The organism is Paracoccus zeaxanthinifaciens ATCC 21588 (assembly GCF_000420145.1).
Lineage (GTDB): Bacteria > Pseudomonadota > Alphaproteobacteria > Rhodobacterales > Rhodobacteraceae > Paracoccus > Paracoccus zeaxanthinifaciens.
Window position 1 is genome coordinate 55161 of the sequence record NZ_ATUJ01000010.1, and the last position, 47724, is coordinate 102884.

At 67.9% G+C, this 47724-nt stretch carries 39 protein-coding genes; 10 read left to right on the forward strand and 29 right to left on the reverse strand.

The window, feature by feature from the left end:
- Positions 1–104: 104 nt before the first annotated feature.
- The 14 genes from ftsH to dnaE form a co-directional block, all read right to left on the reverse strand.
- On the reverse strand, positions 105–1997 hold the full coding sequence (gene ftsH, locus F804_RS0110635) for an ATP-dependent zinc metalloprotease FtsH (RefSeq protein WP_022707731.1): 1893 nt from the start codon (positions 1995–1997) through the stop codon (positions 105–107).
- Positions 1998–2056: 59 nt separating this feature from the next.
- Entirely contained in the window at positions 2057–3283 is a 1227-nt protein-coding gene (gene tilS / locus F804_RS0110640) for a tRNA lysidine(34) synthetase TilS (RefSeq protein WP_022707732.1), read from the reverse strand.
- Positions 3276–4184, reverse strand: coding sequence for a tetratricopeptide repeat protein (locus F804_RS0110645; RefSeq protein WP_022707733.1), 909 nt, complete (start codon positions 4182–4184; stop codon positions 3276–3278). The genes tilS and F804_RS0110645 overlap by 8 nt, the downstream gene beginning before the upstream one ends.
- Positions 4181–4720 (reverse strand): peptidoglycan-associated lipoprotein Pal, encoded by a 540-nt coding sequence (gene pal, locus F804_RS0110650; RefSeq protein WP_022707734.1) that lies wholly within the window; start codon positions 4718–4720, stop codon positions 4181–4183. Before pal ends, F804_RS0110645 begins: the two co-directional genes overlap by 4 nt.
- Positions 4721–4727: 7 nt before the next feature.
- Positions 4728–6056, reverse strand: a complete 1329-nt coding sequence (gene tolB, locus F804_RS0110655; protein WP_022707735.1) for a Tol-Pal system beta propeller repeat protein TolB — start codon at positions 6054–6056, stop codon at positions 4728–4730.
- 81 nt (positions 6057–6137) lie between these two features.
- Complete coding sequence (locus F804_RS16255) at positions 6138–8066, reverse strand: hypothetical protein (RefSeq protein ID WP_022707736.1); 1929 nt, start codon at positions 8064–8066, stop codon at positions 6138–6140.
- Positions 8067–8068: 2 nt separating this feature from the next.
- On the reverse strand, positions 8069–8518 hold the full coding sequence (locus F804_RS0110665) for an ExbD/TolR family protein (RefSeq protein ID WP_022707737.1): 450 nt from the start codon (positions 8516–8518) through the stop codon (positions 8069–8071).
- A gap of 3 nt (positions 8519–8521) precedes the next feature.
- The gene (gene tolQ, locus F804_RS0110670) at positions 8522–9214 is read right to left on the reverse strand and encodes a protein TolQ (RefSeq protein ID WP_022707738.1); all 693 of its coding nucleotides are present in this window, start codon (positions 9212–9214) and stop codon (positions 8522–8524) included.
- Positions 9215–9364: 150 nt separating this feature from the next.
- Complete coding sequence (gene ybgC / locus F804_RS0110675) at positions 9365–9754, reverse strand: tol-pal system-associated acyl-CoA thioesterase (RefSeq protein ID WP_022707739.1); 390 nt, start codon at positions 9752–9754, stop codon at positions 9365–9367.
- Positions 9755–9757: 3 nt separating this feature from the next.
- A complete protein-coding gene (gene ruvB, locus F804_RS0110680) occupies positions 9758–10789 on the reverse strand; it encodes a Holliday junction branch migration DNA helicase RuvB (protein ID WP_028725880.1) in 1032 nt (343 codons plus the stop codon).
- A complete protein-coding gene (gene htpX, locus F804_RS0110685; RefSeq protein WP_028725881.1) occupies positions 10786–11700 on the reverse strand; it encodes a zinc metalloprotease HtpX in 915 nt (304 codons plus the stop codon). The genes ruvB and htpX overlap by 4 nt, the downstream gene beginning before the upstream one ends.
- A gap of 15 nt (positions 11701–11715) precedes the next feature.
- Positions 11716–12438: a Holliday junction branch migration protein RuvA gene (gene ruvA / locus F804_RS0110690; protein WP_022707742.1), complete on the reverse strand. Its 723-nt coding sequence runs from the start codon at positions 12436–12438 to the stop codon at positions 11716–11718.
- Positions 12435–12944, reverse strand: coding sequence for a crossover junction endodeoxyribonuclease RuvC (gene ruvC / locus F804_RS0110695; protein WP_022707743.1), 510 nt, complete (start codon positions 12942–12944; stop codon positions 12435–12437). Before ruvC ends, ruvA begins: the two co-directional genes overlap by 4 nt.
- Before the next feature lie 66 nt (positions 12945–13010).
- Positions 13011–16481 (reverse strand): DNA polymerase III subunit alpha, encoded by a 3471-nt coding sequence (dnaE, locus tag F804_RS0110700; protein ID WP_022707744.1) that lies wholly within the window; start codon positions 16479–16481, stop codon positions 13011–13013.
- Between the two features lie 106 nt (positions 16482–16587).
- On the opposite strand from dnaE, the gene F804_RS0110705 reads away from it, so the two are divergent.
- The 5 genes from F804_RS0110705 (at position 16588) to F804_RS0110725 (ending at position 22391) form a co-directional block, all read left to right on the forward strand.
- A complete protein-coding gene (locus tag F804_RS0110705) occupies positions 16588–18108 on the forward strand; it encodes an ABC transporter ATP-binding protein (protein ID WP_022707745.1) in 1521 nt (506 codons plus the stop codon).
- Positions 18105–19181, forward strand: a complete 1077-nt coding sequence (locus tag F804_RS0110710) for an ABC transporter permease (protein WP_022707746.1) — start codon at positions 18105–18107, stop codon at positions 19179–19181. The genes F804_RS0110705 and F804_RS0110710 overlap by 4 nt, the downstream gene beginning before the upstream one ends.
- The gene (locus F804_RS0110715; RefSeq protein WP_022707747.1) at positions 19178–20065 is read left to right on the forward strand and encodes an ABC transporter permease; all 888 of its coding nucleotides are present in this window, start codon (positions 19178–19180) and stop codon (positions 20063–20065) included. The genes F804_RS0110710 and F804_RS0110715 overlap by 4 nt, the downstream gene beginning before the upstream one ends.
- A 28-nt stretch (positions 20066–20093) precedes the next feature.
- The gene (locus F804_RS0110720; protein ID WP_022707748.1) at positions 20094–21170 is read left to right on the forward strand and encodes a BMP family ABC transporter substrate-binding protein; all 1077 of its coding nucleotides are present in this window, start codon (positions 20094–20096) and stop codon (positions 21168–21170) included.
- Between the two features lie 117 nt (positions 21171–21287).
- Positions 21288–22391, forward strand: a complete 1104-nt coding sequence (locus F804_RS0110725) for a glycosyltransferase family 8 protein (RefSeq protein ID WP_022707749.1) — start codon at positions 21288–21290, stop codon at positions 22389–22391.
- Here the strand turns inward: F804_RS0110725 and purU are convergent.
- From purU to F804_RS0110740, 3 genes are all read right to left on the reverse strand, one after another.
- On the reverse strand, positions 22367–23251 hold the full coding sequence (gene purU / locus F804_RS0110730) for a formyltetrahydrofolate deformylase (RefSeq protein WP_022707750.1): 885 nt from the start codon (positions 23249–23251) through the stop codon (positions 22367–22369). The genes F804_RS0110725 and purU overlap by 25 nt on opposite strands.
- Positions 23252–23372: 121 nt before the next feature.
- Entirely contained in the window at positions 23373–24539 is a 1167-nt protein-coding gene (locus F804_RS0110735; protein ID WP_022707751.1) for a M20 aminoacylase family protein, read from the reverse strand.
- Between the two features lie 120 nt (positions 24540–24659).
- Positions 24660–26492, reverse strand: coding sequence for an ABC transporter ATP-binding protein (locus F804_RS0110740; protein ID WP_022707752.1), 1833 nt, complete (start codon positions 26490–26492; stop codon positions 24660–24662).
- A 258-nt stretch (positions 26493–26750) separates the two neighbouring features.
- Here F804_RS0110740 and F804_RS0110745 point away from each other — a divergent pair, with 258 nt between their 5' ends.
- The 3 genes from F804_RS0110745 (at position 26751) to F804_RS0110755 (ending at position 30613) form a co-directional block, all read left to right on the forward strand.
- Entirely contained in the window at positions 26751–28454 is a 1704-nt protein-coding gene (locus F804_RS0110745; RefSeq protein ID WP_022707753.1) for a peptide ABC transporter substrate-binding protein, read from the forward strand.
- Positions 28455–28596: 142 nt separating this feature from the next.
- Positions 28597–29604: an ABC transporter permease gene (locus F804_RS0110750; protein ID WP_022707754.1), complete on the forward strand. Its 1008-nt coding sequence runs from the start codon at positions 28597–28599 to the stop codon at positions 29602–29604.
- Positions 29597–30613 (forward strand): ABC transporter permease, encoded by a 1017-nt coding sequence (locus F804_RS0110755; RefSeq protein ID WP_022707755.1) that lies wholly within the window; start codon positions 29597–29599, stop codon positions 30611–30613. The genes F804_RS0110750 and F804_RS0110755 overlap by 8 nt, the downstream gene beginning before the upstream one ends.
- Before the next feature lie 36 nt (positions 30614–30649).
- Here the strand turns inward: F804_RS0110755 and F804_RS0110760 are convergent, their stop codons facing one another.
- Genes F804_RS0110760 through F804_RS0110775 form a run of 4 tightly spaced genes read right to left on the reverse strand, consistent with a single transcriptional unit; the run spans position 30650 to position 34784 of the window.
- The gene (locus tag F804_RS0110760; RefSeq protein ID WP_022707756.1) at positions 30650–32986 is read right to left on the reverse strand and encodes an aldehyde dehydrogenase family protein; all 2337 of its coding nucleotides are present in this window, start codon (positions 32984–32986) and stop codon (positions 30650–30652) included.
- Between the two features lie 7 nt (positions 32987–32993).
- The gene (gene deoC, locus F804_RS0110765; protein ID WP_022707757.1) at positions 32994–33935 is read right to left on the reverse strand and encodes a deoxyribose-phosphate aldolase; all 942 of its coding nucleotides are present in this window, start codon (positions 33933–33935) and stop codon (positions 32994–32996) included.
- Positions 33932–34501, reverse strand: coding sequence for a DUF1523 family protein (locus F804_RS16260; RefSeq protein ID WP_022707758.1), 570 nt, complete (start codon positions 34499–34501; stop codon positions 33932–33934). The genes deoC and F804_RS16260 overlap by 4 nt, the downstream gene beginning before the upstream one ends.
- Positions 34502–34514: 13 nt before the next feature.
- Positions 34515–34784, reverse strand: coding sequence for a hypothetical protein (locus tag F804_RS0110775; RefSeq protein ID WP_022707759.1), 270 nt, complete (start codon positions 34782–34784; stop codon positions 34515–34517).
- A gap of 144 nt (positions 34785–34928) precedes the next feature.
- Between F804_RS0110775 and F804_RS16975 the strand changes: the two genes are divergently transcribed.
- Positions 34929–35723 carry an EcsC family protein gene (locus F804_RS16975; RefSeq protein WP_022707760.1) on the forward strand — a complete coding sequence of 265 codons (795 nt, stop codon included), beginning with the start codon at positions 34929–34931 and terminating at the stop codon, positions 35721–35723.
- Here the strand turns inward: F804_RS16975 and F804_RS0110785 are convergent.
- From F804_RS0110785 to F804_RS0110815, 7 genes are all read right to left on the reverse strand, one after another.
- Positions 35720–38086: a UvrD-helicase domain-containing protein gene (locus F804_RS0110785; protein WP_022707761.1), complete on the reverse strand. Its 2367-nt coding sequence runs from the start codon at positions 38084–38086 to the stop codon at positions 35720–35722. The genes F804_RS16975 and F804_RS0110785 overlap by 4 nt on opposite strands.
- A 55-nt stretch (positions 38087–38141) precedes the next feature.
- Complete coding sequence (gene folE2, locus F804_RS0110790) at positions 38142–39104, reverse strand: GTP cyclohydrolase FolE2 (RefSeq protein ID WP_022707762.1); 963 nt, start codon at positions 39102–39104, stop codon at positions 38142–38144.
- 76 nt (positions 39105–39180) lie between these two features.
- Positions 39181–40365, reverse strand: coding sequence for an O-succinylhomoserine sulfhydrylase (gene metZ, locus F804_RS0110795; protein ID WP_022707763.1), 1185 nt, complete (start codon positions 40363–40365; stop codon positions 39181–39183).
- Positions 40366–40820: 455 nt separating this feature from the next.
- A complete protein-coding gene (locus tag F804_RS0110800; protein WP_022707764.1) occupies positions 40821–42146 on the reverse strand; it encodes a sigma-54-dependent transcriptional regulator in 1326 nt (441 codons plus the stop codon).
- Between the two features lie 21 nt (positions 42147–42167).
- A complete protein-coding gene (locus tag F804_RS0110805) occupies positions 42168–43883 on the reverse strand; it encodes a sensor histidine kinase (protein WP_040595983.1) in 1716 nt (571 codons plus the stop codon).
- Between the two features lie 141 nt (positions 43884–44024).
- The gene (gene purQ, locus F804_RS0110810; RefSeq protein ID WP_022707766.1) at positions 44025–44693 is read right to left on the reverse strand and encodes a phosphoribosylformylglycinamidine synthase subunit PurQ; all 669 of its coding nucleotides are present in this window, start codon (positions 44691–44693) and stop codon (positions 44025–44027) included.
- A 132-nt stretch (positions 44694–44825) separates the two neighbouring features.
- Positions 44826–46037, reverse strand: a complete 1212-nt coding sequence (locus F804_RS0110815; RefSeq protein ID WP_022707767.1) for an NADP-dependent isocitrate dehydrogenase — start codon at positions 46035–46037, stop codon at positions 44826–44828.
- 243 nt (positions 46038–46280) lie between these two features.
- Here F804_RS0110815 and F804_RS16270 point away from each other — a divergent pair, with 243 nt between their 5' ends.
- Positions 46281–47402 (forward strand): Hint domain-containing protein, encoded by a 1122-nt coding sequence (locus F804_RS16270; RefSeq protein WP_022707768.1) that lies wholly within the window; start codon positions 46281–46283, stop codon positions 47400–47402.
- Positions 47403–47449: 47 nt separating this feature from the next.
- On the opposite strand, the gene F804_RS0110825 is transcribed toward F804_RS16270, so the two are convergent.
- Positions 47450–47724, reverse strand: a 275-nt coding sequence (locus F804_RS0110825) for an IS5/IS1182 family transposase (protein WP_022707769.1), incomplete at its 5' end; no start/stop codon positions are given.

The window sequence follows — 47724 nt, forward strand, 5'->3', positions numbered from 1 at the left end:
TTCGCGACCCGGTCGAGTGACGCTGCAGCATGCCACACCGACCATTCTTCGCGATACGCATAAAAAAACCCCGGTCTGCGCCGGGGTTTCTGGTTCTTCGGAAATCACGCCGGGGCAGGATCCCCGCCGGGTGAGGGCTTCCCTGCCTTCGGGATCGACGTGACCGAGGGGATCACGCTGGACGACGAATCATCGTCGTCACCGTCCAGAGAGTCGCCGCGGATGATCTTGCCGATCTCTTCGCCCGTCAGGGTCTCGTATTCCAGCAGCCCCTTCGCCAGGCGCTCGAACTCTTCGGACTTGTCGATCAGGATCTGGCGCGCCTCCTGGTAACCGGTCTCGATCAGGTCGCGGACCTCCTGCTCGATCAGTTCCTTGGTCGAGGCCGAGACCGAGAAGCCGCCGGTATTGCCGGAATAGCCCTCATGCGCCTCGGCATAGTCCACGGCGCCGACCCTGTCGGACATGCCCCATCGCATGACCATCGCGCGGGCAAGCTGGCTGGCCTGCTGGATATCGCCCGCAGGACCGTTCGACACGCCTTCCTCGCCATACTTGATGATCTCGGCGGCCTTGCCGGCCATGGTCATCGTGATCTTCTGCTTGGCCTCGTCCTTGTGGAAGTTCAGACGGTCCATCTCCGGCAGGCTGACGACCATGCCCAGGGCGCCGCCGCGCGGGATGATCGTCGCCTTGTAGACCGGATCACATTTCGGCAGCGACAGCCCGACGATGGCGTGACCGGCCTCGTGATAGGCGGTCTTTTCCTTCTGCTCGGGGGTCAGGACCAGGCTGCGGCGTTCGACGCCCAGCATGACCTTGTCCTTCGCATTCTCGAAATCGGCCATGCTGACGAAGCGGCGCCCGATCCGCGCGGCGGTCAGCGCGGCCTCGTTGACCAGGTTCATCAGGTCGGCCCCCGAGAAGCCGGGCGTGCCGCGCGCGATCAGGCGCAGGTCGACATCGGGGCCGACCGGAACCTTGCGGGCATGGACCGACAGGATCTTCTCGCGGCCCTTGATATCGGGATTTGGCACGTGGATCTGGCGATCGAAGCGGCCCGGGCGCAGCAGCGCGGGGTCCAGCACGTCCTTGCGGTTGGTGGCCGCAACGATGATGATGCCCTCGTTCGCCTCGAAGCCGTCCATCTCGACCAGAAGCTGGTTCAGCGTCTGTTCGCGTTCGTCATTGCCGCCGCCGATGCCGACGCCACGCGCACGGCCCACGGCGTCGATCTCGTCGATGAAGACGATGCAGGGGGCGGATTTCTTGGCCTGCTCGAACATGTCGCGCACGCGGCTTGCGCCGACGCCCACGAACATCTCGACGAAGTCCGAACCCGAGATGGTGAAGAACGGAACCCCGGCCTCGCCCGCGATGGCGCGTGCCAGCAGCGTCTTGCCGGTGCCCGGAGGGCCGACCAGCAGTGCGCCCTTCGGGATCTTGCCGCCCAGGCGGCTGAACTTCTGCGGGTTGCGCAGGAATTCGACGATCTCTTCCAGCTCTTCCTTGGCCTCGTCGATGCCCGCGACATCGTCGAAGGTGACGCGGCCATGCTTCTCGGTCAGCAGCTTGGCGCGCGACTTGCCGAAGCCCATCGCGCCGCCCTTGCCGCCGCCCTGCATGCGATTCATGAAGAAGATCCACACGCCGATCAGCAGGATGAAGGGCAGCCACACGCCCAGCAGCGACATGAAGCCCGAGCTTTGCTGCTTGACCACCCGCACGTCGATGTCGCGCGCGATCAGCCGGTCCGAGATTTCTTCGCCCATCGGGCGGACGGTCGCGTATTGCTGACCGTCGGCTCCGGCGAAGGTCAGATCCTCGCCGTCGATGGTCACGGTGCTGACCTGATCGTTCTCGACCCTCTGGATGAAGTCGGAATAGCTGATCTGGCGGCTGTTCATGTTGCCCGGTCCGTCGCTGAACAGGTTGAACAGCGCCAGGATCATCAGGAACAGGACCACCCAGAAGGCGAGGTTGCGAGCGTTGCCCAAATCGGGTTCCTCCGGCGGAAAAGCGGTTTGCCCTGAAAATAGGGATTATCGGCGAAGGTTCAATGCGCCTTCACAAGACTGCGGAAATCTGCCGCGCCCCGAAGCGGGCGCAGGGTCAGGCCGGGATGCGGGCGCAGCAGCGGCGCGGCGACCAGCCGCCCGCCCTGCCACAGCGCCGGAGAGGCTGCCGCCTCGTCCCGCAACAGCCCGCTGCCGCGCCAGTCGCGCCCCTCGAGGCCCGCGGGCCCAAGTGCCGCGACGTGATGCCCCTCGGGCAGGCCCTCGATCCGCCAGCGACGGTCCCAGACCGCCCCGGTCGAGGGCATGGCACGCAGCGCGGCCGCCGCCTCTCGGGTGATGCGGATGCGGTCCCCATGCGTCGGGCTGATCAGGCATCCGTCCAGCGTCACGCGCGATTGCGACCTCAGCGCCTCGAGCGCGTGCAGCAGCGTGGCGCGGCGCGGCGGGTAATCGGCGCCCGTCACCCAACGGCAGGCCGCGATGACCAGCCTGCGCCGGATATCGGCGGCACTGTCGCGCAGGACGTGGCGCGGCAGGGTCACGCTGCCCCGGTCGAACTCCGCGCCCTCGGCCAGCAGCGAGGCGTAATCCGACAAGGCCGAGCGTGCCTCGGCGATGTGGCGGGCCGAGCGGGCCAGCCCCGCGACATCCAGCCCCAGTGTCGCGATCGCGCGGCGGGTGCGGACGCGTTCGTAATCGGTGTTCTCGTTCGTCGGATCGTCGATCCAGTCGGCCCCCTGCAGGCGCAGCCAGTCGCGGGTCTCGGCCCTGCCGACGCCCAGCATGGGCCGCAGCCAGCGCATCCCGAAGGCGTCGCGCCATTCGGCCATCGCGGCCAGCCCGTCGATGCCGGACCCGCGTGCCAGCCGCATCAGCAGCGTCTCGGCCAGATCGTCGGCGGTATGCCCCAGTGCCACGACCGGCAGCCCGTTGCGGCGCGCCCAGGCCGACAGCAGCCGCAACCGCGCATCGCGGGCCTGCGCCATGAGGTTGCCCAGCTCGGTCTCTCGTTGCCATTGAAGGATCGCGTGGGGCAGGCCCAGGGCGCGGGCCATGCGGGCGGTCCGCTCGGCTTCGGCGGCGCTGTCGGGGCGCAGGCCGTGATCGACCGTCGCCACCATCAGCTTGCGGCCCCCCGCCCATTCGGCGGCGACCCGCATCAGCGTCACGCTGTCGCCCCCGCCCGAGACGGCCAGCCCCAGGGCGGGGCGATCCCCAGCCAGCCGGTCCAGCGCCGCACGGATGCGGGCGGCGACGTCACTCATGCACGGCCAGGTCCGCTGCGGCCTCGGGGTCCAGCGAGGGATCGAGAAGCGGGTCCAGCGCGCCCAGATCGGCGGTGCCGCAGCCCAGCCGTTCCGCGCTGGCGACCGCGGTGGCGCTTTCGGGCGATCCGGGGAAACGGGCCGGGATCTCGGCCAGGTACAGGCAGGACGCGGTGCGGTCGCCCTCGGCCTCGATCATGCGGGCGATGCCCAGCAGACTGGCGCCCGCACGCGATCCGTCGGGATCGGCGGCAAACCCCTCGAGCCACGCGGCAGCCGCATCGCGGGGCTGGCCCGCCAGCTCCAGCGCCTGCCCGCGACGGAACAGTGCCTCGGCGGTCAGGGGGCCGCCCGCGTGGTTTTCGGCGACCGCGCCGAACATCTCGGCGGCGCGCAGGTGATCGCCTTCGGTCAGCGCGGCCTCGGCGGCGTCGAAATCGCTGCGCTCGGCCTCGGTCGAGGCGGGTGCCTGCGAGGGACGCTCGGCCGGGTCGGCGGGCAGCAGTTCGGGCGCAAGACCGCCCGCGCCCCCCTGCATGGTCAGCCTGGACAGATCGCAGCCCTGCTCCATCTCGCACAGGCGGAATTCCATGTCGGACAGGCGGCGTTCATTGTCCGCCGCGATGCGTCCGACGCGGTTCTGCAACTGCTCGGCCTGGTTCGTCAGGCGGCGCAGCTGCGCCTCCATCGCGTTCATCCGGTCGATGGCCGAGGCCCCGCCCGCGGCGCGGATGCCCGCAGCGCCCGACGCGACCAGTTCCGCCCGAAGCGAGGTCAGGTTGCCCTGCAATTGCGTCAGTTCGGCCCGCAGATCGGCCAGCGTGGCAGGGTCCGGCGCGGTCTGCGCCAGCGCGGGTGCGCCAAGCGCAAGGAACAGGGTCAGCGCGGCCTTGCGGATCATGCGCCGGGGCCTGCTTCGCTGACCACGGTGACGGCGCGACGGTTGCGCGACCAGCAGCTTTCGTCCGAGCAGGTCTCGGCGGGGCGTTCCTTGCCGAAGGACAGCGTGCGGATGCGACCGGGCGACACGCCCTCGGCCACCAGGTATTCCTGCACCGCGCTGGCACGCCGCGCCCCAAGCGCAAGGTTGTATTCGCGCGTGCCGGTTTCCTCGGCATGGCCCTGGATCACCGCCTGGAAGGACCCGTGGCTGTTCAGCCACTGCGCCTGACGCGCCAAGATCGCGCGGGCATCGGCGTCCAGCGTCGTCTGATCGGCCGCGAACAGCACCGTGTCGCCCACCTGCGACCTGAAATGCTCGGGCGTGGCCTCGCTTCCCAGGTTGCCGCCGGCGACATTGCCCTGGAAGACCGCCCCTCCGCCGGTATTGGCATAGGGGTCCACCACCGGCGCCGCGGGCGGCGGTGCGGGCTGGGCGCAGGCGGCAAGACCCAGAAGGGCCATCAGCAGGGCGGGCTTCGTCGCGGCGTTGATCATCTGGTCCTCATTGCATCAGGGGACCCCAGGACGGGTCCGAGGCGGCGAAATCGAGGTTCATGGGACGCATGTTGCGCCCCGTGATGTCCACGGAATGCAGGCGCGGCTGGCCATTCCCGCCGGGCGTCACCCGCGTGAACATGACGACGCGCCCATTGGGGGCCCAGGTCGGACCCTCGTCAAGGAAGGATTCGGTCAGCATCTTCTCGCCCGACCCATCGGTGCGCATGACGCCGATATGGAAGCGGTCGCCGACCTGCTTGGTGAAGGCGATCATGTCGCCCTTGGGCGACCAGGCGGGGCTGCCATAGCGCCCGTCGCCGAAGCTGATGCGCACAGGCTCTCCGCCATCGACGCCCATGATGTACAGCTGCGGGCTGCCGGAACGGTCGCTCTCGAAGACGATGCGCTGGCCGTCGGGGCTGAAGCTGGGCGAGGTCTCGATCGAGGGGGCGTTCGTCAGCGGACGGCCCGCGCCCGTATTGGGCTCCATCAGCCAGATGTCGGTATTGCCGCCCTGTTCGCGGCTGTAGACGATCGACTGCCCCTTGGGCCCGAAGCTGGGCGAGAAGGACATCGCCTGCCCATCCTGCGTCAGCGCGCGCGAGGTCACCGTCGCCACGTCCAGCAGGCGGATCTGCGGGAAGCCGCTGTCATAGCTGGTATAGAGGATCTTCGTCCCGTCGGGCGAGAAACGCGGCGCCAGCACCAGCGAGGCACCGTTCGTCATCCACAGCGTGTTCTTGCCGTCGTAATCCATCACGCCGATCCGCTTGATGCGGGCGTTCTTGGGGCCGGTTTCCTGCACGAAGGCGACGCGGCTGTCGAAATAGGGCCGCTCGCCGGTCAGGCGGGCATAGACCTGGTCCGCGATCTTGTGGGCGGCGCGGCGCCAGTCGCCGGCGCGGGCGTCGAACTGCATCCCGTCGCCCTGCGGCTGGCCCGACACGACGTTGAACAGCCGGAACCGGACCGAGATGTTCTCGCCCATCTGGCGGACCTCGGCGGTCACCAGCGCCTCGGCATCGACCGCGCGCCAGTCCTCGTAGCTGACCGGCTCGGCAAAGCTTCCGGGCCGTGCGACCTGGGCCTCGGCCGGGATCTCCGAGAACAGGCCCGTTCCGGTCAGGTCCTCGGCCACGACCTGGCGGACCTTGGCGGCGATCTCCTCGTCGCCGTGGAAGGCGGGGATCGCGATGCTCATGGGTTCGATCACGCCATCGGTGATCTCGATGCGCAGGGGTTCGTCCTGCGCATGGGCGGGTGCCACGGGGGCCATCACCGCGGCCGAGGCTGCGGTCAGGAAGGTCGAGGCAAGGATCAGACGGCGGAACATGGAATCCTCATTACCTTGGGACGGCGAAAAGCAAAAGATCTCGGTGCATTGTCGGAGGGGGCATTGTCGGAAGGGGCATCGTCAGAACTCGACCCCGCCGGGGCGGAAATCCACCACCACATCGCGCCAGCGCCCGTATTTCGACATGGGCAGGTCATAGCCCGCGCGCCCGCAGTCGATGATCGCGTTGGCCGCGACCTCGAATGCCTGCTGCGCGGCACCCTCGGACCCGCCGCGATAGCCCGCAAGCCGCAGGCTGCCGGGTTCCGGTATGCCCTCGGGCGACAGGCGCACCCCGACCGAGACGGTCATCCGCGATGCCTCGACCGACAGCCGCCCCTCGTTCCAGCAGCGGTTGATCGCCATGCGAAGGCCGTCGCGTTCGGACAGGGACAGCGGATCGCCAAGCGGCAGCGAACCCTGCTGCGACGGGTCGGGCAGCGTCGAGGGACGGATGTCGCCGGGGATCAGCTGGTTCGGCGCGGGATCCAGCGGGGCCGGATCCTCGGTCCCCGAGCCTGCGGACATGGCACCGGCCAGCGCCGCGGCCAGCGGGTCCATCTCGGCCGAGGCACCGCTGCCGCCCTCGATGCTCTGGCTGTCGCCGAAGCTGTCCGCGCCCGAGGCGGTGTCGGTGCCATCGGCGCCCCCGCCCGCGCCCTGCGCCTCGCGCAGCGCATCCTCGAGCGCCTGCCGGTCGGCCTCGGCAGCCTCCGCAGCACGGCGTTCCTCTTCGGCACGACGCTCGGCCTCGGCGGCCTCCGCGGCACGGCGTTCCTCTTCGGCGCGGCGCTCGGCCTCGGCAGCCTCCGCAGCACGGCGTTCCTCTTCGGCGCGGCGCTCGGCCTCGGCAGCCTCCGCGGCGCGGCGTTCCTCTTCGGCGCGACGCTCGGCCTCGGCAGCTTCCGCAGCGCGGCGTTCCTCTTCGGCGCGGCGCTCGGCCTCGGCAGCCTCCGCAGCGCGGCGTTCCTCTTCGGCACGGCGCTCGGCCTCGGCAGCCTCCGCAGCGCGGCGTTCCTCTTCGGCGCGACGCTCGGCCTCGGCAGCTTCCGCAGCGCGACGTTCCTCTTCGACGCGACGCTCGGCCTCGGCAGCCTCCGCAGCGCGGCGTTCTTCTTCGGCGCGGCGCTCGGCCTCGGCAGCCTCCGCAGCGCGGCGTTCTTCTTCGGCGCGGCGCTCGGCCTCGGCAGCTTCGGCTGCACGGCGTTCCTCTTCGGCCTGCTGGCGCGCCTCGGCGGCGGCGGCGGCTTCGGCACGCTCTGCGGCCTCGGCCTCTCGGGCCGCTGCGGCCTCTGCCTCGGCTTCGGCAATGGCTTGCGCCTCGGCGCGGGCTTGTTCCTCGGCCTCGGCTGCCCGTGCCGCCTGCTGGCGCACGGCTTCCTGACGCGCGGCCTCGGCCGCTTCCGCCTGGCGCCGGCGATAGGCTTCGACCAGGCCGTCAGGGCGCGACTGCGGGTTGCGCGAACGCTCCAGCGCCAACGCGGATCGCGGCGCGACGGGTTCGGCGGCCTGGTCCGGCACGGGGGCGGCGGGCGGCGCGGCGGTGCCCGCAGCCTGCGGGGCATCGGGCGCGGCAGGCAGATCCGGCAGCGCCTCGGGGGCGGCAGGGGTCGCGGTCGCGGGCAGATCGGTCGCCACCTCGACCTGATCGCGCGCGGCGAAATCGCTCAGGTCGGGCGCGGGCTCGGATGCATCGGGCGCCGAGAGTTCAGCCGCATCGGCGGGCGCGGGCGGCGCCGCGGGGGCCGGTCGCTCGGCCTCGGCCTCGGCATCCGAGGGGGCGGTCATCTGGTCGATATCGGTCGCATTGGCGCCCACGGGGCCCGATCCGCGCGCGGCGGCGGCCAGGGCCTCGAACTCGGCCCCGCTGATCGTCGAGACCTGCGTGCTGCGCGTCCCCGGCCCCGGCTGGGGGCGGAACAGCGCACCGCCAAGGATCAGCGCCACCAGCAGCGCGCCATGCACCCCGCCCGAGACCCACCAGCCGATCCTCTCGTCGCGATCCGCCATCGTCAGCCGTCCATCCGGGGGCCGCCGGTCTCGGTGACCAGGACGATGTCGGTGATGCCGGCGGCGTTCAGCGCGCCCATGATCTGCACCACGCGGGAATAGGGAATGCCGCCATCGGCCCGCAGGTAGACGCGTGCCGATTCGCGTGTCTCCAGCACCTCGCGCAGGGCGGGAACCAGGCCATCATCGCCGACGGCGCGGTCCATCACGCTCATCTGCCCCTCGGCGGGGATCGAGATGACCAGAGGTTCCTCCTGCTCGGTCGGGACGGCGTTCGCGGCGGTCTCGGGCAGGTCCAGCGGCACGCCCGCCGTCATCAGCGGCGCGGCGACCATGAAGATCACCAGAAGCACCAGCATGACGTCCACGAAGGGCGTCACGTTGATCTCGGACATGGGCAGGTTGCGCCTGCGTCCCTTGCTGCGAACCCGCTTGACCATCTGACCGGCCATGGATCACACCTCGTCCATCTGGCGCGACAGAAGGGTCGAGAACTCGTCCGAGAACTGTTCCCAGTTGCCGGTGATGCGTTCCGCGTCGCCCGACAGCTTGTTGTAGAAGACGACGGCGGGAATGGCCGCTACAAGACCCAGGGCGGTCGCCAGAAGCGCCTCGGCGATGCCGGGGGCCACGACGGCAAGGCTGGTGTCCTGCGACAGGGCGATCCCCTCGAACGCGGTCTTGATGCCCCAGACCGTCCCGAACAGGCCGATGAACGGCGCGGTGGAACCGACGGTCGCAAGGAAGGACAGCCCGCGGAACAGGCGGTTCTCCTCGCGGTGGATGGCGACGTTCATGGCGCGGTCGATCCGGGCGATGCCGCCGGGGATCAGGCGTCCGTCGTCGCGGTGGCTGCGGCGCCATTCGGTCATGCCGGCGGCGAATATCCGTTCCGAGGCGCCGCGCGGGCGGTCGCCCAGCTGGTCGTACAGGTCGTCCAACGGCTCGCCCGACCAGAACGAGCGGTCGAATTTCGACGCCTCGCGGCGGGCGCGGGCGAAGGCCAGGAACTTCTGGATGATGATGGCCCATGCCCAGACGGATGCGACGATCAGCACGATCATCACCACCTGCACGGTCAGGGATGCGCGCATGAACAGCGCCACGACCGAAAAATCGATGGCCTCGGCGGCCTGAATGGGTTCCATAGTCACTGCCTCATCGTCAGGGACCGGGCGGCGCGGATGCGGCCCGGTGTCGCGCGGTTTCTAGCGCGTTCCTAGGGCAGGTTTCATCCCCCGCCGCAACACAATGGCGTCACCCGCCGCGCGATCCGCCCGCGATGTGCCGCTTTTGCCTCAGCCCCCCAGCCGCGCGAGCAGCGTCGCGGGCAGCCGGGCCGGACGGCCGTCGGCGTTCAGGCAGGCGATGACGACGCGGGCGCGGAACAGGACCTGCCCGTCGCGGATCACCTGCTGATCGACGGCGATGCGCGCAGGCGAATGTTCCGCCAGTTCGGTGCGCACCGTCAACAGGTCGTCGAAGATCGCGGGGCGCAGGTAATCGGCCTCGACCCGGCGCACGGCGAAGACGAGGCCGTCCCGCTTCAGCGCCAGCTGGTCGATGCCAAGGTCGCGCAGCCATTCGCTGCGCCCCCTTTCGATGAATTTCAGATAGTTGGCATAGTAGACGATACCGGCAAGGTCGGTATCCTCGTAATAGACGCGGATGCTCAGGTCATGTGCCATGGGTCAGCCGTCGAACAGCGTTTGCTGCCCCTGCGGCTGCGGCGCATCGAGGCCCAGGTGCCGCCATGCGCGCGGTGCCAGCTGCCGTCCGCGCGGGGTGCGCGCGATCAGCCCCTGCTGCAGCAGGTAGGGCTCGATCACCTCCTCGATCGCGTCGCGGCTTTCGGACAGGGCCGCGGACAGGGTTTCCACCCCGACCGGCCCGCCGCCGTAATGCTCGGCCATCAACGAGATGTATCGCCGGTCAGCCCCGTCCAGGCCCAGATCGTCCACCCCCAGCCGCGTCAGCGCCATGTCCGCAATCTCGCGCGTGAGGCGGCCATCGCCCTCGACCAGCGCGAAATCGACCACGCGGCGCAGCAGGCGACCCGCGATACGCGGGGTCCCGCGAGAGCGGCGGGCGATCTCCCAGGTGCCCTCCGGCTCGGCAGGCACGCCCAGCATGCGCGCGCCGCGCTGGACGATCTGGTCCAGCTCGGGGATCTCGTAGAATTGCAGGCGGGTCGGGATGCCGAAACGGTCGCGCAGGGGCGTCGTCAGCAGGCCCAGGCGCGTCGTCGCGCCGACCAGGGTGAAGGGCTGCAACTCGATGCGGACCGTGCGGGCGGCAGGCCCCTCGCCGATGACCAGGTCCAGCTCGAAATCCTCCATCGCGGGATAGAGGACTTCCTCGACCGCGGGGTTCATGCGGTGGATCTCGTCGATGAACAGGACGTCGCGGGCTTCGAGATTGGTCAGGATCGCGGCCAGGTCGCCCGCCCGCGCGATCACCGGCCCCGAGGTCATGCGGAAGTTCACGCCCAGCTCGCGCGCCATGATCTGCGCCAGCGTGGTCTTGCCCAAGCCGGGCGGACCGAAGAACAGCGTGTGGTCCATCGCCTTGCCGCGCATCTTCGCGCTTTCGATGAAGACCTTGAGGTTGGCGCGCGCCTCGGCCTGCCCCACGAATTCGGACAGGTTCTGCGGGCGAAGGGCGCGATCCTCGGCGTCGCTCTCCATCTTGTCGGCGCGGAGGACGGGGTCAGGTTGGCTCATGCATGCCCCCAGGGGCCGTCGTTGCGGTCATCGCCACCGCTGCGCGGGATGCGGCTGGCGGTCTGCGGTTCGGGACGCGCCGGCTGCATCGCCATCAGGCGGGCGATGCGTTCCTCGGTCGGGGGATGAGTGGCGAACAGCTTGTCGGCGCGCAGCGCGTGCAGGGGGTTGATGATGAACATCGAGGCCGCGGCCGGGTTGCGCTCGGCCGGGACGTTGACGCTGCGCCCCGCCGCCCGCGCGATCGAGGCCAGCGCCGTGGCCAGCGCGCGCGGGTTGCCGCAGATCTGCGCGCCCATCGCGTCGGCCTCGTATTCCCGGGCACGAGAGATCGCCATCTGCACCAGCATCGCGGCCATGGGGGCCACGATCATGGCGACGATCGCGCCAAGCGTGCCGCCGCGTCCCTCGCGGTTTCCGGTGAACAGCATCATGTTGCCCATCATCGCGATGGCACCCGCCATGGTCGCGGTGACGGTCATGGTCAGCGTGTCGCGATGCTTGATATGGGCCAGCTCATGCGCGATCACGCCGGCGATCTCGTCCCGGTCCAGCGCGTTCAGCAGGCCTTGGGTGACGGCGACGGCGGCGTTCTGCGGATTGCGTCCGGTCGCGAAGGCGTTCGGCTGCTCGGTCGGCAGAAGGTACAGCTTGGGCATGGGCAGATCGGCGCGGCGGGCCAGGTCGGCGGTCATCCGGTACAGGTCCGCGCCCTGCTGGGGCGACAGCTCGACCGCGCCCTGCTGGCGCAGGACCATCTTGTCGCTGTTCCAGAAGGCGAAGAAGTTCATGCCCCCCGCGATCAGCAGGGCAAGTATCGCGCCGCCCTGCCCGCCCATCATCCAGCCAAGCCCCATGACCAGCGCCGTCAGCGCGGCCATCAGCATGAAGACCTTCATATTCCCAGCCATCGCCAGCCCCCCTGATCAGTCCTTGGGCGCCAGAAGCCGCAGCGCCGCGCGGATCAACGCGGGCGTCGCAGCCGCGGGTTCCGCAGCCTGCGCCTCGGCCACGGCGCTGGCCGCCTCGGAGGGACCATAGCCCAGGTTCGACAGCGCCGACAGCGCATCGGCCATGGCCTGCCCGCTGTCCTGCGCAGGTTTGCGCGGGGGGCGCGCCTCGGTGCCGGGCATCGAGCCCGGCGCCGAGGCGGCGGTCGCGACGGGCTCGATGCCCGTCTCGACCGCATCCGCCCCGCCAAGCACATCGCCCGCATCGACCGTCAACGATCCCCCAAGCGCCATGACCGAGGGCGCCTTGTCCTTCAGCTCCAGCACGATCCGCTGCGCGAGCTTCGGCCCCACGCCGTTCGCCTTGCGCACCGACGCCCAGTCCCCAAGCGCAATCGCCCGCGACAGCCCCTCGGCCCCGAGCGTCCCCAGGATCGCCAGCGACACCTTCGCGCCCACCCCCTGGACCGAGGTCAGCAGCCGGTGCCATTCCTTTTCCAGCATGGTCGGGAAACCGAACAGCTGCAGCAGGTCCTCGCGCACCATCAGTTCGGTATAGAGGGCGGCCGCCTGGCCCACGGGCGGCAGCCCCGCCGCCGTCCTCTCGCTGACATGGACGATATAGCCCACGCCGCGCACGTCGATCAGCACGTGATCGTTCGCGCGGTGCAGGATCACGCCCGCGATGCGCCCGATCATGCCGCACCCCGCTTGGCCGTCACCGCGCGCAGGTTCCGCCCCTGCAGATGCCGCGCGTGGCAGATCGCGATCGCCAGCGCGTCGGCCGCATCGGGGTTGTCGAAGACCACGCCCGGCAATTGCACGCGGATCATGTGCTGCACCTGTTCCTTGCCAGCATGACCCACGCCGACGACGGTCTTCTTGACCGCGTTCGGGGCGTATTCGCCGATCTCCAGCCCGGCCTCGGCGGGGGCCAGAAGCGCCACGCCGCGTGCCTGGCCCAGCTTCAGCGTGCCGGTCGCGTCCTTGTTCACGAATGTCTGCTCGACCGCGGCGGCGTCGGGTGCGTGGATGCGGATCACCTCGCACAGGCCACGGAACAGCGTGGACAGGCGCGGGCCCAGGTCCAGCGCCCCGTCCGAATGCACGCATCCGTTCGCGACATGGCGGATGCGCGGGCCGTCCACCTCGATCACGCCCCAGCCCATGTTCCGCAAACCGGGATCGATGCCCAAGACCTTCATGCTGCCCCCTTTTTTCCGATGGCTAGCACGAAGCGGGAACATCTGACCAGAAGAAACGGCCGCGCACTATTCCTCGATCACGTCCAGCACGCCCGGAACCGCACGCAGCGCCTGGCGGGCGGGCGTGGTCAGGGGCGCGTCGTTCGCGACCTCGATCTCGATCAGCTCGTCGCCCTCGCGGATGCGCAGGCGCACCGGACCGCGTGCGCGCGACGGGGCGACCAGCTCGGCCTGGATGCGGCCAAGGGTCTCGGCCAGGCGACCGACCGTGTCGACGCCCTGGATCTCGACCGCCAAGGACCCTGCCCCCGCATCCGCGACGAAATCCTCGAGGCTGGCGACGCTGTTGGCCAGCATCTTCACCTGTTCCCCCGAGGGCTCGACCTTGACCTGCAGGACCACGTTCATCCCCGATTCCAACCGCTCTCGCGATGCGTTCAGCAGGTCCGAGAACAGCGTGACCTCATATAGCCCGGTCGGATCGGACAGGCTGACGAAGGCGTATTGCGTGCCCTTGGCCGATTTGCGCTCCATCCGGGCGGCAACGGTGCCCGCGATGAAGGCGACCATGGGGCCGCCCGCGGCCTCTGCGGAAATCTCGGCCAGGGTCTGGACCTTCTTGCGACGCAGCGCGGTCTGGTAATCGTCCAGTGGGTGGCCCGACAGGTAGAAGCCGACGGCCTTGTGTTCCTCGCCCAGCTTCTCGGTCGGCAGCCAGACCTGCGCGATGGCCGGGCGCGGCGGCGGCAGATCCTCGCCCCCACCGAACAGCGAGGACTGGTTCGAGGCCGCCTGTTCCTGCACGGCGGCCGACCACGCGACCAGCCCGTCAAGCGATTTCAGCACCCGTGCGCGGTTGTCGTCCAGCAGGTCGAACGCGCCTGCGCGCGCCAGCATCTCCAACGGGCGCTTGCCCACGCGCTTCATGTCCACGCGACGGGCGAAATCGTTGATGTCGCTGAAGGGCCGGTCGCCGCGCGCCTCGTGAATCAGGCGCATCGCCTCGATCCCCACGCCCTTCAGCGCGCCAAGGGCATAGAAGATGCGCCCCTTGCCCGTGGTGAAGGTCGGGGCCGAGCGGTTGACGCAGGGCGGCACGATCTCGATCCCCATGCGGTCGCATTCGCGCTTGTAGATCGCCAGCTTGTCGGTCAGGTGGATGTCGCAGTTCATCACCGCGGCCATGAATTCGACCGGATGGTTCGCCTTCAGCCATGCCGTCTGATAGCTGACGACCGCATAGGCCGCCGCGTGCGACTTGTTGAAGCCGTAATTCGCGAACTTCTCCAGCAGGTCGAAGACCTCGCCCGCCTTCTTTTCCGACACGCCGTTCTCGACGCTGCCCTTGATGAATTTCGGACGCTCCTTGGCCATCTCGGCGGCGATCTTCTTGCCCATCGCGCGGCGCAGCAGGTCGGCGCCGCCAAGCGAATATCCCGCCATGACCTGGGCGATCTGCATCACCTGTTCCTGGTAGACGATGATGCCCTGCGTTTCCGCCAGGATGTGGTCGATGCTGGGATGGATGGATTCCAGTTCCCGCGCGCCGTTCTTCACGTCGCAATAGACGGGGATGTTCTCCATCGGGCCGGGGCGGTACAGCGCGACCAGCGCCACGATATCCTCGATGCAGGTCGGGCGCATGCGGCGCAGCGCGTCCATCATGCCGCTGGATTCCACCTGGAACACCGCGACGGTGCGGGCGCTGGCGAACAGGTCATAGCTGGCCTTGTCGTCCAGCGGGATGGTGTTGATCTGGTTCTCGGTCCCGGCGGGGGGCTGGTACAGCTCTCGGCCCTCGGCATCGACATGCAGGGGGCGGCCCGCACCGTTGATCAGATCGACCGCGTTCTGGATGACCGTCAGCGTCTTGAGGCCGAGGAAGTCGAACTTCACCAGGCCGGCCTGCTCGACCCACTTCATGTTGAACTGCGTCGCGGGCATGTCGGATGCCGGATCGCGATACAGCGGGACCAGCTGGTCCAGCGGCCTGTCCCCGATCACCACCCCCGCCGCGTGGGTCGAGGCGTTGCGGTACAGCCCCTCCAGCTGCTCGGCGTAATCCAAGAGACGGCCCACGACCTCCTCACGCGCGGCCTCGCGCAGGCGCGGTTCCTCGGCGCGGGCCTTGGTGATGCTGACGGGCTTCACGCCCTCGACCGGGATCATCTTGGACAGGCGGTCCACCTGGCCGAAGGGCAGCTGCAGCACGCGGCCCACATCGCGCACTGCGGCCTTGGACAGCAGCGCGCCGAAGGTGATGATCTGGCCGACCTTCTCCTTGCCGTATTTCTCCTGCACGTAGCGGATCACCTCTTCGCGGCGGTCCATGCAGAAGTCGATGTCGAAGTCGGGCATCGACACGCGTTCGGGGTTCAGGAAGCGTTCGAACAGCAGCGAATATCGCAGCGGATCGAGGTCCGTGATCGTCAGCGCATAGGCCACGAGGCTGCCCGCCCCCGAACCGCGCCCCGGCCCGACGGGGATGTCGTGATCCTTGGCCCAGCCGATGAAATCCGCGACGATCAGGAAATAGCCGGGAAAGCCCATCTGCTCGATGATGTTCAGCTCGAAATCCAGGCGCTGCTGGTATTCCTCGGGGGTGACGGCATGGGGGATGACCTTCAGGCGGGCCTGAAGCCCCTCGTTCGCCTGGCGGCGCAGTTCGGCCACCTCGTCATCGGCGAATTTCGGCAGGATGGGGGCGTGCTTGCTGACCGCGAAGGCGCAGCGGCGGGCGATCTCGACCGTGTTCTCCAGCGCCTCGGGCAGGTCGGCGAACAGGACCGCCATCTCCTCGGGGGACTTGAAATAGTGCTGCGACGTCAGGCGGCGGCGCGGCTGGGGCTGATCGACATAGGCCTTCTCGGCGATGCAGATCAGCGCGTCATGCGCCTCGTACATGGCGGGCTTGGGGAAATAGACGTCGTTCGTGGCGACCAGCGGCAGGTCGCGGGCATAGGCCAGCTCGATCAGGCCTGCCTCGCTGGCGGATTCCGCGGGCATCAGGGTGCCGTTCTCGGACGGGTGGCGCTGCAGTTCGACATAGAGCCGGTCGCCGAAGGCATCCGCCAGCCGGGTCGTCAGCGCGGCGGCCTTGTCGCCCTGCCCCTGCGCGATCAGCTGGCCAAGCGGCCCGAGCGCCCCGCCCGTCAGGCAGATCAACCCCTCGGCCCGCGCGCACAGCTCGTCCAGGGTCACATGCGGCAACGCGCCCCCTTCGCGCAGGTAGATGCACGAGGACAGCGCCATCAGGTTCATCCAGCCCGCGCGGTTCTGCGCCAGAAGCACGACCGGCCCCGTCGCGTCGGCCTGCACCGTCACCTGGCAGCCGATGATGGGCTGCACACCCTTGTCCTTGGCCTTCACGCTGAATTCCAGCGCGGCGAACATGTTGTTCGTATCTGTCAGCGCGACGGCCGGCATGCCCATTTCGGCGGCAATTGCGGGCATTTTGCCGACAGGAATGGCACCTTCCAGCAGGGAATGCTCGGAATGTGTGCGAAGATGGATGAATCGGGGGGATTTTGCGGCCATGATTGCAACAGTATCGCAGCCTGACCAAACAGCGCAATTGCCAGCCCCGCGATTTGCGGTCTAAGCAGGCCGGGTTTCTCGCAAGGCTCGACAGGGGAAGGTGAATTTGGACAGCGCCACGGTGTTTCGCGCAGATGGGGTCGGCAAGACCTATCCCGGTGTGCGCGCGAATGACGACGTTTCCTTCGAGATCGCCAAAGGCGAGATCCACGCCCTGCTGGGCGAGAACGGCGCCGGGAAATCCACGCTGGTCAAGATGATCTATGGCCTCGTGCGGCCCGATGACGGGCACATGACGCTGCTGGACCGCCCGCACGAACCGTCCGACCCGCGCGCGGCCCGTGCGGCGGGCGTGGCGATGGTGTTCCAGCATTTCAGCCTGTTCGACGCGCTGACAGTGGCCGAGAACATCGCCCTGGGGATGGAGAACCCGCCCCCCCGGCGCGAGCTGGCCGACCGGATCACCAAGGTCAGCCACGAATTCGGCCTGCCGCTGAACCCCGCGCGTCGCGTGGTCACCCTGTCGGCAGGCGAACGCCAGCGGGTCGAGATCATCCGCTGCCTGCTGCAGAACCCGCGCCTGCTGATCATGGACGAACCCACCAGCGTGCTGACCCCGCAAGAGGCCGAGCTGCTGTTCGCGACCCTGCGCAAGCTGGCGGCGCAGGGGACGGCGATCCTCTATATCAGCCACAAGCTGGAAGAGATCCGCGCCCATTGCGACCGCGCCACGATCCTGCGCCATGGACGCGTGGTGGACAGCTGCAACCCGCGCGACCATTCCGCCAACCAGCTTGCCGCCATGATGGTCGGAGGAGAGATGCGCGCCGTCGACCGCTCGGGCCGCAACGCGGGCGAGACGCTGCTGGACCTGCGCGACCTGTCCCTGCCCGCCCCCACGGCCGAGGGCGTGGCCCTCAAATCCGTGTCCCTGTCGCTTCGCGCGGGCGAGATCCTGGGCATCGGCGGCGTCGCGGGCAACGGACAAGAGGAATTGCTGGCGGCCCTGTCGGGCGAGATGCCGTCGACCCCCGGCACCCTGAGTGTCGAGGGCGCCGACCTGTCGCAGGCCGGTCCCGCCGCCCGCCGCCGCGCGGGCCTTCTGGCCGCCCCCGAGGACCGGCTGGGCCATGCCGCCGTGCCCGATTTCAGCCTGACCGAGAACACGCTGCTGACCGCGGGCGACCGCAAGTCGCTGGTCCGGCGCGGGCTGATCGACCATGACGCCGCGCGCGATTTCGCGCAGGCCGTGATCGCCACCTTCGACGTGCGCACCCCCGGTCCCGGCACCGCCGCCAAGGCGCTGTCGGGCGGCAACCTGCAGAAATTCGTCATCGGCCGCGAGGTCCTGCAGGACCCGCGCGTGCTGGTCGTGAACCAGCCCACATGGGGCGTCGATGCGGGCGCTGCCGCCGCCGTGCGCCAGTCGCTGCTGGATCTTGCGCGATCGGGCGCGGGCGTCATCGTCATCAGCCAGGACCTGGACGAGATCCTGGAGCTGTCCGACCGTTTCTGCGCCCTGAACGAGGGCCGCCTGTCCGATCCGGTCCCGACCGAGGGGCTGACCCTCGAACGCATCGGCCTGATGCTGGGCGGCGCACACGGGATGGAGGAGGCTCGCATATGATCCAGCTTGTTCCGCGCACGGGCGCATCCGGCCTGTGGCAGGTCGCGACGCCCGTCCTTGCCGTGCTGGCCACCATGCTGACGGGCGGGTTGCTGTTCGCGCTGCTGGGCCACGATCCGGTCGCCGCGATCCGCACGATCTTCTGGGATCCGCTGTTCGGCATGGCCGCGTCCTATTCCCGCCCGCAGCTGCTGGTGAAGGCCGCGCCGCTGATCCTGATCGCGTCGGGGCTGGCCGTGGGTTTCCGCGCCGGCATCTGGAACATCGGCGCCGAGGGTCAATACATCATCGGCGGGATCACCGGCGCGGGCGTGGCGCTTGCGCTCCATCCGCTGGATGCGTTCTGGATCTTTCCGGCGATGGTGCTGGCGGGGCTGGCGGGCGGCTGGGCCTGGGGCATGATCCCCGCCCTGCTGCGCAACTGGTTCGGCGCGTCCGAGATCCTCGTGTCGCTGATGCTGGTCTATGTCGCCCAGCGCGTGGCGGCATGGATGGCCTTCGGCCCGATGAAGAACCCCGAGGGCTTCGGCTTCCCCGGTTCGCGCAACCTGCAGCAATACCCCTCGGCCTCGAACCCGGAGCTGTTCGCGAATACCGGCGCGCATTGGGGCGTCTTCGCGGCGCTTGCCGCCGTCGTCGCGACATGGGTGCTGATGAGCCGCCACATCCGCGGCTTCCACATCCGCGCGGCGGGCACCGCGCCCCGTGCCGCGCGTTTCGCGGGCGTGCGTCCGCAGGTGCTGGTGGCCTTCTGCCTGGGGCTGTCGGGCGCGCTGGCCGGTGCGGCGGGCCTGTTCGAGGTCGCGGGCCCCGCGGGCCAGGTCACCGACAAGCTGGGCGTTGGCTACGGCTTCACCGCGATCATCGTGGCGTTCCTTGGACGGCTGCATCCGGTCGGCATCCTGCTGGCGGGGCTGCTGCTGGCGCTGACCTATATCGGGGGCGAACTGGCGCAGCTGACCATGCAGCTGCCCGCCGCATCCGTGCAGGTCTTCCAGGGGATGCTGCTGTTCTTCCTGCTGGGCTTCGACATCCTGACCCGGTTCCGCATCGTCCGGAGGGTGCGCGCATGATCGATCCGCTTTCGGTCTTCCTGCTGCTGCTGTCGGCTTCGACCCCGATCCTGTTCGCCGCCCTGGGCGAGCTGGTCGTCGAACGCGCTGGCGTCCTGAACCTGGGCGTCGAGGGGATGATGATCACCGGCGCGCTGGCGGGCTTCGCGGTCGCGCATGCGACGGGCAACCCCTTTGCGGGCTTCGTCGCCGCCGCCGTCGCGGGGGCTGCCATATCGACCCTGTTCGCGGCGCTGACGCAGGCGTTCCTGGCCAACCAGGTCGCATCCGGCCTTGCGCTGACACTGTTCGGGCTGGGCCTTGCCGCCATGTTCGGCAAGCCGTTCGAGGGGGTGAAGGCGCCCCCTATGCCCGCAGGCCCCCTGGGCATCAACTGGATCGTCTGGCTGGGCCTTCTGGCGGTGCCCGCGATCTGGTGGTTCCTGACCCGGTCGCGGCGCGGCCTGATCCTGCGCGGCGTGGGCGAGAACCACGAGGCCGCCCACGCCCTGGGCTATGACGTGCGGCTGACGCGGCTGGCGGCCATAGCCTTCGGCGGCGCGATGGCCGGGATCGGCGGGGCGTTCATCTCGATCGCGACGGTGCTGCAATGGACCGAGGGGATGACCGCGGGCGCGGGCTGGATCGCGCTGGCCATCGTCGTCTTTTCCAACTGGACGGCAGTCGGCGTGCTGGCGGGGGCGTGGCTGTTCGGCGGAGTGACGGTGCTGCAGCTGCGGCTGCAGGCGGCGGGGGTGAACGTGCCCGTGCAGCTTCTGTCGATGGCGCCCTATCTTGCCACGATCATCGTCCTCGTGCTGATCTCGGGTCGGCAGAAATACAGCCGCCGTGCAGGGGCCGCCGCGCCCGGATCGCTCGGCCAGAACTTCCACGCGCTGCGCTGAACGCAGCCGTCCATCAGAGAGGGTAGACATGAAACGCAGAACACTTCTCGCCGGCGCCGCCGCGCTTTCGGCCCTGATCGCCGCGCCCGCCATGGCCCAGGACGAGCCGCTGAAGGTCGGCTTCATCTATGTCGGCCCGGTCGGCGACGGCGGCTGGACCTATCAGCACGACCTGGGCCGCCAGGCGGTCGAGGCCGAATACGGCGACCGCGTGGAAACCACCTTCATCGAAAGCGTGCCGGAAGGCGCCGATGCCGAACGCGCGCTGACCCAGCTGGCGCTGGCGGGCAACAAGCTGATCTTCGCGACCAGCTTCGGCTTCATGGACCCGACCATCAACGTCGCCGCGAAGTTCCCGGACGTGAAGTTCGAACACGCGACCGGCTACAAGCGTGCCGACAACGTCGCGACCTATGACGCCCGCTTCTACGAGGGTCGTGCGGTCATCGGCACCATCGCGGGCCGGATGACGGAGTCGAACAAGATCGGCTATATCGGGTCCTTCCCGATCCCCGAGGTGATCCAGGGCATCAACTCGTCCTTCATCCACGCCCAGAAGGTGAACCCGGATGTCGAGATGAAGGTCGTCTGGGCCTATAGCTGGTTCGATCCGGCGAAAGAGGCCGACGCCGCCGCCGCCCTGCTGGCCGAAGGCGTGGACGTGATCCTGCAGCACACCGATTCCACCGCACCGCTTGCCAAGGCGCAAGAAGCAGGTGCCATCGGCTTCGGCCAGGCCAGCGACATGGCGGCCTTCGCCCCCAGCCCCCGCGTGGCGTCCATCATCGACAACTGGGCGCCCTATTATGTCGAGCGAGTGGGCGAGGTGCTTGACGGCACCTGGGAAAGCAAGGCCACCTGGGCCGGCATCGGCGACGGAGAGGTCGAGATCGGCGAGATCACCGAGGCCGTCCCCGCCGAGGTCAAGGCCGAGGCCGAGGCCCTGCGCGACGCGATCGGCGCGGGTGAATACCACCCCTTCACCGGCCCGCTGAACAAGGCCGACGGCACCGCCTGGCTGGCCGAGGGCGAGACCGCCTCGGACGAGGATCTGCAGTCGATGAACTTCTATGTCGAGGGCATCACCGCCCAGATCCCGCAGTAAGACGACAGGCGCCCCGCCCCCGCGGCGGGGCGCCCCCTCACATGCCTTGCACGCCTGCCTGCATCATGTGCATGATGACGGAACCGTTACCGGACCACCCTCATCCCGCAGGACATCATGAGATTCCCCGACCCCGGCCCGCTTCTGTTGCCGGTCTATCGCAGGGCGCCCAGCCCGTGGACATTCGCGATCGAGACGATCGGGCGCAGGCGCAGGCGCGCGCCGGTCACGCTGGACGTGATGACCTCGGTCGGGGGCAGGGATGCGGACGTGGTGCAGGTCATGCTGCAATCGCTGTGCGACAGCCACCCGCGCGACCGGATCCGCTTCTGGCTGTTCCACCTGCATCTGGGCCCCGAACAGATCGCGGGGATCGAGCGGTTCTGCGCGGGGCTTCCCAATCTGGACCTGCATGTCGTCCATGTCACCCTGCACCAGGAATTCGCCGAGCTGAGCAAGCTGGGGCAGAAGCCCTTCGGCGCGCGTTTCCTGTGGTACCTGGCGCATGAATACCTGCCCGCCGATCTGGACCGCGTGATCTATCTCGATCCGCTGGACGTGATCGTTATGGACGACCTCGTGCCCTTCCTGAACCAGCCGCTGCTGGGGCGGATGCTCGCGGCCTGCCGGGAACTGCCCTTCAGGCCCCCGCTGCTCGTCCGCCCCGTGACCGAGGCCGACCTTGCGCCCAGGGCGATGGCACGCACCCGCCGCATCGGGCACGGGCTGATCAACAGCGGGGCGATGGTGCTGAATCTTGCGCGCATGCGGCGCGAGGATCGCGGGCTGGCCCCCTATCTGGACATGGCGCGGATAATCGCGGAACGGACCGACATGCCCTTCGGGGACCAGGGGCTGTTCTCGATGACGCATGGCAGCGACTATGCCCGCGCGCATGACCGCTACAACCTACGCTTCCACATGGCACCGCCGGGCATGTTCCGCCCCGCGATGGCGCATTTCGCCGGGCGCATCGCCAAACCCTTCCACCTGCGCCTGAACGAACGGCAGGAAAGGCTGATCCTGGACCGCATCGCCACGCTGAACCGCCCCGGCATGCCCCTGAACGCCACGCAGACCATCAAGGCGCAGGACCTGCCCTATTACCGCCTGTGGTGGGAAATCTGCGCGCGCACCCCCGTCCATGACCGCATCGCGCCCCTTGCGGATCGCCATGCGGCCAGGCTGCTGGACGATCAGCCCATGCGTTCGCTGGCATAGCTCCCGGGCGAGGGCGGGAAGACCACGGTCTTGTCGCCGTTCAGGAAGACCCGCCCGTGGATATGGGCGTGGATGGCGCGGGCCAGCACCTGCGCCTCGACGTCGCGGCCAAGGCTGACATAGTCGCCGGGCGACTGGGCGTGGGTGACGCGGACGGTGTCCTGTTCGATGATCGGGCCTTCGTCCAGGTCGGCAGTGACATAGTGGCTGGTCGCGCCGATCAGCTTCACGCCACGCTCGTAGGCCTGCTTGTAGGGATTCGCCCCCTTGAAGCTGGGCAGGAACGAATGGTGGATGTTGATGATCCGCCCCGACATCTTGCGGCACATCTGATCGGACAGCACCTGCATGTAGCGCGCCAGCACGACCAGCTCGGCGCCCGTCTCCTCGACGATGCGCATCTGCTGGGCCTCGGCCTCGGGCTTGTTCTCCTTCGTCACCTTGATGCAGTGGAAGGGGATGTCGTGGTTCACGACCAGCTTCTGGTAATCCATGTGGTTGCTGATCACCGCGACGATGTCGATCGGCAGCGCCCCGATCCGCCAGCGATACAGCAGGTCGTTCAGGCAATGCCCGAAGCGGCTGACCATGATGACCACCTTCGGCTTGCGCGCCTGGTCGTGGAAATCGGCCTGCATGCCGAACTGCTCGGCGATGGGGGCGAAATCGTCGCGCAGCTCGTCCAGCCCGGCAGCCCCTTCGGAGCGGAAGCTGACGCGCATGAAGAAGCGCCCCGTCTCGGCATCGTCGAACTGCGCGCTGTCGGTGATGTTGCAGTCGTGGCGGGCCAGAAAGCCCGAGATGGCCGCGACGATCCCGCGGGTGGATTCGCAGGTGACGCGCAGGGTGAAGCTGTCCATCTGGAGTGACGTCCTTTCGCTGTCCTTCTTTCCCGTCATTTCGGGCAGATGGCGCTGAAAGACAATCGCGTTTCCGACGCGCGGCGGTCGGGGCGCGACATCATGGCCGCGCCCCTTGGTTTCAGGCGGCGGGCATCCGCGCCTCGATCATGCCGGCATACCAGCTGGAGCCTGCGGGGATCGCCTCGTCGTTGAAGTTGTAGGCGGGGTGATGGACCATCGCGGTATCGCCGTTGCCGACCCAGATATAGGCGCCCGGACGCTCGTTCAGCATATAGCTGAAATCCTCGCCGCCCATCATCGGCTCCATGTCGGTCTTGACCGAACCGGCGATGCCCTGGGCCACGTCGATGGCCCAGTCGGTCGCCTGCTCGTCGTTCATCGTCACGGGATAGCCGCGTTCGTAATCGACCTTGGCGGTGGCCCCCATCGCGGCGGCGATGTTCGTCGCCACGCGGGTGATCCCCTCCTGCAGCTGGTCGCGCACCTGCGGATCGAGACTGCGCGCCGTGCCCTTCAGCTTCACCACCTGGGGGATCACGTTATGCGCGGTCGAATCGGTGGACACGACGCAGACCGAGATCACGGCATTCTTCAGCGGGTCGATGTTGCGCGACACGACCGACTGCACGGCCACGATGATCTGCGCGGCGGTCAGGGTGGTGTCGATGCATTCATGCGGCTTGGCCGCGTGGCCGCCCTTGCCCGTCACGGTGATGTCGAACTGGTCGGCGGCGGCCATCATCGGGCCGGGCTTGATCGCGAACTGGCCGACGGGCATGCCGGGCATGTTGTGCATGCCGTAGAACTCGTCGATCTTCCAGCGGTCGACCAGACCGTCCTCGACCATGGCCAGGCCCCCTGCCCCGCCTTCCTCGGCGGGCTGGAAGATCACGATGGCCGTGCCGTCGAAATTGCGCGTCTCGGCCAGGTATTTCGCCGCGCCCAGCAGCATGGCGGTGTGGCCGTCATGGCCGCAGGCATGCATCTTGCCGGGGGTCTTGCTGGCATATTCGACGCCGGTCTGTTCCTCGATCGGCAGGGCGTCCATGTCGGCGCGCAGGCCCACGACGCGGCCCTTGCTGTCGGTGCGACCCTTGATGACGCCGACGACGCCGGTGCGGCCCACGCCCTCGACCACCTCGTCGCAGCCGAAATCGCGCAGCAGGCCCGCGACCTTGCCGGCCGTGCGATGCACGTCATAGAGCAGTTCGGGATGTTCGTGGAAATCGCGACGCCACGCGGTGATCTCGGGCAGCAGTTCGGAAAAGCGGTTCTTGATCGGCATGTCTTTCTCCTTCGCGGGCAAGACTGGCGCGAGGATGCAGATACTGCAAGTCTCGCATCGCAGCCGTCCCGAAAATTGCATGGGGCCGACCGCCGCGCGGGCAGCCCACCTCTGGGCGCCTCAGCCGTGGGTGACGGGATCGACCAGCACGCGGTGCCCCGGCGCGACCTCGCGATAGACCGACGGCACGGGCTGATAATCGACCGGATGGATCGGCGAGGGGATCGGGCGGAAGTTCAGATCCTCGGAGATCTTCTTCTGGCGCGGATCGGCCACCGGCACCGCCGACATCAGCTGGCGGGTATAGCTGTGCTGAGGGTTCTCGAAGACCTGCTGGCGGGTGCCCAGTTCGACGATCCGGCCCAGATACATCACGCCGACATGGTGGCTGACGCGTTCCACCACGGCCATGTCGTGGCTGATGAACAGCATCGAGATGCCCAGATCCTGCTGCAGTTCCATCAGCAGGTTCAGCACCTGCGCCTGCACCGACACGTCCAGCGCGGACACCGCCTCGTCGGCGACGATCAGGCGCGGGTTCAGGGCCAGCGCGCGGGCGATGGCGATGCGCTGGCGCTGACCGCCCGACATCTCGTGGGGGAAGCGGCGCATGAAGCTGCGGGGCAGCTCGACCCGGTCGAACAGGGTGGCGATGCGGTCCTCGCGTTCCGACCGGCTGCCGATGCCATAGTTCTGCAGCGGCTCGGCCACCTGGTCGTACAGGTTCATGTGCGGGTCGAGGCTGGCGAAGGGGTCCTGGAAGATCATCTGCATGTCGCGCCGCGCCTTGCGCAGCCCCGATTGCGACAGCGCCAGCACGTCCGTCCCGCCCAGGTCCACGCTGCCGCTGTCGGGTTCGACCAGCCGCAGGATGGAACGCCCGCAGGTCGATTTCCCGCAGCCCGATTCCCCCACCAGTGACAGCGTCTCGCCCGCGTTGATCGAGAAGCTGACATCCTCGACCGCGTGCACGCGCGCGACGGTGCGGCGCAGAAGGCCGCCCTTGACCGAGAAGCGCGTCGTCAGGTTCCTGACCGTCAGCAGCGGCTGGGGATCGGCCACGATGATCGGCTCGGGGGCGCCGTGGCTGCCGTCGCGCATCAGGCGCAGGCGTTCGGGCGCGGGCTTGCCCGTCATCTCGCCCAGCCGCGGCACGGCGGCCAGCAGCATCTTGGTATAGTCCTTCTGGGGCGCCTCGAAGATCTGCTCGACCGGGCCCTCCTCGACCTTGTCGCCGCGATACATCACCACCACCCGATCCGCCATCTGGGCGACCACGGCCATGTCATGGGTGATGAAAAGAACAGCAATCTGCTTTTCCCGCTTCAGACGGTCGATCAGGGCCAGGATCTCGGCCTGAATGGTGACGTCCAGCGCGGTGGTCGGTTCGTCGCAGATCAGCAGGCGGGGTTCGCAGGCCATGGCGATGGCGATGACCACGCGCTGGCGCATGCCCCCCGACAATTCGTGCGGATACTGGTCCAGGCGGCGTTCGGGTTCGGGGATGCGGACCTGGCGCAGGATCTCCAGCGCGCGGGCGCGGGCCTCGGCTTTCGACATGCCGCGATGGGCGATCAGCCCCTCGGTCAGCTGGTCGCCGACGGTGAAGACCGGGTTCAGCGCGGTCATCGGTTCCTGGAAGATCATGCCGATCTGGTTGCCGCGGATGTCGCGCATCACGCCGCCGGGCTGCTGGGCCAGGTCGATGTCGCGGCCCTTGTCGTCGGTGAACATCAGGCGCCCGCCCGCGATGGTCCCGCCGCCGAATTCCACCAGCCGCATCAGCGACAGCGAGCTGACCGACTTGCCCGAACCGGATTCGCCCACCACGCAGACGCATTCGCCGGGCTTGATGTCGAAGCTGACATCCTTGACGCCCACGACCACCCCGTCGCTCGTATCGAATTCGACGCGAAGTTTCTCAATGGAAACAAGTGGTTTGTCGTCAAGCATCGCGGCCCCCTGAAGAAGTACAAGCGCGAAGGCTAATCGCTGCCCGCGAAAAGTCAAAGGCGAATGCCGTCAGGGCACCGTCGCGAATACTCTTGCATTGATTGAAGGCTTCATCCGAAGATGACGCCATTCCGCAGGGCGACGACACGATGAAAGAAGCACCCGCGACACATAAGGGACGGACGCAAGAAAAACAGCCGAATGGCTGATCGTGCCGGGGCAACGACCGCGGACCACAACACCCAACAGGAGAGTGTGATGAAACTGAAGACTGTTCTCATGGGCGCTGCCGCCGCATTGGCGATGGCCCCGGCTGCCATGGCGGAACGCGGCAGCGACGGGCAGCTGAACCTGATCCTCTGGCAGGCGCCCTCGACGATGAACCCCTATCTGTCGGGCGGAACCAAGGAAATCATCGCGGGCAGCCTGACGCTCGAGCCGCTGGCCGGCTATGACGCGCAGGGCAACATCTATCCGCGCCTCGTGACCGAGATCCCCACGATGGAGAACGGCGGCATCCCCGAGGACATGACCTCGGTCACCTGGAAGCTGCGCGACGACATCAAGTGGTCGGACGGCAGCGCCTTCACCGCCGAGGACGTGGTCTTCACCGGCGAATACTGCATGCATCCCGAGGGCGGCTGCTCGCAGCTGGCCAAGTTCGAGGGCGTGACCTCGATCGAGGCGATCGACCCGCAGACGGTCAAGATCACCTTCGCGGCGCCCCGCCCCGATCCCTTCTCGGCATTCGTCGGCTCGCAGTCGCCGATCCTGCAGAAGGCCCAGTTCGAGAACTGCATCGGCTCGAACGCGCCGACCTGCACCGACCAGAACTTCAACCCGATCGGCACCGGTCCCTTCGCGGTGACCGAGTTCCTGACGAACGACACCATCTCGCTGGAGGCGAACGGCGAATATCGCGACCCGGCCAAGCCCGCCTTCGCGACGGTGCTGGTCAAGGGCGGCGGCGACGCGGCAGGTGCCGCGCGCTCCGTGCTGGAAACGGGCGAGTTCGACTATGCCTGGAACACCCAGCTGGCCCCCGACGTCATCGAGGGCATGGAAGCCGCCGGTCGCGGCAAGGTGGCGGCGGCCTTCGGCAGCCTCGTGGAACGCCTGCATGTCAACCTGACCGACCCGTCCTCGTCCCTGCCCGAGGGCGAGCGTTCGACGCTGGAGCATCCGCACCCGTTCCTGTCGGACCCCGCCGTCCGCAAGGCGCTGTCCATGGCCATCGACCGCGAGCTGCTGGTCGAGATCGGCTATGGCCCCGCGGGCAAGCCGACCTGCAACTATGTCCCCGCCCCCGAGGCATGGGCATCCGAGAACACCGAATGCCTGACGCAGGACATCGAGGGCGCGAACGCCCTGCTGGAGGAAGCCGGCTGGGTGATGAACGGCAACGGCGTGCGTGAGAAGGACGGCGTGACGCTCAGCATCACCTACCAGACTTCGGTCAACGCGGTGCGCCAGGACTTCCAGGCGCTGATCAAGCAGTGGTGGTCCGAGATCGGCGTCGAGACCGAGCTGAAGACCATCGATGCCTCGGTCTTCTTCGGGTCGGATGCGGGCTCGCCCGACACCCTGCAGAAGTTCTATGCCGATATCGAGATGTATGCCGACAACTTCGACGGCACGAACCCGGCGCCCTACCTGGCCAAGCATACCTGCAGCAAGGCCCCCTCGCCCGCGAACCAGTGGCAGGGTGAGAACACCAGCCGCTTCTGCAACGAGGAATACGACCAGATGGTCGCCGACCTCGAAGGCATCGTGGATGCGGACGAACGCGCGGCGATGGGCCGCAAGATGAACGACATGCTGACCAAGGACAACAACGTCATCATCCCCATCGTCTATCGCGGCACCGCCTCGGCCCATTCGAACACGCTTGGCGGCGTGGAGCTGAACGCATGGGACAGCGAGATCTGGAACGTGGCCGACTGGACCCGCATCGAGGAATGACGACCCCTGCCGCCCCGGCCACGCGCCGGGGCGGCGCCACCTCTCTCCTGGGGACGGCGCGGCCGTGTCCAGGACGGGGCCCGAGCCGGGGCCCGAGCCGGGGGCGGAGTCCCATGCCCGTCCACATCATGACCGAGGCGCCATGCTGAATTTCACTATCCGCCGGCTTCTGCTGGCGATCCCCACCCTTCTGTTCATCTCGCTGGTGATCTTCCTTCTGCTGGAGGCATCGCCCGGCGATCCGCTTGGCGACGTGCCCCTGACCGTCCCCCCCGAGGTGCGCGAACGCATGCGCGCGGCCCTGGGCCTGGGCGAGCCCTGGCCCGTCCGCTACGTGCTGTGGCTCAAGCAGTTCTTCTGGGTCGAGCCGCTCTACTGGTTCGACCAGATCTTCGGCACCGCTTATGCCGCCGACATGCAGCGCATCATCAGCTTCCAGTCGCGCAGCCCCGTCTTCGACGTGATCGCGCAGCGCGTTCCCCAGACGCTGACGGTCGTGGGCATGTCCTATGTCGTGGGCATCCTGATCGCGATCCCGATCGGCATCCTGTCGGCCTACAAGCAGTATTCCTGGTTCGACCAGATCGGCACCTTCGTGTCGATGATCGGCTTCTCCATGCCGACCTTCTTTACCGGCGTCGTGCTGATCATCGTCTTCGCGGTGAACCTGCAATGGTTCCCCTCGGTCTATGACACCACGCACGAGGTGACGGACTGGGACAGCTTCCTGGTGCAGGCGCGGCAGATGGTGATGCCGGTGACGGTGCTGGCGCTGTACAACGCCGCGCAGATCAGCCGCTTCATGCGGTCCTCGATGCTGGACAACCTGGGCCAGGACTATGTCCGCACGGCGCGGGCCAAGGGGCTGACCGAACGCAAGGTCGTGCTGAAGCACGTCCTGCGCAACAGCCTGATCCCCGTCGTCACGGTCATCGCACTGGGCCTGCCCGCCGTCTTCGGCGGCGCGATCATCACCGAACAGGTGTTCAAGGTGAACGGCCTCGGGCAGCTGCTGATCACCGCGATCCACGGCAGCGACATCCCGATGGTGCTGACGCTGACCTTCATCTTCGCCATCCTGATCGTGGTCTTCACCCTGATCGCCGACATTCTCTACGGGGTTCTGGACCCAAGGATCCGCTATGACTGAGCCGCAACGACCCGAAACGCACCCGACCGACGCGCTGAAGGCCGCTGCCGGAAACGCCGCCACCCCCGAGGGCGCAAGCCCGCCCGTCGTGCCGCCCGCCGTGCCGAATGTCGCCGAACCCGAGATCGTCCAGACCCGCAGCCAGTGGCGCGACGTCTGGCGGCAGTTCCGCAGCCACCGGGGCGCGATGGTCGCGCTGGCGATCTTCGTGTTCATTATCCTGTTCGTGTCGGTGGGACCGCTTCTGTGGAGCATCGACCCGACCTATGTGGACATCCGGGCGCGGAACTCGGGCTTCTCGCTGGCGCATCCGCTCGGGACCGACCAGCTGGGTCGCGATCTCTTGGCGCGGTTGATGGCCGGCGGGCAGGTGTCGATCGCCGTGGGCCTGACGGCCATGGCCATCGCCATCTTCCTGGGCAGCCTGGTGGGCGTCGTCTCGGGCTATTTCCGCAGGCTGGACGCGCCGCTGATGCGCCTGACGGAACTGTTCCTGGCGCTGCCGCTGCTGCCCCTGCTGCTGCTGATGGTCACGCTGTTCCGCGAACCGCTGTCCCAGACCTTCGGGTCGGCCTTCGGGATCTTCCTGCTGATCGTGTCGGCGATCGGGGCCACCAGCTGGATGCAGTCCGCCCGCATCGTCCGGGGCGAGGTGCTGGGCCTGAAAGAGCGCGAGTTCATCCTGGCCGCGCGATCCATCGGCACGCCCTCGCATCGCATGATCGTCCGGCACATCCTGCCCAACGTGCTGTCGCCCATCATGGTGGCGGCCACCCTGGGCATCGCGACGGCGATCATCACGGAATCCGCGCTCAGCTTCCTGGGGCTGGGCTTCCCGCCCGATTTCCCGACCTGGGGGCGGCTTCTCTATGATGCGGTGGACCAGATGGTGCTCTATCCGCAGCGGGTGATCTTCCCGGGGCTGATGATCTCGCTGACGGTACTGTGCGTGAACTATATCGGGGACGGATTGCGCGACGCGATGGACCCGCGCATCCGCGGACGCTGAATACGAAAGGGGGCCGGATCGGCCCCCTTTCACGTTTCAATAGGCCGCGCTGCCGCTGCCCGCGGGCAAGGCGCCGTAGGGCAGCCAGATCGTCTTGGTCCGCACGGCGCGCTGCAGGAAGCCCTGCCCCTGCGCCTGCGCGCCGGTCCAGTCGCGTGCAGGCACCGGCCACACGGGCTTGAGGTTCCCCGCAGCCGCCAGATCCACCTGCTCCAGCAGATCCGCGCCCGCCGCGTGCCAGAAGCCCGCGACCTCCTCGTGCGACGCCAGATGCGGGGCAAGATCGGCCACGGGACCGGTCACGATGTTCACCACGCCCGCCGGCAGGTCCGAGGTGTCGAACACCTGGTAGAGGTCCGTCACCGGCAGCGGATCGTCCTGCGAGGGGACGACCACGACCGCGTTGCCCATCGCGATGGCCGGCATGACCAGCGACATGAAGCCCGCCAGCGGCTGCGCGTTCGGGCATGCGATGCCCAGCACGCCCATCGGTTCCGGCAGGACGTTGACCAGGTGTCCCGGCTTGGCCTGCACATTGGCCCCGTCGAACTTGTCGGCCCAAGCGGCATAGTGGAAGGCGCGCGCGATGGCGGCCTCGACCTCGGCCTTGCTGGTGCGGGCGGCGAATTCCTGCGCCCGCGCCGAGAGGTTCTCGGCGATGAAGTACAGGACCTGCGCGCGGGCATGACCGCCCATCCCCGCCCATTTGCCGGCCTTGGTCGCGGCCTCGACGGCGTTGCGGATGTCCTTTCGGCTGCCCAGGGGCGCAAGCCCGCCCGGCACGGCATAGCTTGCCCCGCCATCGGGCCGCTTCTGCGCGCCGCCGATATACATCTTGGCCGTGCGGTCGATCCCCTGCGGCTTGGCCGCATCGGCGGACGTGACCGCGACGGGCGGCTTGGGCGCGACCTCCTTGGCGGATTTCACCGCAGGCGCGGACAGATAGTCCAACATCCCCTGCGCCCCGCCCTCGCGGCCGTAACCGCTTTCGCGATAGCCGCCGAAGGGGGCCGCCGCGTCGAACATGTTCGCGCCGTTGATCCAGATCACCCCGGCCTTGATGCGGGCGGCGATGTCGGTGGCGACGGTCGCGCTCTCGGACCAGACCGATCCGGCAAGGCCATAGCGGGTGTTGTTCGCCAGCTCGACCGCCTCGTCGACGGTGCGGAAGGTCGAGAGCGTCGCGATGGGGCCGAAGATCTCTTCTTGCATGCCGGGGTTCGCGGGGGCGATGGCGCGCAGGTAGCCGGGCGCGACGAAGCAGCCTTCCTGCGGCTGGCCGCCGACCAGTTCGGCGCCCGCCGCCGTGGCGCGCTGGCAGATGGACAGGATGCGCGCCTTCTGCACCGGATCGACGATGGCGCCGATATCGGTGGACTTGTCCAGCGGCGCACCCACGCGCAGCCGCGCCATGCGGTCGCGCAGCAGCCCCTCGAACCGCTCGGCCACGGATTCCGCGACCAGGATGCGCGAACCCGCGCAGCAGACCTGGCCCTGGTTGAACCAGATGCTGTCCACCACGCCCTCGACCGCGGCGTCCAGATCGGCGTCCTCCATCACCACGAAGGGCGACTTGCCGCCCAGTTCAAGCGTCAGCCTGCGACCCGTCCCGGCCAGCGCCGAGGCGATCCCGCGCCCGACCTCGGTCGAGCCGGTGAAGGCGATCTTGTCCACCTCGGCCGCGACCAGCGCGGCACCTGTCGCCCCGTCGCCGGTGACGATGTTCACGACGCCCGCGGGCAGGCCGACCTCCTGGCAGATCTCGGCGAAGGCAAGCGCCGTCAGGGGGGTGTATTCGGCAGGCTTCAGCACCACCGTATTCCCGGCGGCCAGCGCGGGCGCGACCTTCCATGCCAGCATCAGCAGCGGGAAGTTCCACGGGATGATCTGGCCGCAGACGCCCAGGGGCGCATGGTCGGGGAAGCGATCGTCGCGCAGTTCGGCCCAGCCCGCATGGTGATAGAAATGCCGCGCGACCAGCGGGATGTCCCCGTCGCGCGCCTCGCGGATGGGCTTGCCGTTGTCCAGCGTCTCCAGCACCGACAGGAAGCGTTCGCGCTTCTGCACATGCCGCGCGATGGCATAGAGGAACCGCGCGCGTTCCTGGCCCGACAGGTTGGCCCAGGGGCGCTGCGCCTTGCGCGCGGCCTTGACGGCGGCGCCCACGTCATCGGCGGTCCCCTGCGTCACACGGGCCAGCACCTCCCCGGTCGAGGGGTCGCGCGTCTCGAAGACATCGCCCGGCGCGGTGAAGCTGCCGCCGATGAAGTGACCGAAGCTGCCCCGCCGTGCCAGCCAGTCGCGGGCGGCGCTGCTGTCCTCGGTCGAGGGTCCGTATTCCATGCTTTCCATGATCTCGCTCACGCGGCTCATATCTTCCTCAGGCGATGGCAAGGCGATGGGCAGCCGAATAGCGGCCCGTCACGTGATGGCTGATCTGACGCTCGATATCGCCCAGAAGGCTGCTGGCGCCGATGCGGAACAGGTTCGGGGTCAGCCAGTCGCGGCCCAGTTCCTCGTTCATCATCACCTGCCAGCCGATCGCGTCCTTGGCGGTGCGCAGGCCGCCCGCGGGCTTGAAGCCCACGATGTGACCCGTCTGCGCGCGATAGTCGCGGATGGCGCGGACCATGACCAGGCTGACGGGCAGCGTGGCGTTCACGCCCTCCTTGCCGGTCGAGGTCTTGATCCAGTCGGACCCCGCCTGCATGGCGACATGGCTGGCGCGGGCGACGTTTTCGAGCGATTTCAGATCGCCCGTCGCCAGGATCGACTTCATCCGCGCCGGACCGCAAGCCTCGCGCATGGCGCGAAGTTCGTCGTAAAGCGCGGCCCAGTCGCCCCGCAGCACATTGGCGCGGGTGATGACGATGTCGATCTCGTCCGCGCCCTGATCGACGGCATAGCGGATCTCGGCCAGGCGCAGGTCCAGGGGCATCAGCCCCGCCGGAAACCCGGTCGCGACGCTGGCCACCGGAATGGCGGTGCCCTGCAGCGCGCGTTTCGCGGCGGCGACCATCGTGGGATAGACGCAGACCGCGCCCGTGGTCAGCCCCTCGACCCCCAGGGCCGACAGCAGTTCGGGCGCGATGGGCTGGCGGGCCTTGGCGCACAGCCGTGCCACGCGGTCCTCGGTATCGTCGCCTGCCAGCGTCGTCAGGTCGATGCAGCGCACCGCGTTCAGAAGCCAGGCGGCCTGGTGGTCCTTCTTCAGGCTGCGGCGTGCGGGCAGCGTCGCCGCACGGCGTTCCACCGCGGGCGTGTTGATGCGGATATCGGCAAAGCCGTCGGTCCGCAGGTCGGTGCCGGGATTTCCGGTCATGTGCTCTTCCTTCTGAAGCGTTGCAGCCCGGTTTCGCGGAACTGGCCCCACATGCGCCAGACCAGCGCCAGAAGCGCCAGCAGCACGGCGCAGACGATCATCGCCGGCCAGTTCGTCGGGCGCGCATCCGGTCCCGCGACGGAATTGATCGAGATCGCGTTGGGATAGATCGACATCGGCGCCACGCGCCAGCCATAGGCGGTGACATTGACCCAGATCGGATCGGCGCCGGTCGATTGCAGGTTCGTCGCCTCGGCCTGCAGGTTGGCGCTGTCATACTTGAAATAGGGCGGCCAGACCCAGCCCGTATCCTCGTTGCGATAGACGAAGACCTTTCCGTTCGGGCGCACCGTGTCCATGAAGCGCACGTCGCGCTGGCCACGGGCGTTTTCCACCGTGCCGGTGCTGTCGGCGGCCCAGAAGAGGCTGCTGGAGGCCGGGATGTTCGTCAGGCGGTTATAGGTGTTGCTGATCCGCACGACATTCTGCGACGGCAGCGCATAGTCGAGAAACGCGAAGACCAGCACTCCGAACAGGACGCCGATCACGACGCGGGCGTAATACATGTGGGGCACCCCCTTAGTGCCAGTTGACCAGGTAGACGATGACCAGCACCGCCAGGTTCGGCAGGACGAAGACCAGGAATGACAGGCGCGCCCGCAGGCCCTTCTCGAAGCCGGCCATGCCGCGCGCGACGAAGGCATCCTCGCCCGCCGCGCCGCGACCGTGCCTTTCGCGCCAGCGGTCGCGCAGCCTCTCGGCCCGCCGCAGCCGCAGATACAGCCGCAATGCCACGAAGAAAACCGCCTCCAGCGCCAGAAGCACCAGCCACAGCCGGATCACCGCCATTCAGTCCGCCCCTTTCGCCCAAGGCTAGCACGGCGTCGCGGGGATCGGCCAGATGTCGCGTCGCGTCAGGGCGCGCGGCAGGCGGGAAACCCCGCGCGGCAGATGGGCGTTTGCCCCCCAGCATGTCAGCCGAAAGGACCGAAGATGAGCCTGCCCGCACAATCCCGCACCGACCTGACGGCCGAGCTGGACCGCCTTGCGCATCGGCAGAACGACAGCCGCGGCATGCTGATGCAGGGGGTCGAGAACGTGGGCCGGCTGGCCGAGGGTGCCGTCTCGACCCTGGCGGGGCAAAGCCCGCAGATGCTGGAGGGCGCGATGGAGACGGTGTTCCGCAGGCTCTACGACCTTTCGGCCCGAGGAGAGCGGGTCGAGATCCTGCGCAACTCGCCGCTTGGGGCGAACCGGGTGGCGGCGGTCCTCAGCGGCGCAACGGGGGGCTGGTTCGGCATGGCGGGTCTGGTGCCCGACCTGGTGGCGTCCACCACGCTGATCTTCAACACCATCCAGAAGGTCGCGCGGGTGCATGGCTTCGACACCTCGGACCCGGTGATCCGGCTGGAATCGCTGGCCGTCTTCCAACGAGGAGAGCCGGGGACCGATGGCGACGGCACCGCGCAGGCCTTCTTCGCGCACCGGATGCTGGCCAACGGTCAGACCGCCGCCACGCTGCTTCGCCGCTTTGCCGCCGCCGCGAGCAGCCGCATCACCACCAAGCTGGGCGCGCAGACGATCCCGGTCCTGGGCGCAATGACGGGCGCGGCGATCAACTATGCCTATCTCGATTACTACGAACGCGTGGCGCATATCCATTTCCGGCTGCTGCGCCTGGCCGAGGACAACCCCGACATCGATGTCGAGGCCGCCTATGCCGAGGCGCTGCGCCGGGTGGGCAAGCCCGTCCGCGAGGCGCGCTTCCTTCGCCGCGGCAGGGCCTAGAACGGCACGTCGTCCGCGCCGTCCAGCGGCTGGACATAGGACGCCTTGATCGTCTTGAAGCCGGTGTTGAACTGGACGGTCAGCGTATCCTCGGCGATGCCCATGATCTGCCCCTCGCCGAACTTGGCGTGGCGCACGCGGTCGCCCACGGTGAACCGCGTCGCGGGGGCCGCGTCGATGGTGACGGGCGTGCGGCCCACGGGGGCCTTGCGTTCGTTCGCGCGCGCCTGCATCCGCCGCCAGCCGGGGCTGTTGTAGACATCCGCCTTGGCCGCGCGTTCCTGCATCTGCACGCCGCCCGCCATGGCCATCGCGGCCCCGTATCCGCCGCCATAGAGCCCCGGCGGGGTCAGCACCTCGACATGTTCCTCGGGCAGTTCGTCCACGAAGCGCGACGGCATGCTGGATTGCCACTGACCGTACAGCCTGCGGTTCCCCGCGAAGCTGATCGTGGCCAGCCGCTCGGCCCGCGTGATGCCGACATAGGCAAGACGACGCTCTTCCTCGAGGCCCTTGTTGCCCTGTTCGTCCATGGCGCGCTGGTTGGGGAATAGCCCTTCCTCCCACCCGGGCAGAAAGACGACGGGGAATTCCAGGCCCTTGGCGGCGTGAAGGGTCATGATGCTGACCTCTTCGGTATTCTCGCCATCGTCGCGATCCATGACCAGCGAGACGTGCTCCAGGAACCCCTGCAGGTTCTCGAATTCCTCCAGCGCCTTGACCAGTTCCTTGAGGTTGTCGAGGCGACCCGGCGCGTCGGGCGACTTGTCGTTCTGCCACATCGCAGTATAGCCGCTTTCGTCCAGCAGACGCTCGGCGATCTGGATGTGATCGCCGCCCGATTGCACCGACAGATGCGCGCCGGTCATCAGGCCCACGAATTCGCGCAGGTTCGCCCCGCCCTTGCCGCCAAGATGCTTTTCCTCGACCGCAAGGCGCGCGGCGTCCAGCAGGGTCAGCCCGTGTTCGCGCGCAAGGCCCTGGATCGTCTTGACCGCCTTGTCGCCCAGGCCCCGCTTGGGCGTGTTCACCACACGCTCGAACGCCAGATCGTCCTCGGGGCTGACGGCCAGCCGGAAATAGGCCATCGCGTCGCGGATCTCCTGGCGTTCATAGAAGCGCGGGCCGCCGATCACGCGATAGGGCAGACCGATCGTCATGAAGCGGTCCTCGAAGGCGCGCATCTGGTGGCTGGCGCGCACCAGGATCGCCATCTCGTTCAGGCTGACCGGCCCGATGGCGGCGCGATGGCCGCCCTGGAAGGTCTCGATCTCCTCTCCGATCCAGCGGGCCTCGGCCTCGCTGTCCCAATGGCCGATCAGGCGCACCTTCTCGCCTGCGGGGGCGTCGGTCCACAGCGTCTTGCCCAGGCGGCCCTGGTTCGACGCGATCAGCCCCGACGCCGCCGCAAGGATCTCGGGGGTCGAGCGATAGTTCTGTTCCAGCCGGACGACCTGTGCGCCGGGGAAATCCTTCTCGAACCGCAGGATGTTGCCCACCTCGGCCCCGCGCCAGCCATAGATCGACTGGTCGTCGTCGCCCACGCAGCAGATGTTCCGATGCGCCTGCGCGAGCAGCCGCAGCCACATGTATTGCGCGACGTTCGTGTCCTGGTATTCGTCCACCAGGATGAAGCGGAAGCGGTCCTGCCATTGCCGCAGCACGTCGGGATGCGCCTGGAACAGCGTCACGCAATGCATCAGCAGATCGCCGAAATCGACCGCGTTCAGCGTCAGCAGGCGGTCCTGATAGGCGGCATAGAGCTTGCCCCCATGACCGTCGAAGGCCGACCCTTCGCCGCGCGGCAGGTTGCCGGGCGTCAGGCAGCGGTTCTTCCAGCCGTCGATCAGATGGGCCAGCTGCCGTGCGGGCCAGCGCTTCTCGTCGATATTCTCGGCTTGGATCAGCTGCTTCAGCAGGCGGATCTGGTCGTCCGTATCCAGGATGGTGAAGCTGGGCTTCAGGTGCAGCTGCCCGTTGCCGATCAGCTCGGCATGGCGGCGCAGGATCTTGACGCTGATGCTGTGGAAGGTGCCCAGCCAGGGCATGCCCTCGACCGTCTCGCCCAGAAGGCGGGCGATGCGGTTCTTCATCTCTCGCGCGGCCTTGTTGGTGAAGGTCACGGCAAGGACCTGCCCCGGACGCGCAAGGCCCAGGGTCAGCAGATGCGCGATCCGCGTGGTCAGCGCGCGGGTCTTGCCGGTGCCCGCGCCCGCCAGCATCAGGACCGGCCCCTCCAGCGTTTCCACGGCGGCGCGCTGCGCGGCGTTCAGCCCGTCCAGATAGGGCGATGGCCGCGCGGCCATCGCGCGGCGCGACAGGGGGACGTTCGCCCCGTTCTCGGAATCGTCGATCAGGTCCATGCCCCCAACATAGGGGCCGCGGCGGCGTATGGAAAGCGCCGCGTTCCCTTTGTGTTCACGCCTTCAGCGCGGCAAAGGTGCTGGGGTCCAGCGATTGCTGCTCGAATGTGGGGCCGCTGGTCATCAGGCTGACCGCGTCATGCGAATGCAGCGATTCCTGGTGGCTGGCCAGCACGCGGAAATCGCCGATGCGCGGGTCGGCCATCAGCGGCTGGGCAAAGGCGCGGACCGCATCCTCGACGAAGATCGGGTTGGCGGCGTTCAGTTCCGCGAAGGCCTGCTCGTCCTCGCGCTTGACCATGACCTGCGTCTCGGTCGGGACGGCGCGGCGGCACATGTCGATCACGTCCTCGAACCACAGGCGGTCCGGGCCCTCCATCACCACCGAGATCCGCGCGACAGAGCGCTGCGAATGCGGCGTCGCCAGCCGCCCGCGCGATTCACGCGCATGTTCGGACAGTTCCAGCGAACAGGGGCAGGTCGAGCTGTAGACGTAGTCCACATGCATCACCCGCAGCCTGCGGCCCGCCTGCTCGATCACCTCGAGCGTCAGGTCGTAATACTGCCAGCCCGACAGGCCCGAGCGCAGCGACGCGACCCGCATGGGATAGCTGAAGCGCATCTGGATCCGCGCGTCCAGCGCGTCCAGGTCGGACTTGTAGTCGTCCAGCGCGGCTTCCAGCACCGAGAGGCTGAAGCTGGTTTCCGAATGGCCGTAGAAGGATCGCATGATGCGGGACATGTTGATGCCCTTGCGATCCGCCTCGAGGCTGACGGTGCCGGTGACGCTGGTTTCCAACCGGATCTCGCCGCCATCGCGGGTCAGGTAGGTGATCGGCAGCCGGAAGTTTGAGATGCCGACATGCTGGATCGGACGGCGCGCGCCGACGATCAGGCTGGCCGGACCGTTCTGCAGGTCCGGCAGGCTGTCCTTGTAATCCTGGTCCACGGCGAAATCCGCATCATAATCGCGGATCAGCGCCGGATAGGCGGGCGTCATGGGTCGGGCGTCGGTCATCGGGGCCTCCGGTACTCTGGCCCTGCATATAGGACGATTGCCGCCAAATCACAGCCCCGATCTGGAAAACCCGACCCTAGTTCAGCGCCTGCGTCAGGTCGTCGATCAGATCCTGGGCATCCTCCAGCCCGATCGACAGGCGCAGCAGGCCGGGCGTGATGCCCAGATGCGCGCGCTGGTCCTCGGGCAGGCGCTGGTGGGTGGTCGTGGCCGGATGGGTCACGATGGATTTCGCATCGCCCAGGTTGTTCGAGATCTTGAAGATCCGCAGCCGGTCCAGCGCGGCGAAGGCTGCGTCCTTGCCGCCCGCCAGTTCGACCGCGATCATGGTGCCGCCCGACCCCATCTGGGCCATCGCCAGGTCGTGCTGCGGGTGATCGGCCAGGCCGGGATAGATCACGCGGGCCAGCGCCTTGTGCCCCTTCAGCGCCTTGGCGATGGCTGCGGCCGCATCGGCCTGCGCGCGGACCCGCAGGTCCATCGTCGTCAGGCCGTTCAGCATCAGCCAGGAATGGAACGGGCTGATCGCGCCGCCGGTATGCTTCAGATAGGGCTCGGCCACCTCGCGGACGAACTTGCGCGTGCCGCAGATGACGCCGGCCAGCGCACGTCCGCCCCCGTCGATATGCTTGGTCGCGGAATAGACGACGACATCGGCCCCCATCTCGACCGCCCGCGAGAAGACCGGCGTGGCGAAGACGTTGTCCACGACCACGGTTGCGCCGACGGCATGGGCCAGCTCGGACACGGCCCGCATGTCGATCACCTCCAGCGTGGGGTTCGACACGCTTTCGAAGAAGACGGCGGTGGTGGCGGGGGTGATCGCCGCGCGCCACTGGTCCATGTCGGTCCCGTCGACATAGGCCACCTCGACCCCGAACTTGGCCAGCAGGTCCAGGACGTACAGGCAGGACCCGAACAGCGCGCGCGCCGCGACCACGCGGTCGCCCGGCTTCAGCATCGAGAACAGCGCCCCGTTCACCGCGGCCATGCCGCTGGCGGTCGCGAAGGCGTCCTCGGTCCCCTCCAGCGCGGCGATGCGGTCCTCGAACATGCGGCTGGTCGGGTTGCCATAGCGGGCATAGATGAACTCGTCCGGGCCGGTGCCCTCGAAGCGGGCCTCGGCCTGGGCGGCGCTGTCATAGACGAAGCCCTGCGTCAGGAAGATCGCCTCGGCCATCTCGCCATACTGGCTGCGGCGGGTGCCGTGATGGACGGCCTCGGTGCGCGGGTGAAGCTTCTTGTCGGGCGAATTGGTCATGGGACGGCCTTTCCAGTGCTTGCAAAGCGGCCTAGTCCCAAAGCCCGGTTCAGGCAAGCCCCCGAGGGGCGTTCCGCCACGCGGAACGGTGTCGCGCAAACCCCGTCGAATTCGCGGCAATATGTGCAGATGTTGCCGCGAAACCTGTCCCAATGGGCAGTTGGGGGGGCTACCTTTACAGTGTAATACTGCCTTTGCGGACAGGCGGCATCGGCGCGGCGGGTCCGTATCCAGGGGGCGATGGTTGCTTGTTATCCGTTCGCTTGTTCTGCCCCCTGCCCCCATGAATTGACCCCATGCCCCGGTCGGGGCGGGTCGGCAGTCAGCACAGTTCAAGATTTCCGGGCCCTCGGACCCGACAGTATCCGGTTCACCATGACGCGTGCCGTGGTGTCCGTTCAACGATTGCAAGGTGACCGGTCGCGCCGGGGGCACAGTCCCCCGGCGCAGCCATTTCACAGATAATCGCTGCGCTGCAGGCCGTATTTCGCCATCTTCTCGTTCAGGGTCCGGCGCGGCAGGCACAGCTCGTCCATCACGCTGGCGATGCTGCCCTTGTGGCGGCGCATGGTGTTGTCGATCAGCATCTTCTCGAAGCTCTCGACATATTCCTTCAGCGGCTTGCCCTCGGTGGTGGTGGCTTCCTGCGTCTCCTCGCCATCGGCCATCAGCAGCGATGCGATGCTGCCCGACCCGCGACGGTTCTGCAGGACCGCGCGTTCGGCCACGTTGATCAGCTGGCGCACATTGCCGGGCCAGGGGGCCTGCAGCAGCTGCGCGGCCTCCTGGGCGCTGACCTGCGGCGGCTCGCAGCCGTATTCCTCCGAGAACTGCTCGGACATGCGGGTGAACAGCTGCAGGATATCCTCGCCCCGGGCACGCAGCGGCGGCAGGGTGATCTTCAGCGCCGACAGGCGATAGAACAGGTCGGGGCGCAGCGAATCCTCGGCGCGGCGACCCTCGCCCCGCGCGTTCGAGATGGCGATGATCCGCGTCTCGGCGGGCGTGCCCTGATCGGCGATGAAGGCCAGAAGCCGCGCCTGCAGCCCCTCGGACAGCGCCTCGATATCCTCGAGGCAGAGCGTGCCGCCGCGCGCCTCCTCGACCGCCGGAAGCCCGTCTTCCAGCGGGCCGAACAGCTTCGAGGACAGCGACTCGTCGTTATAGGCCGCGCAGGACACGGGCACGAAGCGCTTGGACGCGCGCGGACCGACCGCGTGCAGCGCATGGGCCACCAGCGTCTTGCCGGTGCCGGTCTCGCCGTCGATCAGCACGTGGCCGTCGGCCTGGCCCAGGTCCAGGATGTCCTCGCGCAGGCGCTCCATCACGGGGCTGGATCCGATCAGCTTGGACATGACCTGCTGGCCCTCGGACAGGTCGCGGCGCAGGGCGCGGTTGTCCAGCGTCATGCGGCGGGCCTGCGTGGCCTTCTTGGCCAGCTGGGTCATGCGGTCGGGGTTGAAGGGCTTCTCCATGAAGTCCATCGCGCCGATGCGCATGGCCTCGACCGCCATGGGCACGTCGCCATGGCCGGTGATCATGATGACCGGCAGGCTGCTGTCCACCGCCATCAGGCGGCGCAGGAAGGCCATGCCGTCCATCCCGGGCATGCGGATGTCGGTGACCACGACGCCCGGCCAGTCCGGCCCGATCACCTTCAGCGCATCCTCGGCCGAGGCGAAGGCCTCGGTCTCGAACCCGGACAGCACCAGCCACTGGCTGATGGATTCCCGCATGTCGGGCTCGTCATCCACGATCGCGATCTTCAGTTTGCGGGACATCGCAATTCCTCTCTCGTTACATCACTCGGCCGCAAGGGCCTGGCGCGGCTCGCCCGGACGATAGAGCGGCAGCTCCACCTCGAAGACGGCCCCGCCATCGGTTTCGTTATGTGCGGTCAGACGCCCGCCGAAATCGGCCACGATGGTGGATGATATGGCAAGACCCAGCCCGGTGCCCTCGCCGGGCTTCTTCGTCGTCCAGAAGGGTTCAAACAGCTTTTCCAGGTCCGAGATACCCGGCCCGTTATCGCGGACGGACACATGGGCGTGAGCGCCGGCCTCGACCGTGATCTCGATGCGGGCGTCGCGGGTGTCGCGCAGGGCGTCGATCGCGTTGCGCATCAGGTTGATCAGCACCTGTTCCAGCCGGATGCGGTCGGCCAGCACCATCACCTTCTCGCGCGGGACGTTGCGGGCGATGCGGATGGGACGGGCGCGCAGCTGCGGCTCCATCATGGTCAGGGCGCTGCTGACGGCGGCGCGCAGGTCCACGGGCTCGACCGCCTCGCCGCCCTTGCGGGCATAGGATTTCAGCTGCCGCGTGATCGCGCCCATGCGGTCGATCAGGTCGTCGATCCGCTGGAAGCTGGACAGAGCCTCTTCGGGGCGGGACCGCTGCAGCAGCAGACGCGCGCCTGCAAGATAGGTCTTCATCGCGGCCAGGGGCTGGTTCAGCTCGTGGCTGACACCTGCCGACATCTCGCCCAATGCGGCCAGCTTCGAGGATTGCTGGACGGTCTGCTCGGCCACGCGCAGTTCCTTCTGGACGCGTTCGCGTTCGGCGATCTCTCGGGTCAGGCGGGCGTTCAGAGCGCGAAGATCCGCGGATTCGCGCATATAGGCGACCGACTGGCGGCGGGCGCGGCGCGACAGCAGCCAGAAGGTGCCCGCCAGCAGGATCGCGAAGCCCATGATCTCCAGCGCGAGGATCGCGTTCACCCGTTCCCGCACGCTGCTGTAGGCCGTGAAGCTGATCATGCGCCAGCCGCGGAAGGGCACGCGCGCCTCGGCCCGCATCACGGCGCGGCCCTGGACATAGGCGTCGGCCGGGGTCGAGGTCCAGTCGGCCGTCACCTGGAACGCCCGCTGAATCGCGGATGGCGCCGAACGCACCGACAGCGCCTCGGCCATGGTCAGCCCGCGCCAGCGCGGCTCGGTCGCAAGGATGATGTTGCCTTCGCTGTCGGTCACCGCCACCGCGTCGGAAATGCTGGCCCAGGACCGTTCCAGCCGCGTCAGGTCCGCGCCCACGACGATCACCCCCAGCGTCTTGCCATCGGCAAGGACCGCGCGGCTGTATGCGAATTCGAAGGCGCCGGATGCCTGTTCCGAGACGGTGAAGACGGTATCGCGCGACCGCAGCGCCTCGACGAAGAAGGGCGCGGTGCCGCTGCCCATCCCGATCTGGTAGCGGTCGGTCGACCCCACGACGCGGCCCGTCGCGTCCAGAAGCCGGATCGAGGCGGCCCCGATCTCCTTCTGGGCCGCCATCAGCCGCGCCGAGGTGGTCGAGAAGTCGTTCCCGTCCAGCGCCCCGATCAGCGCGGGATCGCGCGCCAACAGAAGCGGCACGACCGAATTACGCTGCAGTTCCGACATCAGGTTGCCGGAATACAGCGCCAGCCGCAGTTCCGACCGCACCCGCGTCGTTTCCGAGAAACGCTCGGTCAGCCAGGCATTGGTGATCCAGACCGAGGCCAGCGCCGCAAGGAAGATCCCGGCCACGCTGGCACGCAGCCACCACGGGCTGACCAGCCGCTGCGGGCGGGCACGCCGCGTCGCGGCGGCATCTTCGGTATCGTCTTCGCTGGCCAAATGGCGCTCCGTCCCCTCCGGATCGACTGACGCAATCTACGGCGAAGGGGCGCGTCGCTCAAGTCAGGCGTTGGCAAGCGCACCCACGACGCCCCGGAACAGGGCCTCGCCGTCGGTGCCGCCGACCGCCGGATCGGCGGCGCGTTCGGGATGGGGCATCATGCCCAGCACGCGGCGGTTCTCGGACAGGACGCCCGCGATATCCGCGACCGAGCCGTTGATCGCCGGCGCATAGGTGAAGGCGATGCGGTCCTGGTCGCGCAGCGCGGCCAGCCCCTCGGCGTCGATCTGGTAGTTGCCGTCGTGATGGGCGACCGGCACCGTGATCTTCGCGCCCTTGGCATAGCCGCCGGTAAAGGCGCTGTCGGCGGTCTCGACGTTCAGGACGGCGGGCTTGCACAGGAAGGTCAGCCCGCTGTTGCGCATCAGCGCGCCCGGCAGCAGCTTCAGCTCGGTCAGGACCTGGAAGCCGTTGCAGATGCCCAGCACGAAGCCGCCGCGTTCGGCATGTGCGCGGATCGCCGACGCGATGGGCGATTGCGACGCGATGGCCCCGCAGCGCAGATAGTCGCCATAGGAGAAGCCGCCCGGCACGCCGACAAGATCCGTGCCCGCGGGCAGTTCGGCATCCTTGTGCCAGACGCGCGTCACTTCGGCGCCCGCGCGCTCCAGCGCGACGACAAGGTCGCGATCGCAGTTGGATCCGGGGAAGGTGACGACGGCGGCTTTCATCGCAATGCTCCTGCAGGGGGATTGGCAGCGCCATAGCGCAAGACGGGGATCGAAGAAAGGGGCGTGGTCGAGGAATGCCCGCTTAATGCGAAAAGGGCCGGGATTTCCCCCGGCCCTTCGCATGGCTGCCGATCAGGACAGCGCCTTGTTCAGGTACTGGTCGACCTTTTCCAGGAAGCCCATCGTGGTCAGCCAGCTCTGGTCCGGGCCGACCAGCAGCGCCAGATCCTTGGTCATGTGGCCATCCTCGACGCATTGCACGGTGACGCGCTCCAGCGTCTTGGCAAAGGTCATCAGCGCGTCGTTGCCGTCCAGCTTGGCGCGGTGCTTCAGGCCGCCCGTCCAGGCGAAGATCGACGCGATCGAGTTGGTCGAGGTCGCGTTGCCCTTCTGGTGTTCGCGGTAGTGGCGCGTGACGGTGCCGTGCGCCGCTTCGGATTCCACGATCTGCCCGTCCGGCGTCATCAGCACCGAGGTCATCAGCCCGAGGCTGCCGAAGCCCTGCGCGACGGTGTCCGACTGCACGTCGCCGTCATAGTTCTTGCAGGCCCAGACATAGCCGCCCGACCATTTCAGCGCCGAGGCGACCATGTCGTCGATCAGGCGGTGTTCGTAATGGATGCCGGCGGCCTTGAACTTGTCCTCGAACTCGGCCTCGTAGACTTCCTGGAACAGGTCCTTGAAGCGGCCGTCATAGGCCTTGAGGATGGTGTTCTTGGTCGACAGATAGACCGGCACGCCGCGGTTCAGGCCATAGTTCAACGAGGCACGCGCGAAGTCGCGGATCGAATCGTCGAGGTTGTACATCGCCATCGCGATGCCGGCGGCGGGGGCGTCGAAGACCTCGTGCTCGATCTCCTGGCCGTCATCGCCGACGAACTTGATCGACAGCTTGCCCTTGCCGGGGAACTTGAAGTCGGTCGCGCGGTACTGGTCGCCATAGGCGTGGCGGCCAACGATGATCGGCTGCGTCCAGCCCGGCACCAGGCGCGGGACGTTCTTGCAGATGATCGGCTCGCGGAAGATCACGCCGCCCAGGATGTTGCGGATCGTGCCGTTGGGGCTGCGCCACATCTTCTTCAGGCCGAATTCCTCGACCCGCGCCTCGTCGGGGGTGATCGTCGCGCATTTGACGCCGACGCCGTATTTCTTGATCGCCTCGGCCGCATCGACGGTGATCTGGTCCTCGGTGCGGTCGCGCTCCTCGATGCCCAGGTCGTAGTATTTCAGGTCGATGTCCAGATAGGGCAGGATCAGCTTCTGCTTGATGAAATCCCAGATGATCCGGGTCATCTCGTCGCCGTCGAGTTCGACGACGGGATTGTCCACCTTGATCTTCGACATGGGGGTCCCCCTCGGGTTCGGGAATGGTCAGGATGCGCGCTGGATACCCCAATCCACCCCCGATGGGAAGTCGGTATGCCATTGCATGCCGGAACGCCTGTCCCTTCGACATGTGACGCTGCGTCGGAACTATACAGTTTGGCTAAACCTATCCGAAGAGATAGATAGCGCGCGACCTAATAGACCATTAGCTACTGCCACTCGTAGTACCCGGAGTGTGTGAGTATGCCTGACGTGACATGGATGTGGTTCGGTAACGGATCGCAGATCAACACCAACAGCTCGACCCCTGCAACGCAGGCGAATGCGGACAGCATCGAAGGCTATACCGCGGTCGGAAAATCCCAGATCCAACCCGTCACGCTGTCCGGCACCACCCGCGGCATCTTCGTGAATAACACCGGCGTCCGGGCGTTCGCGACGACCTATAACGATCACCCGTACGGGCCGTCGAACTTCACCTATGTCTCGCCGTCGACCGGCAACGCCGTGACGCAGCAGATCACCGGCTTCCTGCGGGTGGACTATCTGCTGACCGCGCCGGACGGTTCAACAGACACGCAGGAAGGCGTTCTGATCCAGATGCGGAACGGGGACATGTTCTTCCGCCCATCGTTCTCGGACCTGCGCGACTGGGACAACATCACGCAGTTGAACTCGGTGCAGATCACCAATGCGGACCCGCTACCGGTTCGCACCTATGCCGCGAACATCTCCTACAACCCGAGCATCTTCGACCTCGAGGTGATCTGCTTTGCCGCGGGCACGCTGATCCGCACGGCCACGGGCGAAACCCGGGTCGAGGATCTGGCCGAGGGCGACCTGGTCTGGACCCGCGACAACGGCCTGCAGCCGCTGCGCTGGATCGGCCGCCGGACGCTGGATGCCGCCACGCTGCGCATGGACCCGCGCCTGCGCCCGATCCGCATCGCGGCGGGTGCCCTGGGGGACCAGCAGCCCGCGCAGGACCTGGTCGTGTCGCCGCAGCACCGCGTGCTGATCCGCTCGGCCATCGCGCGTCGCATGTTCGGCACGGACGAGATCCTGGCCCCCGCCAAGCACCTGACCGGCGTCCCGGGCATCGAGATCGTCGCGGACGACCAGCCCGTCACCTATTGCCACATCATGTTCGACGCCCACGAGGTGGTGATGTCGAACGGTGCGCTGACGGAATCGCTCTATCCCGGGCCGCAGGCGATCAAGGCGCTCGGCGCCGCCGCCATCGCCGAGATCGAGGCGATCTTCCCCGGCATCATGGACGAGAACGCCCCCATGCTCGTCGCCGCACGCCAGCTGGAGCGGGGCGCCAAGCTGCGCCGCATGGTCGAGCGTCATACCGAGAAGGCCCGCCCCTTGGTTTCCTGACGACGTTGTTGCATTACCCTGGCTTTAGGCTCCAGACTCATTGATGGTCACAGCCAGAACATGACGGTGGCAGCGAGAGCGACGGCGGAGAGGAAGACCTTTGGGCATCTATCGTAACGTGTCGCTACTCGCCGCCAGTCCTTCAACCTACCGAACATGATCTCTATGCGGTTGCGTCGTCTGTAGCGTCGCTTGTCGTATTTGACGGGCTTGCCGCGGGACTTCCGGCCCGGGATGCAGGGCCTGATCCCCTTGTCTTTCAGGGCGTCGCGGAACCAATCCGCATCATAGCCTCGGTCGGCGAGCAGCCAGTCCGCCCGAG

What these genes read in the sequence shown, in the direction of transcription:
- tilS (WP_022707732.1), bottom strand. Translation starts at nt 3,283, where the DNA reads ATGAGTGACGTCGCCGCCCGCATCCGTGCGGCGCTGGACCGGCTGGCT.
- F804_RS0110645 (WP_022707733.1), bottom strand. Translation starts at nt 4,184, where the DNA reads ATGATCCGCAAGGCCGCGCTGACCCTGTTCCTTGCGCTTGGCGCACCC.
- pal (WP_022707734.1), bottom strand. Translation starts at nt 4,720, where the DNA reads ATGATCAACGCCGCGACGAAGCCCGCCCTGCTGATGGCCCTTCTGGGT.
- tolB (WP_022707735.1), bottom strand. Translation starts at nt 6,056, where the DNA reads ATGTTCCGCCGTCTGATCCTTGCCTCGACCTTCCTGACCGCAGCCTCG.
- F804_RS16255 (WP_022707736.1), bottom strand. Translation starts at nt 8,066, where the DNA reads ATGGCGGATCGCGACGAGAGGATCGGCTGGTGGGTCTCGGGCGGGGTG.
- F804_RS0110665 (WP_022707737.1), bottom strand. Translation starts at nt 8,518, where the DNA reads ATGGCCGGTCAGATGGTCAAGCGGGTTCGCAGCAAGGGACGCAGGCGC.
- tolQ (WP_022707738.1), bottom strand. Translation starts at nt 9,214, where the DNA reads ATGGAACCCATTCAGGCCGCCGAGGCCATCGATTTTTCGGTCGTGGCG.
- ybgC (WP_022707739.1), bottom strand. Translation starts at nt 9,754, where the DNA reads ATGGCACATGACCTGAGCATCCGCGTCTATTACGAGGATACCGACCTT.
- ruvB (WP_028725880.1), bottom strand. Translation starts at nt 10,789, where the DNA reads ATGAGCCAACCTGACCCCGTCCTCCGCGCCGACAAGATGGAGAGCGAC.
- htpX (WP_028725881.1), bottom strand. Translation starts at nt 11,700, where the DNA reads ATGGCTGGGAATATGAAGGTCTTCATGCTGATGGCCGCGCTGACGGCG.
- ruvA (WP_022707742.1), bottom strand. Translation starts at nt 12,438, where the DNA reads ATGATCGGGCGCATCGCGGGCGTGATCCTGCACCGCGCGAACGATCAC.
- ruvC (WP_022707743.1), bottom strand. Translation starts at nt 12,944, where the DNA reads ATGAAGGTCTTGGGCATCGATCCCGGTTTGCGGAACATGGGCTGGGGC.
- dnaE (WP_022707744.1), bottom strand. Translation starts at nt 16,481, where the DNA reads ATGGCCGCAAAATCCCCCCGATTCATCCATCTTCGCACACATTCCGAG.
- F804_RS0110710 (WP_022707746.1), top strand. Translation starts at nt 18,105, where the DNA reads ATGATCCAGCTTGTTCCGCGCACGGGCGCATCCGGCCTGTGGCAGGTC.
- F804_RS0110715 (WP_022707747.1), top strand. Translation starts at nt 19,178, where the DNA reads ATGATCGATCCGCTTTCGGTCTTCCTGCTGCTGCTGTCGGCTTCGACC.
- F804_RS0110720 (WP_022707748.1), top strand. Translation starts at nt 20,094, where the DNA reads ATGAAACGCAGAACACTTCTCGCCGGCGCCGCCGCGCTTTCGGCCCTG.
- F804_RS0110725 (WP_022707749.1), top strand. Translation starts at nt 21,288, where the DNA reads ATGAGATTCCCCGACCCCGGCCCGCTTCTGTTGCCGGTCTATCGCAGG.
- purU (WP_022707750.1), bottom strand. Translation starts at nt 23,251, where the DNA reads ATGGACAGCTTCACCCTGCGCGTCACCTGCGAATCCACCCGCGGGATC.
- F804_RS0110735 (WP_022707751.1), bottom strand. Translation starts at nt 24,539, where the DNA reads ATGCCGATCAAGAACCGCTTTTCCGAACTGCTGCCCGAGATCACCGCG.
- F804_RS0110740 (WP_022707752.1), bottom strand. Translation starts at nt 26,492, where the DNA reads ATGCTTGACGACAAACCACTTGTTTCCATTGAGAAACTTCGCGTCGAA.
- F804_RS0110745 (WP_022707753.1), top strand. Translation starts at nt 26,751, where the DNA reads ATGAAACTGAAGACTGTTCTCATGGGCGCTGCCGCCGCATTGGCGATG.
- F804_RS0110750 (WP_022707754.1), top strand. Translation starts at nt 28,597, where the DNA reads ATGCTGAATTTCACTATCCGCCGGCTTCTGCTGGCGATCCCCACCCTT.
- F804_RS0110755 (WP_022707755.1), top strand. Translation starts at nt 29,597, where the DNA reads ATGACTGAGCCGCAACGACCCGAAACGCACCCGACCGACGCGCTGAAG.
- F804_RS0110760 (WP_022707756.1), bottom strand. Translation starts at nt 32,986, where the DNA reads ATGAGCCGCGTGAGCGAGATCATGGAAAGCATGGAATACGGACCCTCG.
- deoC (WP_022707757.1), bottom strand. Translation starts at nt 33,935, where the DNA reads ATGACCGGAAATCCCGGCACCGACCTGCGGACCGACGGCTTTGCCGAT.
- F804_RS16260 (WP_022707758.1), bottom strand. Translation starts at nt 34,501, where the DNA reads ATGTATTACGCCCGCGTCGTGATCGGCGTCCTGTTCGGAGTGCTGGTC.
- F804_RS0110775 (WP_022707759.1), bottom strand. Translation starts at nt 34,784, where the DNA reads ATGGCGGTGATCCGGCTGTGGCTGGTGCTTCTGGCGCTGGAGGCGGTT.
- F804_RS16975 (WP_022707760.1), top strand. Translation starts at nt 34,929, where the DNA reads ATGAGCCTGCCCGCACAATCCCGCACCGACCTGACGGCCGAGCTGGAC.
- F804_RS0110785 (WP_022707761.1), bottom strand. Translation starts at nt 38,086, where the DNA reads ATGGACCTGATCGACGATTCCGAGAACGGGGCGAACGTCCCCCTGTCG.
- folE2 (WP_022707762.1), bottom strand. Translation starts at nt 39,104, where the DNA reads ATGACCGACGCCCGACCCATGACGCCCGCCTATCCGGCGCTGATCCGC.
- metZ (WP_022707763.1), bottom strand. Translation starts at nt 40,365, where the DNA reads ATGACCAATTCGCCCGACAAGAAGCTTCACCCGCGCACCGAGGCCGTC.
- F804_RS0110800 (WP_022707764.1), bottom strand. Translation starts at nt 42,146, where the DNA reads ATGTCCCGCAAACTGAAGATCGCGATCGTGGATGACGAGCCCGACATG.
- purQ (WP_022707766.1), bottom strand. Translation starts at nt 44,693, where the DNA reads ATGAAAGCCGCCGTCGTCACCTTCCCCGGATCCAACTGCGATCGCGAC.
- F804_RS0110815 (WP_022707767.1), bottom strand. Translation starts at nt 46,037, where the DNA reads ATGTCGAAGATCAAGGTGGACAATCCCGTCGTCGAACTCGACGGCGAC.
- F804_RS16270 (WP_022707768.1), top strand. Translation starts at nt 46,281, where the DNA reads ATGTGGTTCGGTAACGGATCGCAGATCAACACCAACAGCTCGACCCCT.